This is a genomic window from Streptomyces sp. NPDC033178, from assembly GCF_055577685.1.
This window is the reverse complement of sequence record NZ_JBVIPT010000005.1, coordinates 326,639-381,819: the sequence shown is the minus strand read 5'-3', so window position 1 is coordinate 381,819 and position 55,181 is coordinate 326,639. Positions and strand designations below refer to the sequence as shown.

Sequence of the window (55,181 nt, the reverse complement as noted above, 5' to 3'; positions counted from 1 at the left end):
GGGAGATCGTGAAGAGCGCCCGCCGCACCGGCGCCGTCGACGTGAACGAGCTCGCCGCCGAGCTGGGTGTCGCCAAGGAGACCGTACGACGGGATCTGCGCGCCCTGGAGGACCACGGACTCGTCCGCCGCACGCACGGCGGCGCCTATCCGGTGGAGAGCGCCGGCTTCGAGACGACGCTCGCCTTCCGCGCCACCAGCCATGTGCCCGAGAAGCGCCGGATCGCGGCAGCCGCGGCCGAGCTGCTCGGGGACGCCGAGACGGTCTTCGTCGACGAGGGGTTCACCCCGCAGCTCATCGCCGAATCACTGCCCAGGGACCGGCCACTGACCGTGGTCACCGCGTCCCTGGCCACCGCGGGAGCACTCGCCGAGGCCGACAACACGACGGTGCTGCTGCTCGGCGGCCGGGTCAGGCCCGGCACCCTCGCGACCGTCGACCACTGGACGACGAAGATGCTCGCCGGGTTCGTCATCGACCTGGCGTTCATCGGAGCCAACGGCATCTCGCGCGAACACGGCCTCACCACCCCCGACCCGGCCGTCAGCGAGGTCAAGTCACAGGCCATCCGGGCCGCCCGGCGCACGGTGTTCGCGGGGGTGCACACCAAGTTCGGCGCTGTCAGCTTCTGCCGGTTCGCGGAGATCAGCGCGCTGGAGGCGATCGTCACCAGCACCCTCCTCCCCACGTCCGAGGCCCACCGCTACTCGATGCAGGGCCCCCAGGTCATCCGGGTCTGAAACAGAGACCGCACCCCAGTCCCCCAAGAGTTCGAAAAACCAACTGACCCACTACAGAGGCATCACACTCCCCGCGTCATCCCATATGTACTGATACATCCAGGAGCGATCCATGCGAACCCAGAGCCGACGGAGGCCGCGCGCGACGCTCGTCGCGGCCGCCGCAGGGACGCTGCTCGCCCCGCTGCTCTCCGGTTGCTGGGCCGGAGCGGGCGGAGCGGGCTCCGGTGGCAACTCCATCAACGTCCTCATGGTCAACAACCCGCAGATGGTGGAGCTGCAGAAGCTCACCGCCGCCCACTTCACCAAGGAGACCGGCATCAAGGTGAACTTCACCGTGCTGCCGGAGAACGACGTCCGCGACAAGATCAGCCAGGACTTCGCCAACCAGGCCGGCCAGTACGACGTCGCCACCCTGTCCAACTACGAGATACCGATCTACGCCAAGAACGACTGGCTGCACGAGATGGACTCGTACGTCGCGAAGGACCCGGCCTACGACGAGCAGGACGTCCTCAAGCCCATGCGCCAGTCCCTCACCGCGGACGACGGCAAGCTCTACGGGCAGCCCTTCTACGGCGAGTCGTCCTTCCTGATGTACCGCAAGGACGTGTTCGAGGCGAAGGGCCTCACCATGCCCGAGCGCCCGACCTGGACCCAGGTGGCCGACCTCGCGGCCAAGGCCGACGGCGCCGAGTCGGGCATGAAGGGCATCTGTCTGCGCGGCCTGCCCGGCTGGGGCGAGGTCATGGCCCCGCTCACCACGGTCGTGAACACCTTCGGCGGCACCTGGTTCGACAAGAGCTGGAAGGCGCGGCTCGACTCCCCCGAGTGGGAACAGGCGGTGAAGTTCTACGTGGACCTCGTCCGCGACCACGGCGAGGCAGGCGCACCCCAGGCCGGCTTCGCCGAGTGCCTCAACAACATGACCCAGGGCAAGGTCGCCATGTGGTACGACGCCACGTCCGCGGCCGGTTCACTGGAGTCCGCCCAGTCCCCGGTCAAGGGCAAGATCGGCTACGTGCCGGCGCCCGTCGAGAAGACCGAGTCCTCCGGCTGGCTCTACACCTGGGCCTGGGGCATCCAGGAGGCGTCCCGGAACCCCGACAAGGCATGGAAGTTCGTCTCCTGGGCGTCCAGCAAGGAGTACGAGCAGCTGGTCGGCGACGAGATCGGCTGGTCCAACGTCCCGGCCGGCAAGCGCGCCTCCACGTACACCAACGCCGACTACCGCAAGGAGGCAGGCGCCTTCCAGGAGATGACCAAGGAGGCCATCGAGGGCGCCCGGCCCACCGACCCCGGGGTGCAGCCGCGGCCCGCGCCCGGCATCCAGTTCGTCGGCATCCCCGAGTTCACCGATCTCGGCACCAAGGTCTCGCAGGAGATCAGCGCGGCCATCGCCGGACGCCAGTCCGTCGAGTCGGCCCTGAACAAGTCCCAGAAGCTGGCCGAGGAGATCGCCGAGGAGTACGAGGGACGATGACCGCCACAACAACGGCTCCAGTAGCCGCACCATCCGTACGCACCGAGAAGCGTCCCTCGGGCCGCATGCGCGCCTGGGCGACCCGGGCCCCGCTCCTCCCCGCCCTGATCTTCATGATCGCCGTGACCCAGCTCCCCTTCGTGGCCACGCTGGTGATCTCGTTCTTCGACTGGAACTCCCTCTACCCGGACGCCCGGAGCTTCACCGGCTTCGGCAACTACACCGAGGTCCTCACCGACGCGGCCCTGCGCAAGTCGGTCTGGACGACCATCCTGCTGACGGTCACCGTCGTCCTGGCCAGCCTGATCCTGGGCCTGGGCCTCGCCCTCCTCCTGGACCGGAAGTTCCGGGGCCGCGGCCTGGTCCGTACGCTCCTGATCGCGCCCTTCCTGGTGGTCCCCGTGGCGGCGGCCCTGCTCTGGAAGCACGTGCTCTACAACCCCGAGTACGGCCTGCTCAACGGTCTGCTGCACTACGTCGGCGGACCAGAGCCGGACTGGATCTCCAACACCCCGCTGCTCGCCGTCGAGATGTCCCTCGTCTGGCAGTGGACGCCCTTCATGATGCTGATCCTGCTGGCCGGCCTGCAGAGCCGCGACCACCAGCAAATCGAGGCGGCCGAAGTCGACGGCGCGAGCGCCTGGCAGGTCTTCCGCTACCTCACCCTCCCCCACCTGCGCCGCTACCTCGAACTGGGCGCCCTGCTGGGCTCGATCTACATCGTCCAGAACTTCGACGCGGTCTTCACCATCACATCCGGCGGCCTGGGCACCGCGAACCTGCCCTACACCGTGTACCAGAGCTTCTACCAGGCCCACGAGAACGGCCTCGCCTCCGCGGCCGGCGTCCTGGTCGTCATCGGCTCGATCATCATCGCGACCTTCGCGCTGCGCGTGGTCTCGTCCCTGTTCCGCGAGGAGGTGGGCCGCGCATGAGCGCCACCGCGATCCGTGTACGTCCCCGTAGTACCGAGTCCGGCAACCCCGGCCCCCGCCGCCCCAGGGGAAGGGGTCTCGGTCTGGTCGCCTGGCTGGCCGGGATCGTCTTCTTCCTGCCCATCGCCTGGATGGCCCTGACGTCCTTCCACTCCGAGGAGGACGCGGCGACCAACCCGCCGTCCTTCGGGGCCGCGCTCACCCTCGACGGCTACCGCGAGTTCTTCGGCACGGGCGGCGGCGCGAGCCCCTGGCCGTCACTGATCAACTCGACGGTTGCATCGCTGGCATCAACGCTCCTGGTCCTCGTCCTGGCCCTCCCCGCGGCCTACGCACTCTCCATCCGCCCGGTGAAGAAGTGGACGGACGTCCTGTTCTTCTTCCTCTCGACGAAGATGCTCCCGGTGGTGGCGGGTCTCCTGCCGATCTACCTCTTCGCGAAGAACACGGGAATGCTGGACAACATCTGGCTCCTGGTCATCCTCTACACCTCGATGAACCTGCCGATCGCGGTGTGGATGATGCAGTCGTTCCTCTCCGAGGTCCCGGTGGCGATCATCGAGGCGGCACAGATAGACGGCGCGAAACTCCCGACGATCCTCACGCGGGTCGTAGCCCCCATCGCCCTCCCGGGCATCGCCGCCACCTCCCTCATCTGCTTCATCTTCAGCTGGAACGAGCTGCTGTTCGCCCGCGTGCTGACGGGCGTGGTGGCGGAGACCGCCCCGGTCTTCCTCACCGGCTTCATCACCAGCCAGGGCCTGTTCCTGGCGAAGGTGTGCGCCGCGTCGCTCGTCGTCTCCCTGCCGGTGCTCGCCGCGGGGTTCGCCGCCCAGGACAAACTGGTCCAGGGCCTGTCGTTGGGAGCCGTGAAATGAAGGCCGCAGTCATCGAGTCCGTGGGCCGTGCCGTCGTGGCCGAGGTCCCGGACCCGACGCCGGGCCCCCGCGAGGTCGTCGTCGAGGTCGCCGCCTGCGGCCTGTGCGGCACCGACCTGCACATCCTCCAGGGCGAGTTCGCGCCCAAGCTGCCCATCGTGCCGGGCCACGAGTTCGCGGGCGAGGTGGTCGGGGTGGGCACCCAGGTCACCGAGCTGTCGCTCGGCGACCGAGTGGCCGTGGACCCCTCCCTCTACTGCTACGAGTGCCGGTTCTGCCGTACAGGCCACAACAACCTCTGCGAGCGGTGGGCTGCGATCGGTGTGACGACGGCGGGCGGCGCGGCCCAGTACGCCGTGGCCCCCGTGGCGAACTGCGTCAAGCTCCCCGACCACATCCGCACCCAGGACGCGGCCCTGGTCGAGCCCCTCTCCTGCGCGGTCCGCGGCTACGACGTGCTGAACTCCCGGCTGGGCGCCCACGTCCTGATCTACGGCTCCGGAACCATGGGCCTGATGATGCTGGAGCTGGCGAAGCGGACGGGTGCGGCGAGCGTCGACGTGGTCGACATCAATCCGCAGCGGCTTGCGACGGCCGAGCGGCTCGGCGTCTCGGCGACCGCCACCGGGGCCGACGAGCTGGACCGGCCTCAGGGGTGGGACCTCGTCGTCGACGCCACGGGTAACGCTGCGGCGATCCAGGACGGGCTTGAGCGGGTCGCGAAGGCCGGCACGTTCCTTCAGTTCGGCGTGGCGGACTATTCGACCCGGGTCACGATCGACCCGTACCGCATCTACAACCAGGAGATCACCATCACCGGCTCGATGGCCGTGCTCCACAGCTTCGAGCGGGCGGCGGAGCTCTTCGCCACGGGTGTCCTCGACCCGGACATCTTCATCAGCGACCGCCTGCCGCTCGACCAGTACCCCCAGGCCCTGGACCAGTTCGCCTCGGGCGTCGGCCGAAAGATCGTGGTGGTCCCGTAGGAGGATTCCGCCCCCGCCGCCCCTACCCATTCCCGTCCCTTTTCGGGGGCTCCGCCCCCGAACCCCCGCTCCTCAAACGCCGGAGGGGCTGACTATTAGCCCGTCCGGCGTTTGAGGACGAGGCCGTTCAGGCCGATCAGCGGGGGTCTGGGGGCGCAGCCCCCAGGGACGGGACGGGTAGGGGCGGCGGGGGCGAGAAAACCCTTGGGCCCGCCCCACCCCGCCGACCTACCATCCCCCCATGCCCCGCCCACAAGGCTTCGCCTACACCCACCACCCCGACGGCACGGTGAAGATCACCCACGGAACCCACCCCGCCACCACCCTCCGCGGCCCCAGAGCCACCCAGTTCCTCGCGGAAGTGGAATCCGGCGACCCCCAACTGGTCATGGCCCGCTGGACGGGCAACTACAAACGCGGCAACGAACGAACGGCCCGCAACCACCCCCGAAACCGCCACTGACGGCCCGCGACCGCCCCTGACCAGCACGGACCCGCGTTGACCCAATTGGCGGTCAGGTAAGGGAACGGTAAAGCGGGCCCGGTCGTTCACGGGGCATGACAGCTATGACCCCCGGCTCGAACATCCCTCTCCCCGTCACCCGCGTGACGGTGGACGTCGCCGCCCCGGTGCGGCTCGACGTATCGGGCCTGCTGCTCACCGCCGACGGCAAGGTGCGCTCCGACGACGACTTCATCTTCTACAACCAGCCGACCGGCCAGGGCGTGACGTACCGCTCCGGCGGCGGCACCAGCCCCGACTCGATCACGGTCGACACGACGGCCGTGCCCCCGGGCATCGAGAAGATCGTCGTCACCGCGAGCCCGGACGCCGCGGGCCAGACCTTCCAGGGCGTCGAGCCGACGGCGACGATCCGCAACGCCGACGACAACTCCGTACTGGCCTCCTTCACCCCGCCCCAGCTCGGCTCGGAGACGGCCCTGGTGATCGTCGAGGTCTATCTGCGCAACGGCGCGTGGAAGGCCCGAGCGGTCGGCCAGGGGTACTCGAACGGCCTGGCGGGCATCGCCACGGACTTCGGCGTGACGGTAGAGGAGCCCGCGGCCCCAGCAGCGGCCCCGGTCGCCCCGCCGGCCCCCACGATCCAGACCCCGGTGGCGCCCCCGGCCCCGCCCGTCACCACCCCGGCGGCACCGCCCGCGCCCCCGGCCGCGCCCGCCCCGGGCGCCGGGAAGATCAACCTCGACAAGGGCCGCGTAAGCCTCCAGAAGAACCAGACCGTATCCCTGGTCAAGGGCGGCCGCCCGTTCCTCTCCCAGGTGAAGATGGGCCTCGGCTGGGAGCCTGCGTACCGAGGCAAGGACATCGACCTCGACGCCTCCGTGATCGCCTACGGCCCGCAGCGCAACCACATCGACAGCTGCTACTTCGGCAAGCTCTCGATCGTGAACGGCGCGATCAAGCACTCCGGCGACAACCTCACGGGCGAGGGCGGCGGTGACGACGAGGTGATCGTCGTGGACCTGGGCCGCCTCCCCCAGGAGGTCACGGGCCTGGTCTTCACGGTGAACTCCTTCTCCGGCCAGAAGTTCACCGAGGTCGCCAAGGCGTACTGCCGCCTCCTCGACGCCGCCACGGGCGAGGAGTTGGTCCGCTTCGACCTCACGACCGCGGAGCCGCAGACCGGCGTGATGATGGCCAAGCTCATCAAGCAGTTCTCCGGCGAGTGGGAGATGACGGCCCTCGGCAACTTCGTCAAGTCCCGCACGGTCCGCGGCATGGTGAAGCCGTCGGCCCAGGCGCTGTAGTCCACCGGCCCACCACGAACGTGCGGGGCGCCCCCCACCTGGGGGGGGGCGCCCCGCACGTTCGTGGCCGGGTCACATCTTCCATGACCGAGTCACATCTTCGTGGTCCCCGCGGCAAGGTCCCTGAGGAAGTGCCGCGCCCCGATCAGGAACACGATGATCAGCGGCACGACGCTCATCAACGCACCGGCCATCACCAGGGAGTAGTCGGTGTTGTAGAGGACGTTGAGGTTCGCCAGGGCGACCTGGAGGGTGACCCTGTCGGGGTCGATCATGACGACCAGCGGCCAGATGTAGTCGTTCCAGATGCTGATGAAGGTGAAGATGCCGAGGAACGCCAGCGCGGGCCGGAACAACGGCATCGCGACCTGCCAGTAGAGCCGGAAGAAACCGAGGGAACACCCCCAAACACCGCGGCCGCCGACGCAAGCGGGGCGGGGCCGTGCCGGTATGTCAACGTTCGCGACGTACGGCTCCCGCTGGAAACGCCCACGAACAACACTCAGGGCAGTACGCCCGGCAGTCGCGAACGTGACATACCGGCACGGCCCCGCCCCACCCACAGACAACCCCGGGCGCAACCGGCCAAGCCGCCCGAACCCTCAGAACAACGCGCTGTAGGCATTCAGAGCAGGCTGCCCCCCAAGATGGGCGTACAACACAGTGGAGCCCCGCTCGATCTCCCCCCGCCCCACCAGATCAACCATCCCGGCCATCGACTTCCCCTCGTACACGGGATCGGTGACCATCCCCTCCATCCGAGCAGCAAGCCGCATCGCGTCCAACGTGGCCTCATCGGGAATCCCATAGGTACCCGCGTGATACCGCTCGTCCAGCTCGACGTCCGACTCGGTCAACTCTCTCTCCACGCCGATGAGTTGGCCCGTCCCGTGGGCGATCCGGGCGATCTGCGCACGGGTCCGGGCAGGCGCAGCCGACGCGTCGATCCCGATGACGCGCCGCGACCGCCCACCCGTCTCCTCCAGTGCGGCGAACCCGGCAACCATCCCCGCCTGAGTGGACCCGGTCACCGAACAAACCACCACGGTGTCGAAGAAGACCCCCAACTCCCGCTCCTGCTCGGCGACTTCATAAGCCCAACCAGCAAACCCCAGCCCGCCCAGGGGATGATCGGAAGCCCCCGCGGGAATGGCGTAAGGCTTCCCACCCCCTTCCTCGACCTCCCGCAGCGCCTGCTCCCAGCTCTCCTTGAACCCGATCCCGAACCCGGCCCGCACCAGCCGCACATCGGCCCCCGCAAGCCGACTGATGAGAATGTTCCCGACCTTGTCGTAGACGGAGTCGGGCCACTCCACCCAACTCTCCTGCACCAGGACACACTTGAGCCCGGCCCGCGCGGCACATGCCGCAACCTGCCGAGTGTGGTTGGACTGCACGCCCCCGATCGAAACAAGCGTGTCGCACCCCTGCGCAAGCGCGTCAGCAACCAGATACTCCAGCTTGCGAGTCTTGTTCCCCCCATAGGCAACCCCGGAGTTGCAATCCTCCCGCTTGGCCCACAGCGAGGCCCCGCCAAGATGCTTGGTCAACCGCTCCAGCGGATGCACGGGCGAGGGCCCGAAGAGCAGCGGGTAACGGGCGTACGAGGCAAGAGACATGGGTCCTCCACGGATCAGGTGTCGAGATCGGCCAGGTCTTCGAGGCCACGCCAGATCTCCGCCGTGACGCGGACGGCCTCGTCCACATCGCCGACGGCACAGGCGTCGATCAGCTCGTCGTGCAGCCCGGCCGAACGACAGTTGCCGCCCTCGCCGAACCGGCGCCGCTCCAGTCGCCGGATGAGCGGCGTGTAGCGGGCGACAGTGGCGGCGGCGGCACGATTCCCGCTCACCCGGACCAGTACGTCGTGCAGCTCGTCGTCGGCACGCAACGCGGCGGACACATCACCGTCGCGCACAGCCGCGGCAAAACACGTGTTGGCCTCCCGCATGGCACCGATATGGTCGGCGCGAAGCCGCGGCAGCGCCGCCCGAGTGACCAGCTCATGCATGGCGCCGACGACGGCCGCGGCGTCCCGCACATCGGCGGCCACCACAGGGGTCACCCGCGTGTAGCTCTGCGGCTTGGACTCCAGCAGGCCTTCGTCGACGAGCCGTGAGAAGGCATCCCGTACGGGCGCCCGCGAGAGCCCGAGCAGCTCGGCCAGCTCGGCGTCCCGCACGACGGCGCCCGGCGCGATGTCGCCGGCCACGATGGCGTCCCGTATCGCCTCGTACGCGCGGTCCCTGAGCAGGGTCCGGGCCACAGGCCGTATCGCTCCCACAAACTGAAATGTTAGATGTCAGATCGAGCCCCACACAAGAGTGCGACCCGCACCGAAGTACGGGCCGCACTCACGCAGAGCACCAGAGCACCAGAGCACCAGAGCACCAGAGCACCAGAGCACCAGAGCACCAGAGCCAAGCTCGCTCAACAGGCCCAAGGCCAGTCCGCGTCCCGGGCCCCCTCAAGCAGCGGAACCATCCGGAACGCCGCATCCGAGAGACCACCGAAGACATGCCGGTTCCCCGCCCCCGACGGCCCGTGCCCCGCCCGGTACCCGGCAAGGTTCCAGGTGTAGACCGGCACATGCGCCGGAACCTGCTCGGTCGGGTCGCCGTAGTGGCTGTACGTGGCCTGCTCGTCCGTGACGATCAGCACGCGGTCGTGCTTCTTGTAGTGCTTGCGGACGGCCTCGGTCGTATCCGTCCCGCCGAGGTCGCCGAAACGCTCCAGCACCTTCAGCACCGACTCGCCCCGACGGAACCTCACCCGCTTGCTGCTCGTCCCGAACTCGACGAGATCCGCGTCCGCCGCCCGCAGCGCGAGCGCCGTGCCGAAGATCGCCGCCGCGTCGGCCCGGTTGAGCTCCGAGCGGTCGGACAGCCGCGAGTAGAACATCGACCCGGACCGGTCGACGAGGACGAGCGTGCGACCGCCCAGGGCCGGCACGTTGGCCAGCGAGTGGCCGAGCGCCTGCTCCAGCGGGTACGCCCAGCGCAGCGAAGGCGCGTGCTGGTAGGCGGCGAGGTACCGGAACGGGAACTGCCGCGAACGCGCGACCTCGGCCGGGTCACTGATCTTCGCGGCAACCTGAGCCGCCACCTCGTCACTGACACCCGCCTCGTCGAAGTTGCGCAGGTTCCGCACAAGTGCCATCGCACCCATGGACGGAATCACGGCCTCCCAGGCAGCCTTGTCCATCGGGCCCTGCAGCCACCCGGCCAGCGCCTCCCAGGTGATGCCGGCGTCCGCGAGGCGCTGCGCGCAGTGCGCACCGGTCACCACCTTGCGCCGCTTGGCGGGCCGCAGTGCCATCAGGTCACGGTGGGCGGCCAGAACGGGCAGCGACCTGGGCACGACCGCGGTGTCCGGGTTGTGCCGCCGGTCAAGCGCGTACTGGAACAGGTCGCCCTGCCACGGCTTGTCCGGGTCCGGCGCCGCGTGCACGAGGTTGAGGATGTCGCCGAAGCGGTAGCCCTTGGACGCCGTGTCGTACTTCAGCAGCGACTTGCCGCTGTAGAGCCGGCGCACGGCGTCGGCGATGCCGCGCTTCACGGGCTTGGGGATGTTGCGGCCGTACAGCGCGGTCCAGTACGCGAGCAGCTCGCCGGGCTCGTCCGGGCGCCGCAGCACGGAGGCGACGACCTGCCGGTTCGCCGGGCCGTCCGTGGCGCCCGCGTCGAGGCGCGCCTTGACGTACTCGGCGGCGCCGACGATGGAGGCGGTCCGCATGTTGCCCTCGCCGCGCAGCCAGGCCAGCATGCTCGCCGTCCACGAGGGATCGCTGACGGCCAGCTCGCGCACGAGCGCGGCGAACCTGTCGTCCCGGGCGTCGCCGGTCTCGTAGAAGGTGTTCTGCGAGACGAGGTTGGCGATCGCGAGCAGGAAGAGCTCGGATCGCGCGTCGCGCTCACGGCCGCGGCCGCCCTCGTACGTGCGCAGTACGCGCCCGGTCGAGGTGACCCGCGAAGTGCCCTGGGCCTTGGCCGCCTTGGTGTTGAATCGCGCCATGATGAATTCCCCCGAATTCAGTGGTGTTCGGAGGGAGACACAACAAATGGAGCGTGCCCGAGATCGGATCGGCGGCGGTCTTATCACTTGGCGCGTCTTCCATTCCGCCACATCGCCCGAGGCGATGACGGGATTCGAACCCGCACGGTTTCCCACCAAGTCCCCGAAGTATCCGCTGCCTACGCACCGGGCACACAACATTTGCTGCGCCTCCCGAGATCAAGCCGGCGGCGGCCTGGATTCTTTGGAAGAGAAGTAGCCGCCGCCATCGCACCGGGAGGTGCGTGAAGTTGTGGTGTCCAGAGTTCAAGGCCGGCGGAACCGACGTAGGTGCTCTAACCCCTGAGCTACACCGGCGCGTTGTACCGGTGACGGGACTCGAACCCGCGGCCGCCCCATTATGAGTGGAAGTAGGTCCTGCCTTCGCACCTGGACGTTCATCACTCTAGGACCCGTACTGCAGGCCGGGCGAACGATTATTTGCGGACGGGCGCGCCGGACAGATCACTCCATGCAAGGCCCCCGAGCCGGAGGGGACCGAGGCAGCCGGGGTGGCCGGGCTGCCATAGGAACTCCCTATGGCACCTGCTGACTTTTCGTCTTTGCCCCTCGTTCTTTTCCGAACGTACGGTGAAACAGCTCGACGAGATGCTCACCGAGCGGACGAATACGCAATCGAGAGGGCCGGTGGCATGACCACGATCGAAAACGGATCGGGAACGCGAGAACTCAAGGGAAAGCGGGCCCTGGTCACAGGTGGTTCTCGCGGAATAGGAGAGGCCATCGTGCGCCAACTCCTGGACGCGGGCGCCGAGGTGCTCACGACCGCCAGGTCGGCGACGAGCACGGTGCCGGAGGGGGCCGCCTTCGTGGCGGCCGACGTACGGACACGGGCCGGCGCGGAGACGCTCGCCACAGCCGCGCGGGAGGTGCTCGGCGGGGTGGACGTCCTGGTCCACAACGCGGGTGGGGCGCAACCGTACGAGAGCACCTCGGCCATCCCCGACGAGGAGTGGCAGGACCAGCTGGACCTGAACTACCTGGCCTCGGTGCGGCTAGACTCGCTGCTGGTACCGGGGATGCGGGAACGGCGTTCGGGGGTGATCGTGCACATCTCCTCGGCCGCGGTCCCCGCCACGCCGCTCCCGTTCCTGCACTACACGGCGGCGAAGGCGGCGCTGGAGAACTACAGCCGGGGCCTGGCCCTGGAGCTGGCCCCGTCCGGGATCCGGGTCAACACCGTGACTCCCGGCAGGACCGCCACCCCCGGCGGCGAACTGACGCGGGAGCAGTGGGCGCGCCTGGACCCGGCGCAGGGCCAGAACACCACCACCGTGCCGCTGGGGCGGGAGGGTCAGCCCGACGACATCGCCGACGCGGTGGTGTTCCTCGCGTCCGACCGGGCGAGCTGGGTGACCGGAAGCAATCTCGTCGTGGACGGCGGCGAATTCCCCAGGGGCTGACTCCGTCGGCAGAACGCCGCGCCCGCTCCCTTCTCGGCCGTCAGGACGCCGGTGAAAAGGAAGGCGAGAAGGGAGGCGAGAAGGAAGGTGAGAAGGAAGCGGACTCGGACCAGCTCTCCTCGCGCAGGAGTTCGAGCAGGGCCGTCTCCGCCGGACCCGCGCCGTGCCGGAGCACGGCGATGACGGGCTGGGAGACGACCGGGAACACCGGACGCACGAGGTGCTCATAACCGTGGGGCACCGCGGAGGCCGGGACGAGCGTCACCCCCAGCCCGTGGGCGGCCCAGCGCACGGCCGTCGCCGTCTGGGACACGCGGGCGGCCGTGGTCGGGGTCAGATCGTTGTCCCGCAGCACGTTCAGCAGCACGCCGTCGAGCGCGCTGTCGCGGTCGAACCTCACCCACGGCTCCCCCGCCAGTTCGCGCAGCTCGACCGCGTCCGCGGCGAGCAGCCGGTGCCCGGCGCCCAGCACCACGACGAACTTCTCGTCGCCGAGGTGGTGGGCGTCGGAGGGACTCCGCTCGCAGGCGGCCATCAGGGCAAGGTTCAACACGCCCCGGCGGCACAGCCGCTCCAGCTCGGCGGAGCTCGGCTCCTCGAAGACGGTGACCTCCAGCCGCGGGAAGCGGCGACGCAGCGTGCCCAGGGCGCCCGGCAGCTGTCGCGTGCCGAATCCCATCTGCGCAGCGACCACCAGCTCGCCCACCAGCTCGTCGGCACCGGCCCGTGCCGTCGCCCTCGCCCGCCGCGACGCGCTGACCGCGACCTCCGCCTCCCGCAGGAACGCGCGGCCGACCACGGTGGGCACCAGGCCGGTCGGCGTGCGGGCGAACAGCTGCACGCCGAGTTCCCGCTCCAGGCCGCGGATCTGCTGGGACACCGAGGGCTGAGCGACGTGCAGCAGCTCCGCCGCCGCCGTCACCGAGCCCTCCTCGGCAACGGCCAGGGCGTACTCGTACTGACGAAGGCTCATCGACTCCCGTCCCCTCCCACGTGGCAACAGGTGTCACAACGCGGGAGGCGACGGGTTTACTCCACGTCCAGGGGCCCTGCGTACGAAACGGAAGGTCAGCCGCGCTTCTGACGCCGCCAGGGACCGGTGATCGCCAGCATGATGCCCGGCTCCTGGATATTGGCGTACAGCGTCTTTCCGTCGGGCGAGAAGGTGACGCCGGTGAACTCGCTGAACTCGGGCTCCTCCTCGGTGCCGATGTTGTGGTCGTTGCGGGCGACGGGGTACGTACGGCCGCTGTCGGTCGCGCCGAAGAGATGCGAAACGCCCTCGCCGTCCTCGGCGATGACGAGACCGCCGTACGGGGAGACGGTGATGTTGTCGGGACCGTCGAAGGCGCCGTCCCTGGAGGGGTCGGGGTTCACGCCGAGGAGGACCTTGAGGGTCAGCGTGCGGCGCTTGGGGTCGTAGAACCAGACCTGGCCGTCGTGCTGGACGGGGCTCTCCTCACGGGCGTACGAGGAGACGATGTACGCGCCGCCGTCGCCCCACCACATGCCTTCGAGCTTGCGGGCGCGGGTGACCTCGCCGGAGCCGAACTGCTTGCGCACGTCGACGGTCTTCGCGTCGCGGTCGGGGACGTCCTCCCAGTCGACGCCGTACACCGTGCCGATCTTCGTGGCGCGGGAGAGGTCGTCGACCGGGCGGCCGCCGGAGTCGTAGCACTTGGGCGCCTGGAGCACGCCCGCGTCGTCGGCGAGGGTACGGAACCTGCCGGGGCCGTAGTGGAAGCCCTTCGGCGGGGTCCAGCGGTAGAAGAGGCCGTTGGGGCCTGACGCGTCCTCGGTGAGGTAGGCGTGGCCGCGCTTGGGGTCGATGACGACGGCCTCGTGGTCGTACCGGCCGAAGAACTTCAGGGGCTTGGGGTTGCGGTTGGCACGGCGGTCGGAGGGGTCGACCTCGAAGACGTAGCCGTGGTCCTTGGTCATGCCGTTGACGCCGGCGCGGTCGGAGTTCTCCTCGCAGGTGAGCCAGGTGCCCCAGGGGGTGCTGCCGCCCGCGCAGTTGGTGGAGGTGCCCGCGATGCCGACCCACTCGGCGACCGCGCCGCCCGGGCGCACCTCGACGACCGTGCAGCCGCCGGACGCGGCCGGGTCGTAGACGAGGCCCTCGGTGAGCGGGACCGGGTACTTCCAGTTGGCGCGCGGGCCCTTCAGCTCGTGGTTGTTGACGAGGAGGGTCGTGCCGCGCGGGCCGTCGAAGGTGGCCGTGCCGTCGTGGTTGGAGGGGGTGAACTCGCCCGACTCCAGCTTGGTCTTCCCGCTGTACGTGATGGTCCGGTACTTGAACCCGGCGGGCAGCGCGAGGACGCCCTTGGGGTCGGGCAGCAGAGGGCCGTAGCCGACGGCTCCGCCGTGCCGGTCGGCGTGGTCGGCATCGTCGTCGGCATCGCCCGTGGTCTCGGTGTCCGTGGACGCGAGGGCGCCGGGCGCGGTGGCCAGTGTGCCGACGCTGCCGATCAGGGCGACACCGGCGCCGGTGATCGCGGATCGTCTGGCGAAGTCCCTGCGGGTGAGCGACATGCTGTCTCCTGTGACGGTGGAGTGTGACCGTGGCGGGGCGGTGACGCGCGGAGGGTGGCGGACCCGACTGTCGGCCACACGGTCCCGCCCGTGACTGAACGCCGGTTGAACGCGGGCCGACTTCCCAGGGCCCGCTTACGTGAATCCGGCTGGATCCAGCCGGACCAGCCGGATCCAGCCGCTTCCGCCCGTCCGGAGCAATGCCGCCCCGTACGGCCCATCAGTCCTCGCATGCGAACTGTTGGTCGGAATAATCTCCATACCAAGGACCCGTACGACCCATGGGAGGCGAGCCGAAGTGGACGCGCGTCAGGCAAGCCACCGCCATGAGGAACGGCTGATGGCGCTGGCCAATGTGAGCGGTGTCGGCAGTGGGCGCGACGAGGAGTCCGGCGAGGACGTCATCGTCGTCTTCGTCACCCGCAAGGTCCCCCGCGACCGGCTCCGCCCCGAGGACGTCGTCCCGGACGAGCTGGAGGGCATCCCGGTCCGAGTCCTGGCAATGGGCGAGGACGAGCCCTGACGACCAGGATTTCCCTCGCCCCCGCCGCCCTTACCCGTCCCGTCCCTGGGGGCTCCGCCCCCAGACCCCCGTATCGCGCTGCCGCGCTCGTCCTCAAACGCCGGACAGGCTAATAGTCAGCCCCTCCGGCGTTTGAGGAGCGGGGGTTCGGGGGCCGGCCCCCGAAAAGGGACGGGAATGGGTAGGGGCGGCGGGGGCGAAGAACCCCCTACCCCCCTTGCTGCGACCGAGCCTTGAACGCGGCCTTCCGCGCCTCCTTGGCGACCTTCTTGTCGGGGTGCAGCCGGCCCATCGCCTCCAGGACATCGGGCGTGGCAGGGTGATCCACCCGCCACGCCGCCGCGAAGAACCCCCCGTGCTGCGCCGCAAGCCCCTCGACAAGCGCCTGCAACTCCGCGGAGTTCCCCTCCGCGGCAAGCTGCGCGGCAATCGTGTCGACGGTCAGCCAGAAAACCATCTCCTCGGAGGGCGCGGGCACGTCCGAGGCCCCCCGCTCGGTGAGCCAGACCCGCGCGAGCCCACCCAGCTCAGCATCGTCGAGCACCTCACGGAGCGCGGGCGAGGCCTCCGTACCGACCAGCGAAAGGGCCTGCTGGCAGCGCAGCCGCCGCAGCGGCGCCCCGGCGTCGGCCCCCTTCGCCGCCGCGAGCAACTCCCGTGCCGCGGAAAGGGGTTCACGCCGGTCGAGCCACTGCTCGGTCTCCGCCTGCGCGGCCGCAGGCGGAAACGCGGAGGTGCCGTCGAGCAGCACGTCCGCCCCCTTGTCCGCGAGGTCGCCCACCGCGGGCGCCGCGAACCCGGCTTCGAGGAGCCGCGCCCGGATCCCGTACACCCCGAGGGGGGTGAGCCGCACCATCCCGTACCGCGAGACGTCCGTGTCGTCGACGGGCGCCGCGGGCTCCTCGTCGGCGTCGGCCATGAGGGCCTCGTCGACGGGCTGGAAGTCGACGAGCCCGATCGGCTCAAGCAGCCGGAACTGGTCGTCGAGCCGCATCATGGCGTCCGACACCTGCTCCAGCACGTCGTTGGTGGGCTCCCCCATGTCGTCCGGCACGATCATCGAGGCGGCGAGCGCGGGCAGCGGCACCGGGCCGTCGCCGGGGCCGTCCTCGCTGGAGGTCAGCAGGTAGAGGTTGCCGAGGACCCCGTCGAGGAACTCCGCCTCCGCCTCCGGATCCCAGTCCAGCTCGGAGAAGTCGATCTCGCCGCCCTCGCCCATGGCCTCCACCAGGTCGTCGAGGTCGGGCACACTGGCGTCGGCGAGCACCGTCTCAAGCGCGCCGAGCCACAGTCCCAGTACGTCCTGGGGTGCTCCGGAGAGGACGAGTGCCAGGTCGGCGCCCGCGGTGACGGTGCCCTCCTCCTCGTCCACGACCTCGACGAGCCCGGTGTCGACGGCGACCCGCCAGGCCTCGCTCGCGTAGGCCGCGGCGTCCCCGCCGTCGAGGCCGAGCTCCGCGGCGGCGGCCGGCAGCTGCTCCTCGACGAGTTCGCCGCCGGCCCCGACCCGGGTCTCCGGGCCGGCCCAGCGGGCGAGGCGCACGGCACGGATGAGAAGCGGCGTGGCGAGGGCGTCCCGCGCAAGCTCCGCTTCGGAGTGCAGACGCACCGGCGGCAGGGGGGAACTGTCTGACATCGGCTGGTTCTCCTAGGACGAACGTTCGGGCGTACATCTCGGACGCACACGAGGCCCGCGGGCCGCCCGGGAAAACGCCTGCCGGCCGCCCCGGACACGCGACCTCAGCCTAGACGGATTTGGACCCATGCCGCCCGGTTCATGAACCTGTCAGAACTGTTAACTCGGGAAACCTTGACAAGTGCCGTGGCCAGACACGAGATTGACGCGCGTAGAAACTCACGAGTAGCAGTGCATCGCGGCTTCTACGCGCGTCACGGACCGCCCCACCGGTTACGGCTCCACCCTTGCTTTCGTTCGACTTCGCTCCACCGCTCCACCCACATACGTGCTCCACAGCCCCACCCACGTACGCGCTCCACAGCCTCACCCTCGTCCGTTCACCGCGCCACCCTCGTCCCGGCGCCCACGCACGTCCCCGGAGGGATCCCGTTGCCGAGCAAGTCTTCCGCACGCATAGCCGCGCTCACCGTCGCCGCCGTCTGTTCCACGGTCTCCGCGGTGGTCGTCACCTCGCCCGCCCACGCGGATGCCGTGGCCGTCCATGACATCCAGGGCTCCACCCGTACGTCCCCGCTCGCGGGCCAGCAGGTCACGGACGTGGCCGGCATCGTCACGGGCACGAGAACCTACGGTTCGTCCCGCGGTTTCTGGATCCAGGGTCCGTCCGCGGACGACAACCCGGCCACCAGTGAGGGCATCTTCGTCTTCACCAGCTCCACGCCGAAGGTCGCCGTCGGCGACTCTGTCACCGTCTCGGGCACGGTCACGGAGTTCGTGCCGGGCGGCGCCTCGTCCGGCAACCAGTCGGTCACGGAGATCACCCGGCCGACTGTGACGGTGGTGTCGAGCGGCAACGCGCTGCCCAAGGCCACCGTCATCGACAGCCGTTCCGTACCGGACGCGTACACGCCCGAGGGCGACGCGGCGGCGAGCGGCTCGGTCAACGGCGTGACGCTGCGGCCGAAGAAGTACGCCCTCGACCACTACGAGTCGCTGGAGGGCATGAACGTCGCGATCGGCTCGTCGCGTGTGGTCACCGCGACCGACCCGTTCTCCGAGCTCTGGGTGACGGTCAAGCCGCACGAGAACCCGAACCGTCGCGGCGGCACGGTCTACGGCGCGTACTCCTCGCAGAACACCGGCCGGCTGCAGATCCAGTCGCTGATCCCGACCGCCACCGAGCCGTTCCCGACGGCGAACGTCGGTGACACCCTCCAGGGCACCACCGAGGGCCCGCTCGACTACACCCAGTTCGGCGGCTACACGCTGACCGCCCGCACCCTGGGCACGGTGAAGGACGGCGGCCTGGAGCGCGAGACGACGCGCAAGCAGTCGCGTGCGGAGCTGGCGGTGGCGACGTACAACGTCGAGAACCTCGACCCGACGGACGCCACGTTCGCCGCCCACGGGGCCGCGATCGTGGACCACCTGCAGTCGCCCGACATCCTTTCCCTGGAGGAGATCCAGGACAACAACGGCGCGAAGAACGACGGCACGGTCGCCGCCGACCAGACGATGCAGAAGCTGATCGACGCGATCGTCGCGGCGGGCGGCCCGGCGTACGAGTGGCGCTCCATCGACCCGGTGAACCTCGCGGACGGCGGCGAGCCGGGCGGCAACATCCGTCAGGCGTTCCTCTACAACCCGGAGCGCGTGTCGTTCGTGGACCGCGCGGGCGGCGACGCCACGACGGCCGTCGGCGTCACGAAGGTGCACGGCAAGGCGCAGCTCACGGTCTCGCCGGGCCGTATCGACCCGGCGAACGCCGCGTGGACGAACAGCCGCAAGCCGCTCGCGGGCGAGTTCACCTTCCGCGGCAAGCCGGTCTTCGTGATCGCGAACCACTTCGCGTCGAAGGGCGGCGACCAGTCGCTGCACTCGCAGTTCCAGCCGCCGGCGCGCAGCTCGGAGACGCAGCGCCACCTCCAGGCGACCGCCGTGAACGCCTTCGTCAAGGACATCCTGGCGAAGCAGAAGAACGCGGACGTCGTCACGCTCGGCGACATCAACGACTTCGAGTTCTCGCAGACGACGAAGCTCCTGGAGGACGACGGCGCGCTGTGGTCGGCCGTCAAGTCCCTTCCGAAGAGCGAGCGTTACAGCTATGACTACCAGGGCAACAGCCAGGTCCTGGACCAGATCCTGATCAGCCCGTCGATCCGCAAGGACTGCGACTTCACGTACGACAGCGTGCACATCAACTCGGAGTTCTCCGACCAGATCAGCGACCACGACCCGCAGGTGCTGCGGTTCCGCCCGTAGTCGCCGCAGGAAGCCCGTAGTCGCCGCACGAACACGCCGGTGAGCCCGGCCCCACGTCAGGGGGCCGGGCTCACCGGTGCCTCCGTAGCGCGTCAGGCTCCGAAGGCCTGGTTCAGCCAGCCCTGCCAGGCCGCCTCGTTCCCCTTGGCGTCGGCGCCCGGGGCGAAGTCGTGGACGCTCATGCCGACGGGCGCGCCCCAGTGGTTGCGGCCGAAGAAGCGGATGAGGGCGTCGTCGGTGCGCAGCCCGATGAAGTACGGGTTGCGGAAGTCGACGACGGCGTCCAGCACCTGGCCGTCGGGGCCCTGAGCCTGTACGCGCGTGCCCTCGGCGGTGTCGTCCGCGAGGCCGAGTGCGCGGCCCACGGCGGCGAAGGCGTCGGCCGCCCTGGACGCGTCGGGCCCGTCGAACGTGGCGAAGGCGGCCGGCCTGGCCGCGAACCTCGTCAGGTACTCGCGCAGGGTGTGGAGGTAGAAGTCGGTGTGCCTGCTCGCCCCGTCGTACTGGTTGTCCCAGTCGTCGACGAAGATCCCGCTGTGCACGTACCGCACCCAGGCGCGCCGGCCGCCGTCGCGCGGCTCGACGGTGTAGTCGAGCTGGTTGAGGGTCTGCTGGGAGTTCTCGTCGACGCCCTCAAGCCGGTTGGTGTACTTGTGCGGCGGGTCCCAGGCGGTGACCGTGGATCCCCAGGGGCCCCGGCCGCCCTCACGCGGCTCCGGGGGCTCCATCGGCCACAGCCAGCCGCCGGTGCCGCTGGTGACGGCGTCCCACACCTGGTCGGGTGTGGCGTCGACCTCGAACTCGCGGGCGATCTCGAATTCCTTGGACATGGTGTGCTCCTGCGCGTCAACTAGGCGTGTCAGTCGGTGAGTTCGGGCGCCGCTGCGGACGCCTCGGAAGCCTTGGGACCCTCGGACGTACCGGACGCATCAGATGTACCGGATGCGTCGGCCGTGCCGGCCGTCTCGGGCTTGACCGTGGGATGGACCGCCACGACGATCCGGTGGTCACGGCCCCCCTCGGCGTCGGCGGAGTCGTACTTGCGGATCAGGGCGCCGACGCCGGCCGTCAGCTCCTGGATGAACGCGGCCCGGTCGGCGGCGGAGGCGAAACGCACCTCGCCGTCCAGCGCGTACGTGGCGAGCCGCTTGCGGGCCTTCGTGGCGCCCGCGACGAGCGTGCCGACGTCCCGCACCAGCCGGGCGCCGAGCGCGAGCAGCCACCGCGCCGAGAGCTGGTCCCGGAAACGGTCCGGGTCTGGCTGCACGGCGGCGAGGGCGAGCGGCGAGATGACGTACGACGCGGCGGTCGCCCTCATCAGCCGCTCGGTGACGTTGCCCTTGCGGCGCTCGCCCGCGAGCTCGACCAGACCGTGCCGCTCCAGCGCCTTCAGGTGGTAGTTCACCTTCTGCCTCGGCAGTCCGACCTTGCCGGCCAGCATGGCGGCCGACGCGGGCCCGGCCGCCAGCTCGGCCAGGAGCCGGCCCCTTATGGGGTCCAGCGAGGCGGCGGCTGCCGCCGGGTCCTCGATCACGGTCACGTCCAACATGACTCCACCGTCTCACCGAACACTTTTTTTGTCCAGACGGTTCTTGTTGTCGGTGTCGGTGGTCTTCCGATCACTCGGGGACGAGGCCGAGGGCGTGGGTGTAGCGGCGGACCGTGGACTGCTTCAGACCGGGGTACGTCTGTACGCGCTCCCACTGCGGTGTACGGGATCCGACGCCACCGCCCGGGGCCGCCAGCGCGTCGATGTGGGCCTGCGCGGTCTCCCACTCGGCGTAGTTGAGGACCTTCGTACCGTCGGTGCTCAGGTGGAAGTGGGCGGAGATCCCGCCGGGACTGAGGTTCGGCTCGCTCTCCAGGGCCTCGAACACGGCGTCCACCCAGGCGCGCTGCCGGTCGGGGTCAGGCCCCTCGAACTCGATCTCGACGATCACGACGCACCCCGGCACCCGGGTCTCCGCCTCCTGGACGCCGCTGCGGTAGTGCCGGTAGCGGCCGAGCCCCACCCGTTCGATCCCGGGCACGGCCACATCCACCTCGTCCACCCGCTCCTGCCGGTGGACCTTCACGAACGCCTCGTAGTCCTGCTCGCTCCGCCACTGCGAGTGGTGCAGCAGGGTCGTGCCGTCCTCCCCGGAGTAGACGTGGTACCCGAGCAGCCCCTCGGCCGGCCACGCCCTGCGCTCCCAGGTGGCGGCGATCGCCTCGACCGTCTCCTTCTGGCGCTCGGGCGTCCCCACCCGCCAGGTGCTGAAGAAGGGCGCCCCTACCTCGGGGCGGGTCATCGCGGGGTGCGCATCGGTACGACGGGTCATCACGAACTCCAGTGATCGCTGATCGGTGTCCAGGGCTCCACCCTCGGACCTCAACCGAACTTCAGGTCAAGCACCGGCATCACGGACGGGGTCCACCCCGCTGGGCCGCAGCAGATGCACGACGAGCGGCGGGGCCGAATGGATCGGCCCCGCCGCTCGCCGTACGGCACCGGTCAGTGACCGGAGCCGGAGGTGTGTATCAGTGCGTGTCTCAGTGGTGTCCGTTGTGGCGCCGCCGCAGCAGGCCCACCGCGACCACCGCTCCGGCCCCTGCGATCAGTACGGGCCCGGGGTGCCGCTTTCCGGCCTGGACGGCATTGGTCACGGCCGTGCGCACCGGCCGGGGCACGTTGTCCTGGACGGCGTGTCCGGCCTGCGTGGCCCTGCTCTGCACCACGTGCCCGGCCTGGACGGCCTTGTCCTGCACGACGTGACCGGCCTGCGCCGCCTTGTCCTGCACGACGTGACCGGCCTCGGTGGCCTTGTCCTGCACGACATGGCCTGCCTGCGCCGCCTTGTCCTGCACGGCGTGTCCGGCCTCGGACGCCTTGCCCTTCAGCTCGGCGCCCCGGGCCCGCGCTCGGGCCTTCACGTCGGCCTTCGCCGCCAACTCCTCGACGGTGTCGCCGAGTTGTCCCCGGGTCTCCTCGATCTGCTGTCGCAGTTCGTCCGGGCCCTTCGCTCCGCCGGCGGCCTTGTCCGCCGCCTTGCCGGGCTCCGCGGGATCGTTCGTGTCCTTCATCGGTGCGCCCTTTCCTTGATCTCGTCGACGTCGGCCCGGACGCTGTCGAGCGCCTCCTCGGGCATCGGCGGGGTGGCGCGCCCGAGCTGGGTCCGTCCGGTCCTCGCCAACACGCCCGCGACCACGAAGAGCACGGCCGTGACGATGAGCGCGGCCGCCCACACGGGCAGCACGAGGGAGAGCGCGGCCGCACCGGTCGCGGCCAGGGCCATCAGCCCCACGTAGGCGACGGCACCGGCCGCGCCCAGCAGCCCGCCGCCGCGTCCCACGCGCCGGCCCTTCTGCGCCAGCTCCTCCTTCGCGAGCCGCACTTCCTGTCGTACGAGCTCGGAGAGCTGTTCGGTGGCCTGTCCGACGAGTTCGCCGACCGAGTGCTGCTCACCCGGCCGCCGGTCCGTAGATCCGGTCACGGCGTCCCCTCCTTTCGTCCGGGACGCCCGAGTACCCTGCCGGGCCGCCGTCACCCCTGTCCGGCCCCGCGATCGCCGAGTCGCGCCAGCTGGCTCTGGAACCAGTCGAGGCGGGCCTGCAGCAGAGCCGCCTCGGCGACGAGCTCGGAGACCCCGAGCCCCTCGGGCAGGCCGTCACCGGCGCCCGGTGCGGCACCGCCCCCGGCCCGTACCCGCAGCCCTTCTCCGCCCAGCCGGGCGAAGGTCGCGAGCGACACCGCCGTACGGCCGCGGACGCATCCGGCGCAGGAGGCCGCGAAGCCCCGCCAGCCGGGCCTGCCCCATCCCGCGTCGGCCAGCGCCACGGCGACGGCGCCGCACGCGCAGGGTCCGACCGTGGCGGTACGCACCCGCTGCCGCGCATACCGGAAACCGAGCTCGAAGCGGATGTAGGCGCCGAGGACCGTCACTTCGAGGAGTACGGCGCTCCGGTGCTCGGCGGTGCACAGCATGGCCTCGGCCGCCGTGCGCTCGTGCACGCAGTGGAAGCCGCAGTCGCAGCGGCGGTGCGGTGCCCGGTGCCTCAGGCCGTAGACGCAGTGCGCCTCGTCCAGCACTCCGTACGGCAGCGCGCCGCCCAGCGACACACCGGTGAACCCGGCCCGGGTGCCGTCCTGGGACAGCATCGGGTGGGCGATCTTGAACCCGGTCGGCGGCTCCGCCGGACGTTCCTCGGGGAGCCGCACCCTCATCGCGCGACCGGAACCTCTTCGACCGCGGACTCCAACTCCTGGATCTCCTCGGGGAGTCGGAGCTCCTCCTCTTCCCGGTGCGGCTGCTCCTCCGCGACTCCGGTGGCGAGTGCCTTGCCCAGCTTCATGACGCCTCCCGTGACAGACGACCTTCTACCGTCCCCGCCATGGTGACCGAAACGGGGGCGAGTTCCTAGAGCGCCCCTGCCACCTCGAACGCAGCAACCGATAAGAACTGCTTACCCATACCCCGTAGAAGAATTAAGTGGAGCTTCAGGATGGGGGTGCCGAGACTACCTCCATGACCTCACGACGCACCCCGCCCTTCGGCCGTGCCCTCTGCGCGATGATCACCCCCTTCACCGACGAGGGACTGCTGGACCTGGACGGAGCTCAGCGACTGGCCGACCGGCTGGTCTCCGAGGGCTGCGACGGGCTGGTGCTGTCCGGGACGACCGGGGAGTCGCCGACCACGACGGACGCCGAGAAGTCGGCGCTCGTGCGGGCGGTGGCGGACGCCGTCGGGGACCGTGCCGCGATCGTCGCGGGCATCGGGACGGCCGACACCCGCCACACCACCGAGCTCGCCCTGGAGGCCGAAAAGGCGGGCGCGGACGGCCTGTTGGTGGTCACGCCGTACTACAGCAGGCCCCCGCAGGACGCCGTCGAGGCACACTTCCGCGCGATCGCGGACGCCTCAGGCCTGCCGCTCGCGCTGTACGACATCCCGGGCCGCACGGGGACACGCATCGAGCCGGAGACAATGCTGCGGCTGGCCGAGCATCCGCGGATCGTGGCGGTGAAGGACTGCGCCTACGACCTGCTCGGCACCCAGAAGGTGCTGGCCGCCACGGAGTTGGCGTACTACACGGGCTGCGACGAGTACGTGCTCGCGATGTACGCGATCGGCGGCGCCGGATACATCAGCACGGTGGCGAATGTGACCCCACGTCACTTCCGTTCGATCCTGGACGCGTTCGACGGCGGCGACCCGGACGAGGCGGTCCGGCTGCAGCAACTCACCATCCCTCTGACCGAGTTGATGATGGCCTCCGGTCTGCCCGGCGCGGTGACGGCGAAGGCCCTGCTGGGCGCCCTCGGCCTGCCCTCCGGCCCGGTCCGGGCACCGCTGCGGCCCGCCGGCCGGGATGCGGTCGACGGGCTGCGGACGGCGTACGAGCGGCTGGTGGCCGCCTCGACCGGGGTGTGATCGGAGCTTGCTCAGCGTTCGGCGAAGATCGGCGTCCAGCGCCCTGCCGCGCCGTCGTTCCCCTTGCGGAAACCGCTCAGCGGGACGGTCTTGTCACTGCCGATCGTGACGAGCACGAGCCGGTTGTGGAACTCGTTCGTACCGGGTGCGATGTCGAAGGCGATGAGCCGCCTGTTGTCGACCCAGGCGAGCAGTTGCTGTCCGGGGATCTTGTGGAGCCGCTTGCCCGTGTAGGGGTCGTTGATCTCGGAGGCGGTGGTCTTGATGCCCCCCGCGAAGTCGCCGGCGGCGAGCTTGCCGTCCGGGGACAGGCCGGCGTCGACGTACCAGTGCAGGTACTTCTCGTTCGCGGGCGTGGCGACCTCCTTGCCCTCGAAGTCGTAGTACTGCACGTTGGGTTCCATGGTGAGCCCCGAGTACACGAGCTTGGCGTCATCGCTGAAGGCAAAGTCCTGACGGGCGTTGAGGGACCCGGGCATGTCATCGTCGACGCGCACCGTGACCTTGCTCCAGGACCCCTTGCCGGATTCGACGTCGAGGACGTAGAAGCCGGTCCGGTACGACTCGCCCCACGGCGGCATCCAGTCGTTCTTCTTGCCGTCCCCGTCACTGTCGTTGGGCGCCAGCTTCTGCTGGTCGGGATTCTCGCTGTACGTCGTCGCGACGAGCTTGCTGCCGTCGGGCGAGAACTCGACGCCCGCGACACCGCGGTCGACCGGGATCCAGCGCTCGACCTCGCCGGTGAGCAGGTTCAGCAGGCCGATCCGCTTGGTCGGCAGCTTCTGCTCCAGGACGGCGGCGGTGCGCATGCCGGGAGCAACGTCGAGGATGGACCACTTGGTGGTCTTCACGTACTTGCCGGTCTCCTGGTCGAGGAGGTGGTAGGTGCGCCGGGTGACGCCCCGGTCCGCGGTCTCCTTGACGGTGCTGTACGTGTAGTAGGCGGCCAGCGCGGTGTTGCCCGCCGCGATGAGGTCGCGCGGCGGTGTCTGGTCCGGGTGGGCGATGATGTCGCTCTCGTTCATCTGGCTGGCGAGCCGGGGTTCGTCCCTGCCGCCGTCCAGCATCGGTACCGCCACCCCGACGGCGACGGCGAGCGCGGTGGCCACCGCGGCGCCGGCGATCGTACGGGTCCGGCGGCGGCGCCGGACGGCGAGGACGCGGCCCGCGAAGTCGGGCGGCGTGGTCATGGTGTCCGCGGCCTGCTCGTGCAGGGCGTCGCGCACCAGCTGATCCATGTTCACGGACGTACCTCCACCGGTGAGAAGTCGCGGGACGGGCTCTGTTCCGCGTCGGCGGGTCCCAGAGCGGCCAGTTCCGGCGCGAGAGCCCGCAGGCGAGCGAGCGAGCGGTGGGTGGTGGACCGTACGGTCCCCACCGAGCAGCCGAGGATCCGGGCCACGTCGGCCTCCGGCAGGTCCTCGAAGTAGCGCAGTACGAGCACGGTCCGCTGCCGGGCGGTCAGCCGCGCCAGCGCTCCACGCATCACGATCCGCAGGTCGACCGCGGAGGCGGCGTCCGCCGCGGCCGTCCCGCCCGTCCCCTCGGGCGGTTCGGCGACCGTCAGCTCCCGTCTGCGCCACTTCAGCCGCCATCGGCTCACCTGCTGGCGGTACAGGATCTGCCGTACGTACGCCTCCGGCTCGTCGATGCGCTGCCATCGTCCGGCCGCCTTGACCAGCGCGTTCTGCAGCAGGTCCTCGGCCGCGTGGCGGTCGCCGCCGCTGAGCAGCACGGCGGTCTTCAGCAGCGCCGATGACCGGTTCTCCACGAACTCCCGGAACCGCTCGTGCCCTTGGGCATCCATCGTCACCTTCTCTTCCCCAGCGGGTTCTCCCCCGCTCCCACCAGTACTGACGTTCCGGGCGGACCCCCGCTATGCCTGGCGGTACGAGGAATTCTCACGGTCCGGTGGTGATGCGCGGGAGGGGTGGGGGCCGGTCGCGCGGTCCCCACCGTGCCGCACCCGGCCTCCGAACAGCCGAGCGCCCTCCCGCAACAGCGGAAGGGCGCTCGGTCCCAAACGGCGGTACGTCTCAGTTGTGGCTGTGGAGGACCTCGTTGAGGCCACCCCACACCGCGTTGTTCGGCCGCGCCTCCACCGTCCCGGTGACCGAGTTCCGCCGGAACAGGATGTTGGACGCACCGGACAGCTCACGGGCCTTCACGATCTGCCCGTCGGGCATGGTGACCCGCGTCCCGGCGGTGACGTACAGCCCGGCCTCGACGACGCACTCGTCACCGAGGGCGATCCCGACACCCGCCTCCGCCCCGATCAGGCAGCGCTCGCCGATCGTGATGCGGACGTTGCCGCCACCGGACAGCGTGCCCATGGTGGAGGCGCCGCCACCGATGTCCGAGCCGTCGCCGACCACGACGCCGGCGGAGATGCGGCCCTCGACCATCGACGTGCCGAGCGTGCCGGCGTTGAAGTTCACGAAGCCCTCGTGCATGACCGTGGTGCCCTCGGCGAGGTGCGCGCCGAGGCGGACCCGGTCGGCGTCGGCGATGCGGACGCCCTTGGGAGCCACGTAGTCCGTCATGCGAGGGAACTTGTCGACGGACGTCACGGCAAGGTGGAGGCCCTCGGCGCGGGCGTTCAGCCGAACCTTCTCCACGTCGTCCACGGCGACCGGGCCGAGCGAGGTCCAGGCGACGTTGGCGAGGTGGGCGAACAGGCCGTCGAGGCTCTGCCCGTGCGGCTTCACGAGGCGGTGCGAGAGCAGGTGCAGACGCAGGTACGCGTCGTGCGCGTCGACCGGCTTCTCGTCGAGCGAGGCGATGACCGTGCGGACCGCGACCACTTCGACGCCACGGCGGGCGTCCGGGCCGATCGCCTTCACGGCACCCTCACCGAGCAGCTCCGCCGCGCGCTCGGCGGACAGCCGCTCGGAGCCGGAGGGGCCGGGCTCGGCGGCCAGTTCGGGGGCCGGGAACCAGGTGTCGAGGACAGTTCCGTCGGCGGCGAGCGTGGCAAGCCCGGCGGCGACGGCGCCGGTGGTGCGAGTAGCAGTCGTGTCGGTCATGAGGGAAACCTAACCGGCCGGGGCCCACGGGTGCCAACCAGTGCGCCCGGCGTCTCAGGTGCCGGGCGCACCGGGGCCTGTCCGGCCGGTCGGATCAGGGCCGCTCATCCTTCTTGTCGACCACCGCCACGGCCAGTCGCACCCCGCTGATGACGGCGTCCCCCTTCTGCCACTGGCCGCCGTCGCTCCGGGCCACCCACCGATGACCGCTGTAGAGGTAGGTGCCCGGGTCCAGGAGGAGTTCGTCCCGGTTCGCCGTCGGGTCCTCGCTCCTGAGGTACACCGCGACGGCGTCGCGTCCCGCCGCGTCCTGGACCTGCGCGGCCCGTACGCCGGGAATCGTGGCCAGGGCCCGGTAGACCTTGGCGAGATCCCCGGCGTCGTACGCGTACGCCCGGCTGAGGACCGCGGTGAGGGCCCGGTACTCGTGTTCGGTGCGGGTCTCGGTCTCGTCGGTGGCGTAGAAGAACGCGCGTGCCTTCGCCCGTACCTTCTTCGGGTCGTCGGGCAGACCCTTGAGGAACTCGTACTCCTCCCTCGGCGAATGGTCGTCGCCCGCCTTCCCGTCCTCCATGGACGGATCGGCGTACTTCATCCAGGTCTCACTCGTTCCCGGCCGCGAGTCGTCCGTGAGGTTGACCTCGCCGCTCTTGACGTAGATCCACTGACCGTCGCGGGCGGTGACCGAGGGGCCGGCCGCGATCACGTCCGCGGCGTCGGTCAACAGGTCCTTCGCGCTGCCCAGTTCCAGGAAGTACGTCGACCGGGCCCCCGGCAGTGTCTCGTGCCCCCCGTCGCCCACGACCTGGGTGCCGAGCACCGCCGCCAGTGTGATCGCGGCCGCGGCGCCCACGGCGGCGAGCCGCCAGTCGGCGCGCAGTCCCCGGCTCCGGCGACCGCGCGCGGCCTCCGCCAGCAGTGCGTCACGCCCCGGGACGAGCCGTGTGCGTGGGGGCAGGGGTGTCTCGGCCCGCAGTTCGCGAACCGCGGTCATCTCGTCCACGTCAGACCACCTCCGGGGTGTCGGGCAGGAACGCGGGGTCCGCGCCCAGCGCCGTACGTACCTTGCGCCGGGCCCTGTTGAGCCGCGAGCGGACCGTCCCGACCGGGATGTCCAGTGCCTCGGCGACCTCCTGGTAGCTGAGGTCGGCCCAGGCGATGAGCAGCAGTACGTGCCGGTCCCCCGCCGACAGTGCGGCAAGGGCTCCGGCGAGGGGTGCCTGTGCGGCGACCCGGCTCTCGGTCTCCTCCACCCATGAGGCGGCGACGGGGTCGTGCCCGGTGCGGGCCAGCGCCTTGAGCGCCCGTACCTCGGCGCGGCGCTGTCTGCCGATGAGGTTGCCCGCGATGCCGTACAGCCAGGGGCGTGCGTTGGTGCGCGTCAGGTCGTAGCGGCCGCGGATGCGGAACGCCGTGAGGAAGGTGTCCGCCGTGATGTCGTCGGCGGCGCCGTCCCCGAGGCGCCGGGCCGCATACCGGTGGATGTCGGGCGCGTGCCGGTCGTAGAGCCGGGCGAACAGCTCCGGATCCTCCAGCGACTGGGCGACGACCTCCGCGTCGTCGTGCACCCCGGCCTCAGGTGCCGGTGGTCCGGTCACAAGTCCTCCCCCTGCTTCGTCGTGCCGAGCCTTTCACCCCTGTTCCCCGCAGGGCCGCGAAAGGTTCACGCTCGACGGACAGCAGGATTCAGGGGATCACCCGGGCCAGCACCTCGCGCGTGTACGCCTCGTCGTACTCCGCCCCTGTCACCAGCACCTGCAGACAGATCCCGTCCATCACCGCGACGAGGGCCCGGGCGGTGACGGGGTCCGTGCGGTGGCCGATCCGCTCGGCGAGGTCCTGGCACCACTCGGCGGCGACGGGCCGCAGCGCGGGGCGGCGCAGGGCGGCGAGATAGAGCTCGTACTCCAACTCCACGCTCGCGCGGTCGCCGCCCAGCCACTCGCCCAGGAGACCGGCGAGCTCACCGGCCAGATCGGCCCCGGTGTCCTCCAGCGCGCCCCGCGAGGCGACGACCTTCGCGAAACCCTCGTTCGTCTGGCGCAGCGCGGCGACCATGAGCTCGTCGAGGGTCTTGAAGTGGTACGTCGTCGAGCCGAGCGGCACATCGGCCTCGGCCGCGGCCGAGCGGTGGCTGAGCCCGCCGATGCCCTTGTCGGCGACGACGCGGATCGCCGCGTCGATGATCCGCTGCCGCCGCTCGGGGTCGTAGCGGCGGACCATCAGCGGACTCCCGCCGGGCGGCGCGAGCAGGCTCCCACGGGACGGCACCGCATCAGTGCGCCCCGCCCAGGTTCAGCACCACGACCCCGCCGATGATCAGCACGATCCCGGCGAACTTGGCGGTGTTCATGCCCTCGCCCAGGAACATCATCCCGATGCCCGCGACGGCCGCCGTACCGATCCCCGCCCAGATCGCGTAGGCCGTGCCGACCGCGACGGTCTTCAGCGTCTGCGCGAGCAGCGCGAACGCGACGACGTAGCCGATCGCGGTCACCAGCGAGGGCCACAGCCTGCTGAAGCCGTCGCTGTACTTCATGGCGGTGGTGGCGGCCACCTCTGCGGCGATGGCTCCGGCGAGCAGCGCGTATCCCATGTGTACGAGTGTACGCATCGATACGTACGCCTGTACACAACTCCGCCGCCCCCAGTCGGGCCGACCTCAGTCGAGAAGCGTCTTCTTCGGCCGCAGCACACAGAACTCGTTGCCCTCGGGATCAGTGAGGACGACCCGGGTGACGCCCTCGCCCCGACCGGCGTCCAGCAGGTTCTTGACCGTCCTGCGCTCGCCGACCGGTACGAAGCGGATGCCGGGCAGGGCGCCCGGATCGACCGCCACGGTCTCCCTCCGCGCACCGGACGCCGCCACCGAGCCACTGTGCGAATGTGCGCGACCGGCCGTGCCCGTTTGCTCATTTTCCTTATGGCATACGGGAGTTACCGATGGTTACCGTTCGGTACCCCGTACCCGCCGTCGTCCCGATGGAGAGCCCATGAGCACAGGAGTCCCCCGCCGCCGCGGCCGGTGGCTGCGCGCCCTGACCGCCGGAGCACTCGGCACGGCCGCGCTCACCGCGATGCCCTCGGCCGACGGAGCACCGGCCGGCACCGAGGCCGCCCGCACCGAGACCCCGGTGGCCTCGGCCTCCCCGGTCCCAGGCATCACCGAGACCGTGGTCTCCGTGCGGATCCCGCTGCCCGCCTCGGCCGGCAGCCACCCGGCGCGCTGCGACCGGCTGTCGTATCTGCGCTACCGCTCCTCGGAGGGACCGTCGAAGTCCGCCGACGCGGACCGGGTCCTGGTCGCCCAGCCCGGCATCCTGGAGGGCGCGGGCGCCTTCGACAGCGTGGCCCGCAACACGGTGAGGGCGGCCGCCGAGAAGGGCGAGCACATCGAGTTCTGGGCCCTGGACCGGCGCTCCAACTGCCTTGAGGACAACGCCGGGATCTCAACGGGCAGCATTGCCAGGGCTGTTGGCTACTACTACGAGGGCGAGAAGGTCGACGGACGCTCCTTCGACGGGTTCCTGACGAGTGATCAGGCGGGCTGGCTCGCCGAGGTCGGCCTGGAACGCACGGTCCGCGACCAGTACGACCTGCTGTCCGCCGAACTGCCCGACCAGAAGCTGCGCAAGGAGAAGGTGATGTGCGGCGGGCACTCCCTCGGCGGCGTCCTCACCGGTGTCTTCGCCACCTGGGACTTCGACGGGAACCCCGCGACGACGGCGGACGCGGGCTTCAACCAGTGCGCGGGCTACTTCGCCCTGGACACGACCATCGCCACCAACCTCGATGACCTGAACGGCAGTTCGGGCACCCTCAACGGCGGCCTGCTGCCCGAGGGAACGGTCCCGGAGACGGGCCTCGGCTACACCGTCGTACAGGCCGGTCTGCGCAGCGGTGTCCTGCCCCGCTTCCTCGCGCTTCCCGCGGTCATCAACCCCGAGATCATGAACGTCCTCGCGATCAGCGGCCTGGCCGCGCGCACCGCGCCCGACGCCCGGTCCACGCTCCAGGACGACCTCCCGTCGAACGCCAACATCGAGACGACGACCCGCACGATGTTCTCCAAGGACGCGGCCGTCTTCCTGTCGGGCAAGCCCACGATCCGCGACTTCCGGCTCACCAACGCGGCGGTCCTCGGCGCCTTCATGGACGACAACTCGGCCCCGCTGTCCTTCATCCAGACCAGCGTGGGCCTCTTCGACGGCGGCCGGCTCGTGGACAAGAACTTCCCGGTCTCGAACGACGTACAGGGCTCACCGGCCCTGTTCGGTACGGAACTGAAGGCGATCCCGGACCAGCCGGCCGGCCCGCTCTACACCTGGCGCAACTTCGACCGGGTCGGCGCGCCGGACGACCCGGTGCACCGCTCGGCGGACGGCACGCCGTTCACGACGGCCGCCAAGGAGGTCTCGGACATCGGGGAGCTGGCCCGCAGCCTCTCCGAGCAGCCGCTGGACTTCACCGAGGACTACTTCCCGACGAAGCTGGTCACCGACCTCTCCCTGGTCGACGACCCGCGGATCGCCCGGAACATGGCGCACCCCGGCGGTCTGACCGCGAACCCCACGATCACCTTCGTCGCGGGCGACGGGATCCTCGCGGACCACATCCCCGCGGAGAAGAACCCCGTGGTCCTGCCCGGCTACCAGCACCTGGACGTGCTCACGGCGGCCCCGGTCCAGAACGGCGGATCCCGCGAACGGATCGCCACGCTCCTGTCGGCGTTCGCGACGCGCTAGCACCGCTCCTCGCGGCAGGCGCCGGGCACCGGTCGTCACGACACACGTCGGGCACCGGTCCCCGCGACACGATTGGGCATCGGTCCGCGCGACGCCTCAGGCGCCCTCTTTCATAACGTGTTGGCCCCTGAGAGGAACCTCCGCCTCCACCCGGAGAGCCGACGGCTCGGCGCCCGAACTCCCCGTCCCGGGCGCCGGGATCGCCCCTCTCCGGGCCTCTGATCTCGAATCCTTAAGTCTTGAACTGTCTTTCCCCCGCGCCCCGGACCCGACGATCACCGCCAAGTCCCCGCCGACCCCCCGGCGTTCCTGGCAGAAACCGCTCTCAGAAACGCTACGCGGGGACCACAAGTTCTACTAATGTTCCCCTCGTCGCGCACGCGGATCCTCCGGCCACAGCCGTCACGCGTGTCCGCGGCCTCCGCCTCCTCTTGTGCCACGACCCACATGACCGATCCGCGTCCGCCTTCGGCGACGCTGGGGGAACCTCGCATGCCTGAAAGAAATCCCGGGTCCGCTCCCGACCCGTCCGCCCGCCCCGCGAAGGTGTGGGAGACCGGCGAAACCCTGGACGAGTCACGCGTACCCGGAACCCGCAGGCTCTGGCTTGCGGGAGCACTTCTCGTGGCGGTTCTCGCCTCCACCGTCACAGCCGTCGTCGTGCTCGACGACGACCCGGACATCTCGGCGAAGGGGAAGACCAAGAACACCACCTCCTCGGCGGACGAGCCGCTCATACCCAGCCCGCCCCCCGCCACGGCGCCCAGCGGGAAGAGCGGCCTCGCCGCCCCCGAGTCCTCCAATGCCGCGGCGGACGGCTCCGCCTCGCCCGAGGCCCAGCAGCAGGGCGGCACGAAGCCGGACTCGGACCCGCGGCCGTCCAAGTCGGCCTCCGCCTCCGCCAAGCCGCCCGCGTCCAGGCCCGGCTCCTCGAAGAAGTCCGTCCAGGCGGTCAACTACCCCGACCGTTACTGGCGCATCGAGCGCGACTCGGTGCGGCTCGACCAGGTGGGCTCCCGCAGCCCGTCGCGGACCAGGGACCAGGCCACCTTCAAGGTCGTCCCCGGTATCGCCGACTCCAGCTGTGTGTCCTTCTCCCTGGGCGACAACCGCTATCTGCGCCACTACCAGTTCCGGCTCCGCGCCGACCGCCACAACGGCTCCGAGCTCTTCAAGCAGGACGCCACGTTCTGCCCGCGCCCGTCGTCCTTCAACGACGCGGTCATGCTGGAGTCGTACAACTACCGCGGCCGCTTCCTGCGCCACCGCAACTTCGAGATCCGCCTCGAATCGTTCGACAACAGCCACCTCTACCGGGCGGACTCGGCGTTCAGGCTCGTGAAGGGCCTGGGCTGAGCGACTCCCCGACAGCCGGGGCCGGCCGACCCCGGCACCGACCCTGACGGCAAACGAACGCGGCCCCCGGCATGATGCCGGGGGCCGCACACGTACACACGCGATCAGACGTTGAAGCCCAGCGCCCGAAGCTGGTCGCGGCCGTCGTCCGTGATCTTGTCGGGGCCCCACGGCGGCATCCACACCCAGTTGATGCGGAGCTCGTTCACGAGGCCGTCCGTGGCGGACTTGGCCTGGTCCTCGATGACGTCGGTGAGCGGACAGGCCGCCGACGTCAGGGTCATGTCGATCGTCGCGATGTTCGCGTCGTCGATGTGAATGCCGTAGATCAGCCCGAGGTTGACGACGTCGATGCCCAGTTCGGGGTCGACGACGTCGTACAGGGCCTCGCGGACTTCTTCCTCGGAGGCCGGTTTCATCTCGATGGTCTCGCTCATGCCGTCTTCCTTTCGGCGTCGGCCTCGCCCAGGGCCTGGGCCGTCGCGTCCTTCCAGGCCATCCAGCTCAGCAACGCGCACTTCACGCGGGCCGGGTACTTGGAGACCCCCGCGAACGCGACCGCGTCCTCAAGGATCTCCTCCATCGTGTCGTCCGGCTCGATACGGCCCTTGGACTGCATCAGCTCCAGGAAGGTCTCCTGGATCTTCTGCGCCGCTGCCAGGTCCTTGCCGACGAGCAGCTCGTTCAGCACGGAGGCCGAGGCCTGGCTGATGGAGCAGCCCTGGCCCTCGTACGAGACGTCGCTGATCTTCGTGCCGTCGTACTTCACGCGCAGCGTGATCTCGTCGCCGCACGTCGGGTTGACGTGGTGCACCTCGGCGTCGCCATCTCGAAGACCGCGCCCGTGCGGGTGCTTGTAGTGGTCCAGGATGACTTCCTGGTACATCGAATCAAGCCTCACGACTCAGCCAGCTCCTCAGCCGAAGAAGTTCCGTACGTGCTCCAGGCCGTCGACCAACGCGTCGATCTCGGTCGGCGTGGAGTACAGATAGAACGACGCTCGTGTGGTCGCAGGAATTCCGTACCGCAGGCAGACGGGCCGCGCGCAGTGGTGACCCACGCGCACCGCGATGCCCTGCTCGTCGAGAACCTGGCCCACGTCGTGCGGGTGGATGTCACCCAGCGTGAACGAGATCGCCGCGCCGCGGTCCTCGGCCGTCGTCGGGCCGATGATCCGCAGGTCCGGAACCTCGCCGAGCCTCTTCACCGCGTACTCGGTGAGCGCGTGCTCATGGGCGAGGATCTTGTCCATGCCGATCGCGGAGAGATAGTCGATCGCCGCGCCAAGACCGACCGCCTGCGCGATCGGCGGGGTGCCCGCCTCGAACTTGTGCGGGGCGGGAGCGTACGTCGACGAGTGCATCGACACGGTCTCGATCATCTCGCCGCCGCCGAGGAACGGAGGCAGGTCCTCCAGGAGCTCCTGACGGCCCCAGAGGACGCCGATGCCGGTCGGGCCGCACATCTTGTGGCCGGTGAAGGCCACGAAGTCGGCCTGCAGGGCCTGTACGTCCATCGGCATGTGCGGGGCGGCCTGCGAGGCGTCGATGCAGACCAGCGCGCCGACCTCCTGCGCACGGCGCACTATCGCCTCGACCGGGTTGACCGTGCCCAGGATGTTCGACACAAGCACGAAGGAGACGATCTTCGTCTTCTCGGTGATGATCTCGTCGATGTTGGACAGGTCGAGCCGGCCGTCGTCGGTCAGGCCGAACCACTTCAGCTTCGCGCCCGTGCGCTGCGCCAGCAGCTGCCACGGCACGATGTTGGAGTGGTGCTCCATCTCCGTGATGACGATCTCGGTCTCGTGGTCCACGCGGTAGGGCTCGTCGGCCCAGCCGAGCATGTTGGCCACGAGGTTGAGCGACTCGGAGGCGTTCTTCGTGAAGATCACCTCGTTGCGGCTCGGCGCGTTGATGAACGCGGCGACCTTGTCGCGCGCACCCTCGTACAGCGCCGTGGCCTCCTCCGCGAGCACATGCACACCGCGGTGGACGTTGGCGTTGTAGCGCTCGTAGTACTCGTTCAGGGCGTCCAGTACCTGGCGCGGCTTCTGCGAGGTCGCCGCGTTGTCCAGGTACACGAGCTTCTTACCGTCGTGGACCGTGCGGTCCAGGATGGGGAAGTCCTTGCGGATCGCCTCGTCAAGTAGAGATGTACTCGTGAGGAGGCCCGGCAGCTGTGTCACGCGGATGCGCCACCCTTCACGTACTTGTCGTAGCCCTCGGCCTCGAGCTGGTCGGCGAGCTCCGCGCCGCCGGACTCGGCGATGCGGCCGTTCGCGAACACGTGCACGTGGTCGGGCTTGATGTAGCGCAGGATGCGCGTGTAGTGGGTGATGAGCAGGGTGCCCACCTCGCCGGACTCGCGGACGCGGTTGACGCCCTCGGAGACGACGCGCAGGGCGTCGACGTCCAGGCCGGAGTCGGTCTCGTCGAGGATCGCGATCTTCGGCTTGAGCAACTCCAGCTGAAGGATCTCGTGGCGCTTCTTCTCGCCGCCGGAGAAGCCCTCGTTCACGTTGCGCTCGGCGAAGGCCGGGTCCATGTTGAGGCGCTCCATGGCCTCCTTGACCTCCTTCACCCAGGTGCGCAGCTTGGGGGCCTCGCCGCGGATCGCCGTGGCGGACGTACGGAGGAAGTTGGAGACCGAGACGCCGGGGACCTCGACCGGGTACTGCATCGCCAGGAACAGGCCCGCGCGGGCGCGCTCGTCGACGGACATCTCCAGGACGTCCTCGCCGTCGAGGGTGACGGTGCCACTGGTGATCGTGTACTTGGGGTGGCCCGCGAGCGAGTAGGCGAGCGTCGACTTGCCGGAGCCGTTCGGGCCCATGATGGCGTGCGTCTCGCCCTGCTTCACGGTGAGGTCGACGCCCTTGAGGATCTCCTTCGTGGCGTTGTCGGCCTCGACGGTGACGTGCAGGTCGTGGATTTCAAGCGTTGCCATGGGTTCCTCAGGACTCCTGGGTGAGGGAGACGAGCACGTCGTCCCCTTCGATCTTTACGGGGTATACGGGGACGGGGCGCGTCGCGGGCAGGCCGGACGGTTTGCCGGTGCGGAGGTCGAAGCTGGAGCCGTGCAGCCAGCACTCGATCTGACAGTCCTCCACCTCGCCCTCGGAGAGCGAGACGTTCGCGTGCGAGCAGATGTCGTTGATCGCGAACACCTCCCCCTCGGTCTTCACGACCGAGACCGGCGTGCCGTCGAGCTCCACCCTCTTCGGGGTGTCGTCCTCCAGCTCGCCCAGCCCACAGGCGCGTACGAACGTCGACGAGGCAGTCATCAGACGGACGCCTCCAGCTCCTCGTCGATCCTGGCGAGAAGGCGCTCCTGGATGTCGGCGACGCGGATCTGCTGGACCAGTTCGGCGAAGAAGCCGCGGACCACCAGACGGCGGGCCTCGTCGGCCGGGATGCCGCGGGCCATCAGGTAGAAGAGCTGCTCGTCGTCGAAGCGGCCGGTCGCCGAGGCGTGTCCGGCGCCGACGATCTCGCCGGTCTCGATCTCCAGGTTCGGCACGGAGTCGACACGGGCGCCGTCGGTCAGAACCAGGTTCCGGTTCATCTCGTAGGTGTCCGTGCCCTCGGCCGTGGCCTCGATGAGGACGTCGCCGATCCACACCGCGTGGGCGCCGTCGCCCTGGAGCGCGCCCTTGTAGGCCACGTTCGACTTGCAGTGCGGGGCGTTGTGGTCGACCAGGAGGCGGTGCTCCTGGTGCTGGCCGGCGTCCGTGAAGTACAGGCCGAAGAGCTCGGCCTCGCCCCCGGTGCCGGCGTAGGCGACCCGCGGGTGGAGGCGTACGAGGTCGCCGCCGAAGGTGACCACGAAGGACTTGAAGGTGGCGTCGCGGCCGATCAGCGCGTTGTGCTGGCCGACGTGGACCGCCTTGTCGTCCCAGTCCTGGACGGAGACGACGGTCAGCCTGGCGCCGTCACCGAGGACGTAGTCGACGTTGGCGGCGAGCACGGCGTCACCGGTGTGGTCGATGACGACGACGGCCTCGGCGAAGGCTTCGAGCTCCACGACCTGGTGGCCGTAGGCGACGCCGCCCTCGCCGTGCACGGCGATGCGGATCGGCTCGGTGAGGACCGTCTCCTTGGGAACGGTGATCACGCCGGCCTGCTCGAAGGCCGAGTACGCCTGGGCGGCGACGCGGTCCACCGGGGTGCCCGCCCTGCCGAGCCGGGCGTCGTCGCGGCCGACCGTCTCGACCGTGACGCCCTCGGGCGCGTCGATGGCGACCTTCACGCCGACGCCGGTCGCGACCGCGGTGCCGTCGTGCAGCCCGCGCAGGCGCTCCAGCGGGGTGAACCGCCACTCCTCCTCGCGGCCGTGGGGGACCGGGAAGTCCGCCACGTCGAAGGACGGGGGCGCGCTCATGCGCGTGGCGACGGTCGACTCGGCGGCCACCGCGATCGATCCGGCGGTGGTGGAGGACCCCACCGTGGAGTTCTGAGCCTCAGCCATGGCTGTCGTAGTGCTCGCTTTCTATTACGATCCTCGGCTCGCCCGGAAGACGCGCCGCCTGCTGCCTGAACGCGGGTGCGTCAGCCGACCGCGCCTTCCATCTGCAGCTCGATCAGCCGGTTGAGCTCAAGGGCGTACTCCATGGGGAGCTCCTTCGCGATGGGCTCGACGAAGCCTCGCACGATCATCGCCATCGCCTCGAACTCGGTCATGCCGCGGCTCATCAGGTAGAAAAGCTGGTCGTCACTGACCTTGGAGACGGTGGCCTCGTGGCCCATGGACACGTCGTCCTCGCGGACGTCCACGTACGGGTACGTGTCGGAGCGGGAGATGGTGTCGACGAGCAGCGCGTCGCACAGCACGTTCGACTTGGAGCCGTGGGCGCCCTCGCCGATCTCGACGAGACCGCGGTAGGAGGTACGACCGCCACCGCGCGCCACGGACTTCGAGACGATGTTGGAGGAGGTGTTCGGCGCCATGTGGACCATCTTGGAGCCAGCGTCCTGGTGCTGGCCCTCGCCCGCGAAGGCGATGGACAGGGTCTCGCCCTTGGCGTGCTCGCCCATCAGGTAGACGGCCGGGTACTTCATGGTGACCTTGGAGCCGATGTTGCCGTCGACCCACTCCATGGTCGCGCCCTCGTAGGCCACGGCGCGCTTGGTGACCAGGTTGTAGACGTTGTTCGACCAGTTCTGGATGGTCGTGTAGCGGCAGCGGCCGCCCTTCTTCACGATGATCTCGACCACCGCGGAGTGCAGGGAGTCCGACTTGTAGATCGGGGCCGTGCAGCCCTCGACGTAGTGCACGTAGGCACCCTCGTCGACGATGATCAGGGTGCGCTCGAACTGGCCCATGTTCTCCGTGTTGATACGGAAGTAGGCCTGGAGCGGGATCTCGACGTGCACGCCCTTCGGCACGTAGATGAACGAGCCGCCGGACCACACCGCGGAGTTCAGCGACGCGAACTTGTTGTCGCCGACCGGGATGACGGTGCCGAAGTACTCCTTGAAGAGCTCCGGGTGCTCCTTCAGCGCGGTGTCGGTGTCCATGAAGATGACACCCTGCGCCTCCAGCTCCTCGTTGATCTGGTGGTAGACGACCTCGGACTCGTACTGGGCCGCGACACCTGCGACGAGGCGCTGCTTCTCCGCCTCGGGGATGCCGAGCTTGTCGTACGTGCTCTTGATGTCCTCGGGCAGGTCCTCCCAGGACTGTGCCTGCTTCTCCGTGGAGCGCACGAAGTACTTGATGTTGTCGAAGTCGATGCCCGAGAGGTCGGAGCCCCAGTTCGGCATGGGCTTCTTGTCGAACAGGCGCAGGCCCTTGAGGCGGAGCTTGGTCATCCACTCCGGCTCGCTCTTCTTCGCGGAGATGTCCCGGACGACGTCCTCGTTGATGCCGCGCTTGGCAGAGGCACCGGCCACGTCGGAGTCGGCCCAGCCGTATTCGTACGTACCCAGACCCTCGAGCTCGGGGTGGGCGGTCTCCTCAATGGGGAGCGTCATGCGGGGTTCCTCCCGGCGGTACTTGCAGATGCGTCATGGCCGTGAAAATCGTGCTTGGAAATCTTTGGGATGAACGTGGTGCAGACACCGTCGCCGTGGGCGATGGTGGCCAGCCGCTGGACATGCGTGCCGAGCAGTTGGGAGAAGATCTCGGTCTCCGCCTCGCAGAGCTGCGGGAACTGTTCGGCGACATGGGCGACCGGGCAGTGGTGCTGGCAGAGCTGCTCGCCGACCGGTGCGCTGCGCGCCGTAGCAGCGTACCCGTCCGCACTCAGGGCCTTGGCCAGGGCTTCGGCGCGCTTTTCGGGGGCGGCGGCCTCGACGGCCTTGCGGTATGTGTCGGCCTGGGCCGCCATACGGGCGCGGGCGAAGGCCACGAGGGCCTCGCCCCCGCCCTCGCGCTCCGCGATCCAGCGCAGGGCGTCGGCGGCGAGCTTGTCGTAGGACTGGTCGAAGGCGTCCCGGCCGCAGTCGGTCAGGGCGAACACCTTGGCGGGCCGCCCGCGCGTACGAGCGCCGTAGACCCGCTGTTCGCGGGCCTCCACGACGTCGTCCGAGACGAGCGCGTCCAGGTGCCGTCGCACGGCGGCCTGGGTGAGGCCCAGCCGCCCCGCGAGGTCGGTCACGGTCGACGGGCCGTGGTCCAGGATGGACCGCGCGACGCGGTTGCGCGTGGAGCGCTCACCGGTCGCGAGTTCCTCCTGCGGGGCCTCGCCAACGTTTTTCACAACGCCATTGTTGCGTAATTCCTCAGAGACTGACAAGCGGCGTCCACGCCACGAGGGGTGCGGTGCATCACTTAGGTAAACCTAATCTGACCTGCGGGAATGATCTTTGATCGATCAATTCGGTGGCAGGGCGCAGGGTTGTCGGGGAGACTGCCCAACCATGCCGACACCCCCTCCGACCGGCCCTCTAGTCACCCGAGCCACCCTCGCGTCGGACCTGCGCGCGCTCGGCGTGCGCCCCGGCGAGATCCTGCTCGCGCACTCGTCGCTCCGCTCCCTCGGATGGGTCAACGGCGGCGCGGTCGCAGTCGTCGAAGCACTGCTCGACGCGCTCGGTCCAGACGGCACACTCGTGGTCCCCACCCAGTCCGGCGGCCTCTCCGACCCGGCCCTGTGGACCGCCCCGCCCGTGCCCGAGGCCTGGTGGGAGACGATCCGCGACACGATGCCCGGATACGACCCGCTGGTTACGCCCACACGAGGGGTGGGCGTGATCCCGGAGACCGTACGCACCTGGCCCGGCGCCCTGCGCAGCGCGCACCCGCAGACCTCGTTCGCGGCGATCGGGCCGCGCGCGGCGAAGATCGTCGAGGACCACGCCCCGGACTGCCGCCTCGGCGAGCGCAGCCCGCTGGCCCGCCTGGAGGCCATGGGCGCCCGGGTCCTGCTGCTCGGCGCGGGCTACGACTCCTGCACCGGCTTCCACCTCGCCGAATACCGGATCCCGTCCCCGCGTGTCGAGGTGGGCCGGCCGGTCCGTACGCCCGAAGGATCTCGCTGGGAGGTCGTGACGGAGGTGTCGATCAGCTCGGAGCGGTTCGACGAACTGGGCGCCGACTTCGAACGGGACCGCCCCGTCGTACGAGGCCTCGTGGGCGCGGCCGACACCCGGCTGTTCCCCGTGGCCGACGCGGTGGCGTACGCGGAGCGGTGGCTACAGACGCACCGCTCGCGCGAGGAGTGGGTCACCGACGACGCGCCCGCCTCACGCCGCTCGTGACTCGACCCGCCCTCCGGGTCCCGCCCGGCCGTCCCTAGACTTGGCGCTCATGCGAAGCGAGGCCGCCCATGCGAAGTGAGACCGTCGTCCAGGTCCAGGGCCTGGTGAAGCGGTACGGCAGGAAGACCGCGGTGGACGGCCTGGATCTGGTGGCCCGGGCGGGCATCACCGCCGTCCTCGGACCCAACGGCGCCGGCAAGACGACCACCGTCGAGACCTGCGAGGGATACCGCAGGCCGGACTCCGGAACGGTCCGGGTGCTTGGCCTCGACCCGGTGCGCGAGGCCTCCGCACTGCGCCCCCGCATCGGCGTGATGCTCCAGTCCGGCGGTGTCTACTCGGGCGCCCGCGCCGACGAGATGCTCCGCCACGTGGCCAAGCTGCACGCACACCCGCTGGACGTGGACGCGCTCATGGAGCGGCTGGGCCTCGGCAGCTGCGGCCGCACGACGTACCGGCGGCTCTCCGGCGGCCAGCAGCAGCGCCTCGCGCTCGCCATGGCCGTGGTCGGCCGCCCCGAACTGGTCTTCCTCGACGAACCGACCGCCGGTCTCGACCCACAGGCCCGCCGCGCCACCTGGGACCTCGTACGCGATCTGCGGGCCGACGGTGTCTCGGTCATCCTCACCACGCACTACATGGACGAGGCCGAGCAGCTCGCCGACGACGTGGCGATCATCGACGTGGGCCGGGTCATAGCGAAGGGCACCCCCGAGGAGCTGTGCCGCGGCGGCGCCGAGAACACCCTGCGCTTCTCCGGCCGCCCCGGCCTCGACGTGGCCTCCCTCCTCAAGGCCCTCCCGGCGGACTGCACGGCGGCCGAGCTGACGCCGGGCTCGTACCGCGTGGGCGGCAAGGTCGACCCGCAGCTGCTCGCGACCGTCACCACCTGGTGCGCCCAGCACGGGGTGATGCCGGAGAAGATCTCGGTGGAGCGGCACACCCTGGAGGACGTCTTCTTGGAGCTCACCGGTAAGGAGCTGCGCGGATGACCGCGGGAACGGACGCCCGGACCACCGGCGAGGGCACAGGCGAAGGCACGGGCATGTACGAGCCGAGGCCGGGGGCCGCCCCGCTCCCCCGCATGATCGCGGCGCAGGCGGCGCTGGAGACGAGGATGCTGCTGCGCAACGGCGAGCAGCTGCTCCTCACGGTGATCATCCCGACGCTGCTGCTGGTGCTGTTCAGCGCGGTGGACATCGTCGACACGGGCGAGGGCAAGGCGGTCGACTTCCTCGCGCCCGGCATTCTCGCGCTCGCCGTGATGTCGACGGCGTTCACGGGCCAGGCGATCGCCACGGGCTTCGAGCGGCGGTACGGCGTGCTGAAGCGGCTCGCCGCGTCGCCGCTGCCCCGCTGGGGGCTGATGACGGCCAAGACCCTCTCCGTCCTGGTCACCGAGGTCCTCCAGGTGCTCCTCGTGACGGTGATCGCCCTGGCGCTCGGCTGGTCGCCCGAGGGCAACCCGCTCGCCGTGCTGCTGCTCCTGGTCCTGGGCACGGCGGCCTTCTCGGGCCTCGGTCTGCTGATGGCGGGCACGCTGAAGGCGGAGGCCACGCTGGCCGCCGCGAACCTCGTCTTCCTGCTGCTGCTCGTCGGCGGCGGGGTCATCGTCCCGCTGGACAAGTTCCCGGACGCGGCCCAGGACCTGCTGGGCCTGCTGCCGATCTCGGCCCTGTCGGAGGGGTTGCGGGACGTGCTCCAGCACGGGGCCGGGATGCCGTGGGGGAACCTCGGGATCCTCGCCGTATGGGCGGTCGTGGGCCTCGCCGCCGCCGGGAAGTTCTTCCGCTGGGAGTGACCAGGTAGGAGTGATCGGACGATGGCCGGCGACCGACGCGGGGAGGGGGCTCGTGAAAGCGTGCACAAGCGGCCCCCTACGATGGAGCCCGTGCCGAACGTGACCCGAGCCGATGCCGCCCAAGCCGTGCGCAACCCGCTCGCCTTCATCGCCGAACGCTGGACCCCGTCGCCCCGGACGGTCCAGCGCGCCGCCCTCGCCGCGCTCGTCATGGCGGTACTGATCGTGGCGACCGGAGGCGCCGTCCGGCTGACGGGCTCGGGCCTCGGCTGCCCGACCTGGCCCAAGTGCACCGACGACTCGCTCACCACGACGAGCGCCATGGGCGTGCACGGTGTGATCGAGTTCGGCAACCGCATGCTGACGTACGTCCTGTGCGCCGCGGTGGGCTGGGCGATCATCGCCGCGCGCTCACAGAAGCCCTACCGGCGCAGCCTCACCCGGCTCGGCTGGGCGCAGTTCTGGGTCGTCATGGGCAACGCGGTCCTCGGCGGGGTCGTCGTCCTCGTGGGCCTCAACCCGTACACGGTCGCCGCCCACTTCCTCCTCTCCACCGCCCTGATCGCCGTCGCCACGGTGATGTGGCAGCGCACCCGCGAGGGCGACGACGCTCCGCGCCCGCTGGTCGGCAGGCCGGTGCAGCAGATGGCGTGGATCCTCGTCGCCGTCACCGTCCTGCTGATCGCGGTGGGTACGGTCGTCACCGGCGCGGGCCCGCACGCGGGCGACTCCAGCGAGGTCGAGCGCATCCCGCTGAACTGGGAGAACGTCACCAAGCTGCATGCCGTGCTGGCCTGGATCGTGGTGACGCTGACCTTCGCCCTGTGGTTCGTCCTGCGGGCCGTCGACGCGCCCAAGGGCCCCCTGCACCGCACCCGCGACCTCTTCCTGGTGCTCCTCGCGCAGGGCGGTATCGGGTACGTCCAGTACTTCACCGACCTTCCGGAGGTCCTGGTCGGCCTCCACATGTTCGGCTCCTGCCTGGTGTGGATCGCCACGCTCCGCGTGCTGCTGGCGCTGCGGGAACGGCCGGAGGTCGTGGCGGATCTGCCCGCCCAGTCGACGCAGTCGTCGCTCACGCGCGCGTGAGGCACGCGCAGGTCGCACAGCACGTGAGGCACGCGCAGGTCATTCGTACGCGGCCACCAGGCGGTCGATCGCCGGGCCGAGGTAGCCGCGGGTCAGCTCCGCCCTGCGGGCCGTCCACTCCTGGACCGGTGCTCCCGGTTCCTCGTACCGCCGCCTTCTGACGTCCGCGACCAACTCGGGGGGCGCGCCGAGACCGGGCAGCAGATCGAGTGCCTCCCGCTTGGTGATCAGCCGGCCGTCCTTCAGCGTGACCGTGGCACGGGCGTGGGTGACGAGCCCCAGATCCACCCAGACGTCCTGCGTCCAGTTGTCGGTCCGGTCCACCTGCCGTCGCCAGAAGTCCCGCTGGTCCCGGACGACGAACTCGGCCAGCTCGTCGTCCGTCACCGGCGGCAGCAGCCGCCCGGGCGGCTCCCCCTCCAGGACAAGGCCGAAGGTGTGCAGCTCACGCCGGGTCACCGGTGTGACCGTCCGTTTGAAGAGCTGCTCGTGCGCCCAGGTGAGGTGCCGCCGCTCCGCACCGGCGACCGTGTCGCGCGTCAGATAGCTGCAGTGCAGCTTGGCGACGAGCGGTTCGGCACGCAGGCGGGCGTGCAGCCGGGCCACCTTCCAGAGCGTCCTCGCCGTGATCGGGCCGTCCAGGACGACGATCAGATCCAGGTCGCTGATGCCCTCCCGGTAGTCGCCACCGCCGAGCGAGCCATGGGCCCACACGGCAGCGGGGGCGAGTTCGCGCAGTTCGGTACGGAAGCGGTCGAGGAGCCGGTCGGTCGCGTCGCTGCGTGTCATATACACAGTCTGTACAGCCCGCTCCACCCCGTACACCCGTCTCACTCCACCCCGTACACCCGTCGCGCGTTCCCCGCCGCGATCAGCCCCGCCACCCGCTGCGCGTCGGACAGCGACCAGGCGCCCTCAGCCACCCAGGTGCCGAGCACCTTGGCGAGCGCCTCGCGGAAGAGACGTGCTCCGACCACATGAAGTTCAGGCAGACCATGTGCGCCGCTGGAGAAGAGGAGCTTGCCGAAGGGGGCGAGCTCCAGGATCTCGGAGAGGACGGCGGACGCTCGGGCCCCGGTGCGGACGAGGGCGGCGCCCAGATCTGCGTACACATGCGGGAAGACCCCGGCGAGATGCGCCGCGTGGCGGTGGTACGGGTAGCCGTGCAGCAGGACCAGGTCCGTGCCGAGGCCGGCCGTCGCGCGGGCGAAGTCGGTGAGCAGGACCGGGTCGTTGCGGTCGATGCGTAGGCCGGGCTCGCCGAGCCCCGCGTGCAGCTGGAGCGGCAGGCCGGAGGCGACCGCGATCCACAGGAGATGCCTGAGCAGCACCGGATCGCTCAGTTCGCCGCCCACCCGGCGCCCGGCCAGCCACCGCGCCGCCGCGCCGCGCACCTCTCCCGGCCCGGGCGGTTCGGGCGCGAGCGCCAGTCCGTGCCGTAAGCCCGCCACCGAGGTGAAGGCCACGGCGTTCGCGGCCGCCCCGTGCACCGACTCGGCGAGGTTGGCGAGGAACGACTCGACGGTTCCGGAGGTGTCGGCGACCTGCTCGGCGAGCGGCTCCAGACGGACGATCTCGTGGGCGTGCGCGGCCCCCGTGGAGGCCATCTCGCCGGGCCCCGTCAGATCGCCCGGCAGACCGGTGTCGACCAGATAGGTCGTGATCCCGCTCCCCCGCAGCAGCCTGCGCCCCGCCTCCAGGACGCCGAGTTCCCGGCGTCGGGCGAGGTAACGGGCGGGCGGACAGTGGGGTTCGAGTCCCAGCAGGGGCGGACACCAGCGGCGTACGGCGAAACCGGTCTGTGTGTCGAAGAACGTGGTCCCTGCGGCGGGCGGGCCCTCGCCCCGGGCGAGGTGGGCCTCGAAGGTGCCGAGACCCAGCTCCGTCCGCAGCACGCCGTGGCAGTACTGATCCACCAGCGACGGCGTTTCGATCATCCGGACTCCCCGCGAATGGGCCCTGCCTTTATTAAAGGGCCTAACGGGTGAACCGGGTGTCAGGTGTTGGGCACCCACACCCCGTGCGAAGCGCTCCGCGGGTTTTGGGGTGGGGGTGCGGGTTGGAGGGTGGGGGTGGAGGTTGCCGCTTGTTTCGACGTGCGGGTCGGATGTGGCTGGGTGCGCGGTTCCTCGCGCCCCTGGAGGTGCCCAGGTCAGTGCCCCTGGAGGTGCCCAGGCCAGTGCCTCTGGAGGGGCCCAGGTCAGTCGTTGCTTGGGCCGCCCAGTTGGATTCCTGCCATGCGGGTCCACTCGTACGGGCCTGTCTTGACCTTGTTGGCGAACTCGCCGTCGAAGTCCTCGTGGGTGGTGATGCCGGACTTCTTCACGGCCTGTTCCGCGATGGCGAAGGTGGGGGCCACGAGGTCGCCCCAGCCGCCGTCCTCGCCGACGAGGACGATCCGGGCGCCCTTCTGGCCGAGGTACGCGATCTGTCCCTCGGCACCGCCGTGGGCCTGCGCGAAGGAGGAGATCTGCTTGGCGAGCTTCGTTGCCCTGCGCTCGGCCTTGGCGTCCTGCTTGGCGCCGGCGCCCTCGTCAACCTGCTGGGTGTCTGCCATACCTGGATGCTACCGACGGGTAGATCCACCGGCGACGGGGGTGGTGCGTGGGGTTGGCCACTCGCGTCAGCGAAGGAACGGGTCCACGGCCACCGCCACGAACAGCAGCGACACGTAGGTGATGGACCAGTGGAAGAGCCGCATCTCCTTCAGCTTGGCGCCCACGGCTCCGTCCTTGGCCCGGGTCTGCAGCCCGTGTGCTTCCCAGAGCCAGAAGCCGCCGGTCACCAGGGCGACGACCGTGTAGAACCAGCCCGTGTAGCCGAGCGGCGTCAGGAGCAGGGAGACGGCGACCATCGCCCAGCTGTAGAGGACGATCTGCCGAGCGACGACCTTGTTGGAGGCGATGACCGGCAGCATCGGCACGCCCACGCGGGCGTAGTCCGCCTTGACCTTCATGGAGAGCGGCCAGTAGTGCGGCGGCGTCCAGAAGAACATGACAAGGAAGAGGATGATCGGCGCCCACGACATGGAGTTCGTGACGGACGACCAGCCGATGAGCACCGGAAGACAGCCGGCGATACCGCCCCACACGATGTTCTGCGAAGTACGGCGTTTGAGGATCATCGTGTAGACGACGACGTAGAAGAGGAGCGCTCCGAGCGACAGCCAGGCGGACAGCCAGTTGACGGCGAATCCGAACAGCAGCGTCGAGACGATCGCGAGCGTGATGCCGAAGGCGAGGCACTCGCGTGGGCTGACCATGCCGGTGACCAGTGGACGCTGTGCGGTGCGCTCCATGAGCGCGTCGATGTCACGGTCGATGTACATGTTCAGGGCGTTGGCGCCGCCCGCGGAGAGGTAACCGCCGACACAGGTGAGGAGCACCAGCTTCAGATCGGGCACGCCCTGCTGCGCCAGGAACATCACCGGAACGGTGGTGATCAGCAGCAGCTCGATGATCCGCGGCTTGGTGAGAGCGACGAACGCCTTGACCCGAGCCCAGAACGGCCGGTGGTTCGTGCCCCGCTTCGCGCCCTGACTCGCCCCGAGCACACCCGCAGGACGGGATTCAACGGCCGTCACGCACACCCCTGACAGAGACATTTCAGCGAGCTCCGGGTGTGAACTCCCGGTAAAGGCTCGCGCGTACCACGCCACTGTAGACGTTGCCCAGACCCCGGCCTTCGCGGGGGTCGGGTCGTGTTGAAAGGCCTCCGCGCAGGACTGATCGGCATTGCGTTGAGCAGTCGGATGAGCGGCTCCGTATTCACTTGCCGAACACGGAACGCGCCGGTCGGGAGGCGGAAGAGGGAGAGTCCCGGCAGTCTGGAATGACTCGAAAAAATGCGCGTTCCTACGGGGGTAGGCTCGACAGCGAGCCGGTGGGCGCGACGTGCACCGGCATTCGACATGTGGAACATGTGGAGAGGAGCCCTGACCCAGGGTGAGCACCAAGCCGACCACAACAGACCTCGAGTGGACCGAATTGGACCAGCGGGCCGTCGACACCGCCCGCATCCTGGCCGCCGACGCCGTACAGAAGGTCGGCAACGGCCATCCGGGTACGGCGATGAGCCTGGCGCCCGCCGCCTACACCCTCTTCCAGAAGGTGATGCGGCACGACCCGGCGGACCCCGACTGGACCGGCCGCGACCGCTTCGTGCTGTCAGCCGGTCATTCGTCCCTGACCCTCTACACCCAGCTCTACCTGGCCGGCTTCGGTCTTGAGCTGGACGACCTGAAGTCCTTCAGGACGTGGGGCTCCCGCACGCCGGGCCACCCGGAGTACGGGCACACCCCCGGCGTGGAGACCACCACCGGGCCGCTCGGCCAGGGTGTCGCCAACGCGGTGGGCATGGCCATGGCCGCCCGCTACGAGCGTGGTCTGTTCGACCCGGAGGCGGCCCCCGGCGCCTCCCCGTTCGACCACTTCATCTACGCGATCGCCGGTGACGGCTGCCTCCAGGAGGGCATCTCCGCGGAGGCGTCCTCCATGGCCGGCCACCAGCAGCTGGGCAACCTGATCCTGCTGTGGGACGACAACCACATCTCGATCGAGGGCGACACGGAGACGGCGGTCTCCGAGGACACCGTCAAGCGGTACGAGGCGTACGGCTGGCACGTTCAGCGCGTGGCCCCGAAGCCGGACGGCGACCTCGACCCGCACGCGCTCTACGACGCGATCGAGGCCGCGAAGCTGGTGACCGACAAGCCGTCGTTCATCGCGATGCGCTCGATCATCGCCTGGCCCGCCCCGAACGCGCAGAACACCGAGGCCGCGCACGGCTCGGCGCTCGGAGACGACGAGGTCGCGGCCACCAAGCGTGTGCTGGGCTTCGACCCGGAGAAGGCCTTCGAGGTCTCGGACGAGGTCATCACCCACACGCGCGCGCTGGGCGAGCGCGGCCGTCAGGCCAAGGCGGAGTGGGAGAAGTCGTTCCAGGAGTGGCGTAACAGCAACGCCGAGCGTGCCGCCGAGTTCGACCGCATCGCCGCGACCGAGCTGCCCACCGGCTGGGAGGAGAAGCTCCCGGTCTTCGAGGCGGGCAAGGGCGTCGCCACGCGTGCGGCCTCCGGCAAGGTGCTCCAGGCCCTCGGCGCGGTCATCCCCGAGCTGTGGGGCGGCTCGGCCGACCTGGCGGGCTCGAACAACACGACGATCGACAAGACCTCGTCGTTCCTCCCGGCGGACAACCCGCTGCCGGAGGCGAACCCCTACGGGCGCACGATCCACTTCGGTATCCGCGAGCACTCGATGGCCGCGGAGATGAACGGCATCGCGCTGCACGGCAACACCCGTATCTACGGCGGCACCTTCCTGGTGTTCTCCGACTACATGCGCAACGCGGTGCGCCTGTCCGCGCTGATGCACCTGCCGGTGACGTACGTGTGGACCCACGACTCCATCGGTCTCGGCGAGGACGGCCCGACGCACCAGCCGGTCGAGCACCTCGCCTCCCTGCGCGCCATTCCGGGCCTCAACGTCGTCCGTCCGGCGGACGCCAACGAGACCGCGCTCGCCTGGCGCGAGATCCTCAGGCGCTACACCAAGGTCTTCGGCAAGGGTGCCCCGCACGGCCTCGCGCTGACCCGTCAGGGCGTACCGACGTACGAGGCCAACGAGGATGCGGCGAAGGGTGGTTACGTGCTCTTCGAGGCGTCCACCGGGACCCCGGAGGTCGTTCTCATCGCGACCGGCTCCGAGGTGCACGTGGCCGTCGACGCACGTGAGCAGCTGGAGGCCGCGGGCACTCCGACCAGGGTCGTGTCCATGCCCTGCGTGGAGTGGTTCGAGGAGCAGGACCAGGGGTACCGGGACAGCGTCCTGCCGCCGAACGTGAAGGCACGGGTCGCGGTCGAGGCCGGTATCGGTCTCACCTGGCACAAGTACGTGGGGGACGCCGGCCGCATCGTTTCCCTGGAGCACTTCGGTGCTTCGGCCGACGGCAAGGTGCTCTTCCAGGAGTTCGGCTTCACTGCCGAGAACGTGGCCGCCGTAGCGCGGGCTGTGCTCAATTCAACTACTGGGATCGCCGCAGCCCAGCGCTGACGCTGACATACGACACGTAGGAGATGCATTTTCCATGACAGACGCACTGAAGCGCCTCTCCGAGGAAGGCGTCGCGATCTGGCTGGACGACCTGTCGCGCAAGCGGATCACGTCCGGCAACCTCGCCGAACTGATCGACCAGCAGCACGTCGTGGGCGTCACCACCAACCCGTCGATCTTCCAGAAGGCGATCAGCGGCGGCGACGGCTACGACCAGCAGCTCGCCGACCTCGCCGCCCGCAAGGTCACCGTCGAAGAGGCCATTCGCATGATCACGACGGCGGACGTCCGTGACGCCGCCGACATCCTGCGCCCGGTCTACGACTCCACGCAGGGCCAGGACGGCCGGGTCTCCATCGAGGTCGACCCGCGCCTGGCGCACAACACCCGGGCGACCGTCGCCGAGGCCAAGCAGCTGGCCTGGCTCGTCGACCGTCCGAACACGCTCATCAAGATCCCGGCGACGAAGGCGGGCCTGCCCGCGATCACCGAGACGATCGCCCGGGGCATCAGCGTGAACGTCACGCTGATCTTCTCGCTGGAGCGCTACCGCGAGGTCATGGACGCGTACCTCGCGGGCCTGGAGAAGGCCAAGGCCGCCGGGATCGACCTGTCCGGCATCCACTCCGTGGCGTCGTTCTTCGTGTCCCGCGTGGACACCGAGATCGACAAGCGGCTCGACGCCCTCGGCACCCCCGAGGCGAAGGCCGCCCGCGGCAAGGCGGGTCTGGCCAACGCGCGACTGGCCTACGAGGCGTACGAGGAGGTCTTCTCCTCGGACCGCTGGGCCGCCCTGGACAAGGCGCAGGCCAACAAGCAGCGTCCGCTGTGGGCCTCGACCGGCGTCAAGGACAAGGCCTACAAGGACACCCTGTACGTCGACGACCTGGTCGCGCCGAACACGGTGAACACCATGCCGGAGGCGACCCTGGCCGCCGCCGAGGACCACGGCAGCATCACCGGCAACACCATCGCCGGTACGTACGAGCAGGCCCGCGCCGAGCTCGACGCCGTCGAGAAGCTCGGGATCTCGTACGACGACGTGGTCCAGCTCCTGGAGGACGAGGGCGTCGAGAAGTTCGAGGCGTCCTGGAACGACCTGCTCAAGTCGACCGAGGCAGAGCTCGAGCGCCTCGCCCCCTCGGAGGGCTGAAATCTTGTCAAGCAGCAATCCGCTGCGTGACCCGGCGGACCGACGGCTCCCGCGTATCGCGGGGCCGTCGGGCCTCGTCATCTTCGGGGTCACGGGCGATTTGTCCCGTAAAAAGCTCATGCCTGCCGTTTATGACCTTGCCAACCGCGGCCTGCTGCCGCCGGGCTTCTCGCTCGTCGGCTTCGCCCGCCGCGAGTGGGCGAACGAGGACTTCGCCCAGGAGGTCCACGACGCCGTCAAGGAACACGCCCGTACGCCGTTCCGTGAGGAGGTCTGGCAACAGCTCGTCCAGGGGATGCGCTTCGTCCAGGGCACCTTCGACGACGACGACTCGTTCGAGCGGCTGCGCGAGACGATCGGTGAGCTGGACAAGGCGCAGGGGACGGGCGGCAACTTCGCCTTCTACCTCTCCGTGCCGCCGGGCGCCTTCCCGGTGGTCATCCGGCAGCTGAAGAAGCACGGCCTTGCCGACCAGTCGAGCGGTTCCTGGCGGCGCGCGGTCATCGAGAAGCCCTTCGGCCACGACCTCAAGTCGGCCGAGGATCTCAACACGACCGTCGAGGAGGTCTTCGCCCCCGACCAGGTCTTCCGCATCGACCACTACCTGGGCAAGGAGACCGTCCAGAACATCCTGGCGCTGCGCTTCGCCAACCAGATGTTCGAGCCGATCTGGAACCGGTCCTTCGTGGACCACGTACAGATCACGATGGCCGAGGACATCGGTATCGGCGGCCGCGCCGGCTACTACGACGGCATCGGCGCCGCCCGTGACGTCATCCAGAACCACCTGCTCCAGCTGATGGCCCTCACCGCCATGGAGGAGCCCGCCTCCTTCGACGCGGACGCGCTCGCCGCCGAGAAGACCAAGGTCCTCGGTGCGGTGAAGCTGCCCCGGGATTTGGGCGAGAACACGGTCCGCGGGCAGTACGCCGAGGGCTGGCAGGGCGGTGAGAAGGCCGTCGGCTACCTCCAGGAAGACGGCATCGACCCCAAGTCGAAGACCGACACCTACGCGGCGATCAAGGTGGAGGTGGACAACCGCCGCTGGGCGGGCGTCCCGTTCTACCTCCGTACGGGCAAGCGACTGGGCCGTCGCGTCACCGAGATCGCGGTCGTGTTCCAGCGTGCGCCGCACTCCCCCTTCGACCACACGGCGACCGAGGAGCTGGGCCAGAACGCGATCGTCATCCGCGTCCAGCCCGACGAGGGCATCACGGTCCGCTTCGGCTCCAAGGTCCCCGGCACCTCCATGGAGATCCGGGACGTCTCGATGGACTTCGCGTACGGCGAGTCCTTCACGGAGTCGAGCCCGGAGGCGTACGAGCGCCTGATCCTGGACGTCCTCCTGGGCGACTCGAACCTCTTCCCGCGCACCGAGGAGGTCGAGCTGTCCTGGAAGATCCTCGACCCGATCGAGGAGTACTGGGACAAGCACGGCAAGCCCGCGCAGTACCCGTCCGGAACGTGGGGCCCCGTCGAGGCGGACGAAATGCTCAAGCGAGACGGACGGAGCTGGCGTCGCCCATGAAGATAGATCTCACGGACACCACGGCCAGCAAGATCAACAAGGCGATGGTCCGGGGCCGCCGGGCCATCGGCACCCCCGCCGTCGGCATGGTCCTCACCCTCGTCATCGTCACCGACGAGGAGAACGCGTACGACGCCCTGCGGGCCGCCAACGACGCCTCGCGCGAGCATCCCTCGCGCACGCTCGTGGTGATCAAGCGCGTCTCGCGTTCGCCCCGCGACCGCACGAAGTCGCGGCTGGACGCCGAGGTGCGGGTCGGCGCGGACGCGGGCACCGGCGAGACGGTCGTCCTGCGGCTGTACGGCGAGGTCTCCGACCACGCCCAGTCCGTCGTCCTGCCGCTGCTGCTGCCGGACGCGCCGGTGGTGGTCTGGTGGTCGGTGGACGCCCCGCGCGATCCGGCGGGCGACCCGCTGGGCGCCCTGGGCCAGCGCCGGGTCACCGACAGCTACGCGGCCGAGAAGCCCGTCCACGAGCTGCGGTCCCGGGCCGAGAGCTACGAGCCGGGCGACACCGATCTGGCCTGGGCCCGGATCACCCCGTGGCGCTCGATGCTGGCCGCCGCCCTCGACCAGATCGACTGCGAGGTCGTCTCCGTCGAGGTGGCGGGCGAGGAGTCCAACCCGAGCGTCGAACTGCTCGCCATGTGGCTCGCCGACCGGCTCCACGTGCACGTCCGGCGGGCCGTCTCCGCCGGTCCCGGCCTGACCCAGGTGCGGCTGGAGACGACCGGCGGCCCCATCACGCTGCACCGGTCGGACGGGGCGATGGCCACGCTGGCGCTGCCCGGCCAGCCGGACCGCGCGGTGGCGCTCAAGCGGCGTGAGACGTCCGAACTGCTCGCGGAGGAGCTGCGCAGGCTCGATCCGGACGACACGTACGCGTCCGCGCTGCGGTTCGGGGTGGACCGGCTGGGCGGGATCCCGTCGGCCACGCAGCGGGCCGAGGCGTCCGCTCGCGGCCCGGAGTCGCTGCCGGTCCGGCAGAAGGTGCCGGACTCGGACCCGGCGCCGTCGGCCAGGACGTCCGAGCCGGCTCTGCCCGCCTCCCCGGCGGGTGACAGCGATGCCGGCCGTCCGACTCCGGCCCAGATGCCCCCGGTCAAGAAGGCGGACTCGTAGTGAGCACTCCCCAGTTGGTCGTCCACCGTGACAAGGAACTGATGGCCCAGGCCGCCGCGGCCCGGCTCATCACGAAGGTCGTGGACGCGCAGGCCTCGCGCGGTTACGCCTCGGTCGTGCTGACCGGTGGCCGCAACGGCAACGGGCTCCTCGCGGCGCTCGCGGCCGCGCCCGCCCGGGACGCCATCGACTGGGGGCGGCTCGAACTGTGGTGGGGCGACGAGCGGTTCCTGCCCGAGGGAGACCCCGAGCGCAATGTCACGCAGGCCCGTGAGGCGCTGCTCGACTCGGTGCCGCTGGATCCCAAGCGCGTGCATGCCATGCCGGCGTCGGACGGGCCCTACGGCAAGGACGCGGACGCGGCGGCCGAGGCCTACGCGGCCGAACTCGCCGTGGCCGCCGGGCCGGAGAACCACGGTCCCGTTCCGTCCTTCGACGTGCTGATGCTCGGCGTCGGTCCGGACACGCATGTGGCGTCCCTCTTCCCCGAGCTGCCGGCAGTCCGCGAGACGGAGCGGACGGTGGTGGGTGTGCACGGGGCCCCCAAGCCGCCGCCGACCCGTGTCACCCTCACGCTGCCCGCGATTCGGGCTGCGCGGGAGGTGTGGCTGCTCGCGGCGGGTGAGGACAAGGCGCAGGCCGCGGCGATCGCTCTCTCGGGCGCCGGCGAGATCCAGGCGCCGGCGGCGGGTGCCCGCGGTCGCACCCGCACCCTGTGGCTCCTGGACGCGGCGGCGGCATCCCAGCTGCCGCGCTCGCTGTATCCGCCGGCTTCACCCTGACGGGTGGGTGGTAGGGGGGGGGGGGGGGGTTTTTTTTTCCCCCCCCCCCCCCCCCCCCCCCCCCCCCCCCCCCCAGGCCCCCCCCCCCCCCCCCCCCCCCCCCCCCCAAACCACACCCCACCACCCACCCGAGTGCAGGAGCCACTTGGTTGCGCGGTGGTTCGCCCACCCACGAAACGGGAGTC

Annotated in this window: 55 protein-coding genes and 1 pseudogene (1 of these 56 cut by a window edge); 22 read left to right on the top strand and 34 right to left on the bottom strand. The window is 70.0% G+C overall.

Annotated features, from left to right (window positions below; all coding sequences use genetic code 11):
- From ACZ5VQ_RS15295 to ACZ5VQ_RS15265, 7 genes are all read left to right on the top strand, one after another.
- Positions 1–740 carry the 3' portion of a DeoR/GlpR family DNA-binding transcription regulator gene (locus ACZ5VQ_RS15295; RefSeq protein ID WP_143637268.1) on the top strand. It extends 31 nt beyond the left edge of the window, so the window shows 740 of its 771 coding nt (coding positions 32–771); its start codon lies off the left edge, out of view; it ends in the stop codon at positions 738–740.
- Between the two features lie 112 nt (positions 741–852).
- On the top strand, positions 853–2,223 hold the full coding sequence (locus ACZ5VQ_RS15290; protein ID WP_469105274.1) for an ABC transporter substrate-binding protein: 1,371 nt from the start codon (positions 853–855) through the stop codon (positions 2,221–2,223).
- On the top strand, positions 2,220–3,158 hold the full coding sequence (locus ACZ5VQ_RS15285; RefSeq protein ID WP_469105273.1) for a carbohydrate ABC transporter permease: 939 nt from the start codon (positions 2,220–2,222) through the stop codon (positions 3,156–3,158). The genes ACZ5VQ_RS15290 and ACZ5VQ_RS15285 overlap by 4 nt, the downstream gene beginning before the upstream one ends.
- The gene (locus tag ACZ5VQ_RS15280; RefSeq protein WP_362087168.1) at positions 3,155–4,036 is read left to right on the top strand and encodes a carbohydrate ABC transporter permease; all 882 of its coding nucleotides are present in this window, start codon (positions 3,155–3,157) and stop codon (positions 4,034–4,036) included. The genes ACZ5VQ_RS15285 and ACZ5VQ_RS15280 overlap by 4 nt, the downstream gene beginning before the upstream one ends.
- Positions 4,033–5,022, top strand: coding sequence for a zinc-dependent alcohol dehydrogenase family protein (locus ACZ5VQ_RS15275; RefSeq protein ID WP_362087165.1), 990 nt, complete (start codon positions 4,033–4,035; stop codon positions 5,020–5,022). Before ACZ5VQ_RS15280 ends, ACZ5VQ_RS15275 begins: the two co-directional genes overlap by 4 nt.
- Positions 5,023–5,263: 241 nt before the next feature.
- Positions 5,264–5,485 (top strand): hypothetical protein, encoded by a 222-nt coding sequence (locus ACZ5VQ_RS15270; RefSeq protein ID WP_469105272.1) that lies wholly within the window; start codon positions 5,264–5,266, stop codon positions 5,483–5,485.
- Between the two features lie 104 nt (positions 5,486–5,589).
- Complete coding sequence (locus ACZ5VQ_RS15265) at positions 5,590–6,792, top strand: TerD family protein (protein ID WP_469105381.1); 1,203 nt, start codon at positions 5,590–5,592, stop codon at positions 6,790–6,792.
- 92 nt (positions 6,793–6,884) lie between these two features.
- On the opposite strand, the gene ACZ5VQ_RS15260 is transcribed toward ACZ5VQ_RS15265, so the two are convergent.
- The 4 genes from ACZ5VQ_RS15260 to ACZ5VQ_RS15245 form a co-directional block, all read right to left on the bottom strand.
- Positions 6,885–7,355 carry an ABC transporter permease subunit gene (locus tag ACZ5VQ_RS15260; protein WP_469105271.1) on the bottom strand — a complete coding sequence of 157 codons (471 nt, stop codon included), beginning with the start codon at positions 7,353–7,355 and terminating at the stop codon, positions 6,885–6,887.
- A 39-nt stretch (positions 7,356–7,394) separates the two neighbouring features.
- Positions 7,395–8,411 (bottom strand): 1-aminocyclopropane-1-carboxylate deaminase, encoded by a 1,017-nt coding sequence (locus ACZ5VQ_RS15255; protein ID WP_469105270.1) that lies wholly within the window; start codon positions 8,409–8,411, stop codon positions 7,395–7,397.
- Positions 8,412–8,425: 14 nt separating this feature from the next.
- Entirely contained in the window at positions 8,426–9,076 is a 651-nt protein-coding gene (locus ACZ5VQ_RS15250) for a GntR family transcriptional regulator (RefSeq protein WP_469105269.1), read from the bottom strand.
- Between the two features lie 146 nt (positions 9,077–9,222).
- Complete coding sequence (locus ACZ5VQ_RS15245) at positions 9,223–10,806, bottom strand: TROVE domain-containing protein (protein ID WP_469105268.1); 1,584 nt, start codon at positions 10,804–10,806, stop codon at positions 9,223–9,225.
- A gap of 692 nt (positions 10,807–11,498) precedes the next feature.
- Here ACZ5VQ_RS15245 and ACZ5VQ_RS15240 point away from each other — a divergent pair.
- Positions 11,499–12,269 (top strand): SDR family oxidoreductase, encoded by a 771-nt coding sequence (locus tag ACZ5VQ_RS15240; protein WP_469105267.1) that lies wholly within the window; start codon positions 11,499–11,501, stop codon positions 12,267–12,269.
- 40 nt (positions 12,270–12,309) lie between these two features.
- Here ACZ5VQ_RS15240 and ACZ5VQ_RS15235 read toward each other — a convergent pair whose 3' ends face one another.
- Entirely contained in the window at positions 12,310–13,242 is a 933-nt protein-coding gene (locus tag ACZ5VQ_RS15235) for a LysR family transcriptional regulator (RefSeq protein WP_469105266.1), read from the bottom strand.
- A 95-nt stretch (positions 13,243–13,337) separates the two neighbouring features.
- A complete protein-coding gene (locus ACZ5VQ_RS15230) occupies positions 13,338–14,804 on the bottom strand; it encodes an alkaline phosphatase PhoX (RefSeq protein ID WP_469105265.1) in 1,467 nt (488 codons plus the stop codon).
- A gap of 340 nt (positions 14,805–15,144) precedes the next feature.
- Here ACZ5VQ_RS15230 and ACZ5VQ_RS15225 point away from each other — a divergent pair, with 340 nt between their 5' ends.
- The gene (locus ACZ5VQ_RS15225) at positions 15,145–15,327 is read left to right on the top strand and encodes a hypothetical protein (protein ID WP_200399042.1); all 183 of its coding nucleotides are present in this window, start codon (positions 15,145–15,147) and stop codon (positions 15,325–15,327) included.
- 208 nt (positions 15,328–15,535) lie between these two features.
- Here ACZ5VQ_RS15225 and ACZ5VQ_RS15220 read toward each other — a convergent pair whose 3' ends face one another.
- Positions 15,536–16,963 (bottom strand): hypothetical protein, encoded by a 1,428-nt coding sequence (locus tag ACZ5VQ_RS15220; protein ID WP_469105264.1) that lies wholly within the window; start codon positions 16,961–16,963, stop codon positions 15,536–15,538.
- A gap of 432 nt (positions 16,964–17,395) precedes the next feature.
- Here ACZ5VQ_RS15220 and ACZ5VQ_RS15215 point away from each other — a divergent pair, with 432 nt between their 5' ends.
- Entirely contained in the window at positions 17,396–19,228 is a 1,833-nt protein-coding gene (locus tag ACZ5VQ_RS15215) for an endonuclease/exonuclease/phosphatase family protein (RefSeq protein WP_469105263.1), read from the top strand.
- Positions 19,229–19,320: 92 nt separating this feature from the next.
- Here ACZ5VQ_RS15215 and ACZ5VQ_RS15210 read toward each other — a convergent pair whose 3' ends face one another.
- From ACZ5VQ_RS15210 to ACZ5VQ_RS15180, 7 genes are all read right to left on the bottom strand, one after another.
- Entirely contained in the window at positions 19,321–20,058 is a 738-nt protein-coding gene (locus ACZ5VQ_RS15210; protein ID WP_469105262.1) for an SRPBCC family protein, read from the bottom strand.
- Positions 20,059–20,087: 29 nt separating this feature from the next.
- Positions 20,088–20,777: an ArsR/SmtB family transcription factor gene (locus ACZ5VQ_RS15205; protein WP_469105261.1), complete on the bottom strand. Its 690-nt coding sequence runs from the start codon at positions 20,775–20,777 to the stop codon at positions 20,088–20,090.
- 70 nt (positions 20,778–20,847) lie between these two features.
- Entirely contained in the window at positions 20,848–21,549 is a 702-nt protein-coding gene (locus ACZ5VQ_RS15200) for an antibiotic biosynthesis monooxygenase (RefSeq protein ID WP_469105260.1), read from the bottom strand.
- 211 nt (positions 21,550–21,760) lie between these two features.
- Positions 21,761–22,291, bottom strand: coding sequence for a DUF3618 domain-containing protein (locus tag ACZ5VQ_RS15195; protein WP_469105259.1), 531 nt, complete (start codon positions 22,289–22,291; stop codon positions 21,761–21,763).
- Positions 22,288–22,701, bottom strand: a complete 414-nt coding sequence (locus ACZ5VQ_RS15190) for a phage holin family protein (RefSeq protein WP_362087916.1) — start codon at positions 22,699–22,701, stop codon at positions 22,288–22,290. Before ACZ5VQ_RS15190 ends, ACZ5VQ_RS15195 begins: the two co-directional genes overlap by 4 nt.
- 50 nt (positions 22,702–22,751) lie before the next feature.
- Positions 22,752–23,432: a hypothetical protein gene (locus tag ACZ5VQ_RS15185; protein ID WP_469105258.1), complete on the bottom strand. Its 681-nt coding sequence runs from the start codon at positions 23,430–23,432 to the stop codon at positions 22,752–22,754.
- The gene (locus ACZ5VQ_RS15180) at positions 23,429–23,560 is read right to left on the bottom strand and encodes a hypothetical protein (protein ID WP_469105257.1); all 132 of its coding nucleotides are present in this window, start codon (positions 23,558–23,560) and stop codon (positions 23,429–23,431) included. Before ACZ5VQ_RS15180 ends, ACZ5VQ_RS15185 begins: the two co-directional genes overlap by 4 nt.
- Positions 23,561–23,733: 173 nt before the next feature.
- Here ACZ5VQ_RS15180 and dapA point away from each other — a divergent pair, with 173 nt between their 5' ends.
- Positions 23,734–24,642: a 4-hydroxy-tetrahydrodipicolinate synthase gene (dapA, locus tag ACZ5VQ_RS15175; RefSeq protein ID WP_469105256.1), complete on the top strand. Its 909-nt coding sequence runs from the start codon at positions 23,734–23,736 to the stop codon at positions 24,640–24,642.
- An 11-nt stretch (positions 24,643–24,653) separates the two neighbouring features.
- On the opposite strand, the gene ACZ5VQ_RS15170 is transcribed toward dapA, so the two are convergent.
- The 8 genes and pseudogenes from ACZ5VQ_RS15170 to ACZ5VQ_RS15135 form a co-directional block, all read right to left on the bottom strand.
- Entirely contained in the window at positions 24,654–25,886 is a 1,233-nt protein-coding gene (locus tag ACZ5VQ_RS15170) for a WD40 repeat domain-containing protein (protein WP_469105255.1), read from the bottom strand.
- Positions 25,883–26,449, bottom strand: coding sequence for a SigE family RNA polymerase sigma factor (locus tag ACZ5VQ_RS15165; RefSeq protein WP_362087901.1), 567 nt, complete (start codon positions 26,447–26,449; stop codon positions 25,883–25,885). The genes ACZ5VQ_RS15170 and ACZ5VQ_RS15165 overlap by 4 nt, the downstream gene beginning before the upstream one ends.
- A 229-nt stretch (positions 26,450–26,678) precedes the next feature.
- Positions 26,679–27,668, bottom strand: coding sequence for a 2,3,4,5-tetrahydropyridine-2,6-dicarboxylate N-succinyltransferase (gene dapD / locus ACZ5VQ_RS15160; RefSeq protein WP_469105254.1), 990 nt, complete (start codon positions 27,666–27,668; stop codon positions 26,679–26,681).
- A gap of 94 nt (positions 27,669–27,762) precedes the next feature.
- Complete coding sequence (locus tag ACZ5VQ_RS15155; protein WP_469105380.1) at positions 27,763–28,662, bottom strand: CU044_5270 family protein; 900 nt, start codon at positions 28,660–28,662, stop codon at positions 27,763–27,765.
- 10 nt (positions 28,663–28,672) lie between these two features.
- On the bottom strand, positions 28,673–29,266 hold the full coding sequence (locus ACZ5VQ_RS15150) for an RNA polymerase sigma factor (protein WP_469105253.1): 594 nt from the start codon (positions 29,264–29,266) through the stop codon (positions 28,673–28,675).
- Between the two features lie 88 nt (positions 29,267–29,354).
- A complete protein-coding gene (locus ACZ5VQ_RS15145) occupies positions 29,355–29,891 on the bottom strand; it encodes a TetR/AcrR family transcriptional regulator (protein WP_469105379.1) in 537 nt (178 codons plus the stop codon).
- A 52-nt stretch (positions 29,892–29,943) separates the two neighbouring features.
- Positions 29,944–30,264 carry a DMT family transporter gene (locus ACZ5VQ_RS15140; RefSeq protein WP_362074524.1) on the bottom strand — a complete coding sequence of 107 codons (321 nt, stop codon included), beginning with the start codon at positions 30,262–30,264 and terminating at the stop codon, positions 29,944–29,946.
- Between the two features lie 66 nt (positions 30,265–30,330).
- Positions 30,331–30,489: pseudogene (locus ACZ5VQ_RS15135) on the bottom strand (VOC family protein); the annotation flags it as partial.
- A 172-nt stretch (positions 30,490–30,661) separates the two neighbouring features.
- Between ACZ5VQ_RS15135 and ACZ5VQ_RS15130 the strand changes: the two are divergent.
- On the top strand, positions 30,662–32,413 hold the full coding sequence (locus ACZ5VQ_RS15130; RefSeq protein ID WP_469105252.1) for a hypothetical protein: 1,752 nt from the start codon (positions 30,662–30,664) through the stop codon (positions 32,411–32,413).
- 492 nt (positions 32,414–32,905) lie between these two features.
- Complete coding sequence (locus ACZ5VQ_RS15125; RefSeq protein WP_469105251.1) at positions 32,906–33,769, top strand: AbfB domain-containing protein; 864 nt, start codon at positions 32,906–32,908, stop codon at positions 33,767–33,769.
- 104 nt (positions 33,770–33,873) lie between these two features.
- On the opposite strand, the gene ACZ5VQ_RS15120 is transcribed toward ACZ5VQ_RS15125, so the two are convergent.
- The 8 genes from ACZ5VQ_RS15120 to ACZ5VQ_RS15085 form a co-directional block, all read right to left on the bottom strand.
- Entirely contained in the window at positions 33,874–34,206 is a 333-nt protein-coding gene (locus ACZ5VQ_RS15120) for a metal-sulfur cluster assembly factor (protein WP_055610947.1), read from the bottom strand.
- Positions 34,203–34,670, bottom strand: coding sequence for a Fe-S cluster assembly sulfur transfer protein SufU (gene sufU, locus ACZ5VQ_RS15115; RefSeq protein ID WP_383949912.1), 468 nt, complete (start codon positions 34,668–34,670; stop codon positions 34,203–34,205). The genes ACZ5VQ_RS15120 and sufU overlap by 4 nt, the downstream gene beginning before the upstream one ends.
- A gap of 15 nt (positions 34,671–34,685) precedes the next feature.
- Entirely contained in the window at positions 34,686–35,957 is a 1,272-nt protein-coding gene (locus ACZ5VQ_RS15110; protein WP_469105250.1) for a cysteine desulfurase, read from the bottom strand.
- The gene (gene sufC, locus ACZ5VQ_RS15105) at positions 35,954–36,718 is read right to left on the bottom strand and encodes a Fe-S cluster assembly ATPase SufC (protein ID WP_269648600.1); all 765 of its coding nucleotides are present in this window, start codon (positions 36,716–36,718) and stop codon (positions 35,954–35,956) included. Before sufC ends, ACZ5VQ_RS15110 begins: the two co-directional genes overlap by 4 nt.
- Before the next feature lie 7 nt (positions 36,719–36,725).
- Positions 36,726–37,055, bottom strand: coding sequence for a non-heme iron oxygenase ferredoxin subunit (locus ACZ5VQ_RS15100; protein ID WP_469105249.1), 330 nt, complete (start codon positions 37,053–37,055; stop codon positions 36,726–36,728).
- Complete coding sequence (gene sufD / locus ACZ5VQ_RS15095) at positions 37,055–38,239, bottom strand: Fe-S cluster assembly protein SufD (protein WP_469105248.1); 1,185 nt, start codon at positions 38,237–38,239, stop codon at positions 37,055–37,057. Before sufD ends, ACZ5VQ_RS15100 begins: the two co-directional genes overlap by 1 nt.
- Before the next feature lie 80 nt (positions 38,240–38,319).
- Positions 38,320–39,744, bottom strand: a complete 1,425-nt coding sequence (gene sufB, locus ACZ5VQ_RS15090) for a Fe-S cluster assembly protein SufB (protein ID WP_055610941.1) — start codon at positions 39,742–39,744, stop codon at positions 38,320–38,322.
- Positions 39,741–40,472, bottom strand: coding sequence for a helix-turn-helix transcriptional regulator (locus ACZ5VQ_RS15085; protein ID WP_469105247.1), 732 nt, complete (start codon positions 40,470–40,472; stop codon positions 39,741–39,743). The genes sufB and ACZ5VQ_RS15085 overlap by 4 nt, the downstream gene beginning before the upstream one ends.
- 160 nt (positions 40,473–40,632) lie before the next feature.
- Between ACZ5VQ_RS15085 and ACZ5VQ_RS15080 the strand changes: the two genes are divergently transcribed.
- The 4 genes from ACZ5VQ_RS15080 to ACZ5VQ_RS15065 all read left to right on the top strand — a co-directional run bounded on the left by ACZ5VQ_RS15080 (position 40,633) and on the right by ACZ5VQ_RS15065 (position 44,362).
- Positions 40,633–41,472: an AAC(3) family N-acetyltransferase gene (locus tag ACZ5VQ_RS15080; protein WP_469105246.1), complete on the top strand. Its 840-nt coding sequence runs from the start codon at positions 40,633–40,635 to the stop codon at positions 41,470–41,472.
- Between the two features lie 68 nt (positions 41,473–41,540).
- Positions 41,541–42,464, top strand: a complete 924-nt coding sequence (locus ACZ5VQ_RS15075; RefSeq protein ID WP_469105245.1) for an ABC transporter ATP-binding protein — start codon at positions 41,541–41,543, stop codon at positions 42,462–42,464.
- The gene (locus ACZ5VQ_RS15070) at positions 42,461–43,273 is read left to right on the top strand and encodes an ABC transporter permease (protein ID WP_469105244.1); all 813 of its coding nucleotides are present in this window, start codon (positions 42,461–42,463) and stop codon (positions 43,271–43,273) included. Before ACZ5VQ_RS15075 ends, ACZ5VQ_RS15070 begins: the two co-directional genes overlap by 4 nt.
- A gap of 81 nt (positions 43,274–43,354) precedes the next feature.
- The gene (locus tag ACZ5VQ_RS15065) at positions 43,355–44,362 is read left to right on the top strand and encodes a COX15/CtaA family protein (RefSeq protein ID WP_469105243.1); all 1,008 of its coding nucleotides are present in this window, start codon (positions 43,355–43,357) and stop codon (positions 44,360–44,362) included.
- A gap of 39 nt (positions 44,363–44,401) precedes the next feature.
- Here ACZ5VQ_RS15065 and ACZ5VQ_RS15060 read toward each other — a convergent pair whose 3' ends face one another.
- The 4 genes from ACZ5VQ_RS15060 to ACZ5VQ_RS15045 form a co-directional block, all read right to left on the bottom strand.
- A complete protein-coding gene (locus ACZ5VQ_RS15060) occupies positions 44,402–45,151 on the bottom strand; it encodes a nucleotidyltransferase domain-containing protein (RefSeq protein WP_469105242.1) in 750 nt (249 codons plus the stop codon).
- Between the two features lie 41 nt (positions 45,152–45,192).
- On the bottom strand, positions 45,193–46,299 hold the full coding sequence (locus tag ACZ5VQ_RS15055) for an amidohydrolase family protein (RefSeq protein ID WP_362074491.1): 1,107 nt from the start codon (positions 46,297–46,299) through the stop codon (positions 45,193–45,195).
- 263 nt (positions 46,300–46,562) lie between these two features.
- Positions 46,563–46,919 carry a hypothetical protein gene (locus ACZ5VQ_RS15050; RefSeq protein ID WP_469105241.1) on the bottom strand — a complete coding sequence of 119 codons (357 nt, stop codon included), beginning with the start codon at positions 46,917–46,919 and terminating at the stop codon, positions 46,563–46,565.
- Positions 46,920–46,985: 66 nt separating this feature from the next.
- Positions 46,986–47,951 carry a heme o synthase gene (locus ACZ5VQ_RS15045; protein ID WP_307531746.1) on the bottom strand — a complete coding sequence of 322 codons (966 nt, stop codon included), beginning with the start codon at positions 47,949–47,951 and terminating at the stop codon, positions 46,986–46,988.
- A 355-nt stretch (positions 47,952–48,306) separates the two neighbouring features.
- Between ACZ5VQ_RS15045 and tkt the strand changes: the two genes are divergently transcribed.
- From tkt to pgl, 5 genes are read left to right on the top strand one after another with little or no spacing between them, the layout of a single operon-like run.
- On the top strand, positions 48,307–50,412 hold the full coding sequence (gene tkt, locus ACZ5VQ_RS15040) for a transketolase (protein WP_469105240.1): 2,106 nt from the start codon (positions 48,307–48,309) through the stop codon (positions 50,410–50,412).
- A 34-nt stretch (positions 50,413–50,446) separates the two neighbouring features.
- Positions 50,447–51,565: a transaldolase gene (tal, locus tag ACZ5VQ_RS15035; protein ID WP_469105239.1), complete on the top strand. Its 1,119-nt coding sequence runs from the start codon at positions 50,447–50,449 to the stop codon at positions 51,563–51,565.
- A gap of 1 nt (position 51,566) precedes the next feature.
- Positions 51,567–53,093 (top strand): glucose-6-phosphate dehydrogenase, encoded by a 1,527-nt coding sequence (gene zwf / locus ACZ5VQ_RS15030; RefSeq protein ID WP_469105378.1) that lies wholly within the window; start codon positions 51,567–51,569, stop codon positions 53,091–53,093.
- Positions 53,090–54,214 (top strand): glucose-6-phosphate dehydrogenase assembly protein OpcA, encoded by a 1,125-nt coding sequence (gene opcA / locus ACZ5VQ_RS15025; RefSeq protein WP_469105238.1) that lies wholly within the window; start codon positions 53,090–53,092, stop codon positions 54,212–54,214. The genes zwf and opcA overlap by 4 nt, the downstream gene beginning before the upstream one ends.
- Positions 54,214–54,996: a 6-phosphogluconolactonase gene (pgl, locus tag ACZ5VQ_RS15020; RefSeq protein ID WP_362074474.1), complete on the top strand. Its 783-nt coding sequence runs from the start codon at positions 54,214–54,216 to the stop codon at positions 54,994–54,996. Before opcA ends, pgl begins: the two co-directional genes overlap by 1 nt.
- The last annotated feature ends 185 nt before the right edge of the window (positions 54,997–55,181 follow it).

Excerpts from the sequence above, each read along its gene's own strand:
- ACZ5VQ_RS15240 (WP_469105267.1), top strand. The coding sequence starts at position 11,499 with ATGACCACGATCGAAAACGGATCGGGAACGCGAGAACTCAAGGGAAAG.
- sufC (WP_269648600.1), bottom strand. The coding sequence starts at position 36,718 with ATGGCAACGCTTGAAATCCACGACCTGCACGTCACCGTCGAGGCCGAC.
- ACZ5VQ_RS15195 (WP_469105259.1), bottom strand. The coding sequence starts at position 22,291 with ATGAAGGACACGAACGATCCCGCGGAGCCCGGCAAGGCGGCGGACAAG.
- ACZ5VQ_RS15060 (WP_469105242.1), bottom strand. The coding sequence starts at position 45,151 with ATGACACGCAGCGACGCGACCGACCGGCTCCTCGACCGCTTCCGTACC.
- opcA (WP_469105238.1), top strand. The coding sequence starts at position 53,090 with ATGAAGATAGATCTCACGGACACCACGGCCAGCAAGATCAACAAGGCG.
- ACZ5VQ_RS15075 (WP_469105245.1), top strand. The coding sequence starts at position 41,541 with ATGCGAAGTGAGACCGTCGTCCAGGTCCAGGGCCTGGTGAAGCGGTAC.
- ACZ5VQ_RS15130 (WP_469105252.1), top strand. The coding sequence starts at position 30,662 with ATGAGCACAGGAGTCCCCCGCCGCCGCGGCCGGTGGCTGCGCGCCCTG.
- ACZ5VQ_RS15180 (WP_469105257.1), bottom strand. The coding sequence starts at position 23,560 with ATGAAGCTGGGCAAGGCACTCGCCACCGGAGTCGCGGAGGAGCAGCCG.
- ACZ5VQ_RS15080 (WP_469105246.1), top strand. The coding sequence starts at position 40,633 with ATGCCGACACCCCCTCCGACCGGCCCTCTAGTCACCCGAGCCACCCTC.
- ACZ5VQ_RS15285 (WP_469105273.1), top strand. The coding sequence starts at position 2,220 with ATGACCGCCACAACAACGGCTCCAGTAGCCGCACCATCCGTACGCACC.
- ACZ5VQ_RS15225 (WP_200399042.1), top strand. The coding sequence starts at position 15,145 with ATGGCGCTGGCCAATGTGAGCGGTGTCGGCAGTGGGCGCGACGAGGAG.
- ACZ5VQ_RS15200 (WP_469105260.1), bottom strand. The coding sequence starts at position 21,549 with ATGACCCGTCGTACCGATGCGCACCCCGCGATGACCCGCCCCGAGGTA.
- ACZ5VQ_RS15050 (WP_469105241.1), bottom strand. The coding sequence starts at position 46,919 with ATGGCAGACACCCAGCAGGTTGACGAGGGCGCCGGCGCCAAGCAGGAC.
- ACZ5VQ_RS15070 (WP_469105244.1), top strand. The coding sequence starts at position 42,461 with ATGACCGCGGGAACGGACGCCCGGACCACCGGCGAGGGCACAGGCGAA.
- ACZ5VQ_RS15280 (WP_362087168.1), top strand. The coding sequence starts at position 3,155 with ATGAGCGCCACCGCGATCCGTGTACGTCCCCGTAGTACCGAGTCCGGC.
- ACZ5VQ_RS15270 (WP_469105272.1), top strand. The coding sequence starts at position 5,264 with ATGCCCCGCCCACAAGGCTTCGCCTACACCCACCACCCCGACGGCACG.
- ACZ5VQ_RS15205 (WP_469105261.1), bottom strand. The coding sequence starts at position 20,777 with ATGTTGGACGTGACCGTGATCGAGGACCCGGCGGCAGCCGCCGCCTCG.
- dapD (WP_469105254.1), bottom strand. The coding sequence starts at position 27,668 with ATGACCGACACGACTGCTACTCGCACCACCGGCGCCGTCGCCGCCGGG.
- ACZ5VQ_RS15120 (WP_055610947.1), bottom strand. The coding sequence starts at position 34,206 with ATGAGCGAGACCATCGAGATGAAACCGGCCTCCGAGGAAGAAGTCCGC.
- ACZ5VQ_RS15245 (WP_469105268.1), bottom strand. The coding sequence starts at position 10,806 with ATGGCGCGATTCAACACCAAGGCGGCCAAGGCCCAGGGCACTTCGCGG.
- ACZ5VQ_RS15290 (WP_469105274.1), top strand. The coding sequence starts at position 853 with ATGCGAACCCAGAGCCGACGGAGGCCGCGCGCGACGCTCGTCGCGGCC.
- ACZ5VQ_RS15100 (WP_469105249.1), bottom strand. The coding sequence starts at position 37,055 with ATGACTGCCTCGTCGACGTTCGTACGCGCCTGTGGGCTGGGCGAGCTG.
- ACZ5VQ_RS15230 (WP_469105265.1), bottom strand. The coding sequence starts at position 14,804 with ATGTCGCTCACCCGCAGGGACTTCGCCAGACGATCCGCGATCACCGGC.
- ACZ5VQ_RS15220 (WP_469105264.1), bottom strand. The coding sequence starts at position 16,963 with ATGTCAGACAGTTCCCCCCTGCCGCCGGTGCGTCTGCACTCCGAAGCG.
- ACZ5VQ_RS15275 (WP_362087165.1), top strand. The coding sequence starts at position 4,033 with ATGAAGGCCGCAGTCATCGAGTCCGTGGGCCGTGCCGTCGTGGCCGAG.
- sufD (WP_469105248.1), bottom strand. The coding sequence starts at position 38,239 with ATGGCTGAGGCTCAGAACTCCACGGTGGGGTCCTCCACCACCGCCGGA.
- ACZ5VQ_RS15235 (WP_469105266.1), bottom strand. The coding sequence starts at position 13,242 with ATGAGCCTTCGTCAGTACGAGTACGCCCTGGCCGTTGCCGAGGAGGGC.
- tal (WP_469105239.1), top strand. The coding sequence starts at position 50,447 with ATGACAGACGCACTGAAGCGCCTCTCCGAGGAAGGCGTCGCGATCTGG.
- ACZ5VQ_RS15210 (WP_469105262.1), bottom strand. The coding sequence starts at position 20,058 with ATGTCCAAGGAATTCGAGATCGCCCGCGAGTTCGAGGTCGACGCCACA.
- ACZ5VQ_RS15255 (WP_469105270.1), bottom strand. The coding sequence starts at position 8,411 with ATGTCTCTTGCCTCGTACGCCCGTTACCCGCTGCTCTTCGGGCCCTCG.
- ACZ5VQ_RS15065 (WP_469105243.1), top strand. The coding sequence starts at position 43,355 with ATGGAGCCCGTGCCGAACGTGACCCGAGCCGATGCCGCCCAAGCCGTG.
- ACZ5VQ_RS15145 (WP_469105379.1), bottom strand. The coding sequence starts at position 29,891 with ATGGTCCGCCGCTACGACCCCGAGCGGCGGCAGCGGATCATCGACGCG.
- ACZ5VQ_RS15155 (WP_469105380.1), bottom strand. The coding sequence starts at position 28,662 with ATGACCGCGGTTCGCGAACTGCGGGCCGAGACACCCCTGCCCCCACGC.
- ACZ5VQ_RS15165 (WP_362087901.1), bottom strand. The coding sequence starts at position 26,449 with ATGGATGCCCAAGGGCACGAGCGGTTCCGGGAGTTCGTGGAGAACCGG.
- ACZ5VQ_RS15185 (WP_469105258.1), bottom strand. The coding sequence starts at position 23,432 with ATGAGGGTGCGGCTCCCCGAGGAACGTCCGGCGGAGCCGCCGACCGGG.
- ACZ5VQ_RS15140 (WP_362074524.1), bottom strand. The coding sequence starts at position 30,264 with ATGGGATACGCGCTGCTCGCCGGAGCCATCGCCGCAGAGGTGGCCGCC.
- ACZ5VQ_RS15265 (WP_469105381.1), top strand. The coding sequence starts at position 5,590 with ATGACCCCCGGCTCGAACATCCCTCTCCCCGTCACCCGCGTGACGGTG.
- dapA (WP_469105256.1), top strand. The coding sequence starts at position 23,734 with ATGACCTCACGACGCACCCCGCCCTTCGGCCGTGCCCTCTGCGCGATG.
- ACZ5VQ_RS15055 (WP_362074491.1), bottom strand. The coding sequence starts at position 46,299 with ATGATCGAAACGCCGTCGCTGGTGGATCAGTACTGCCACGGCGTGCTG.
- sufB (WP_055610941.1), bottom strand. The coding sequence starts at position 39,744 with ATGACGCTCCCCATTGAGGAGACCGCCCACCCCGAGCTCGAGGGTCTG.
- ACZ5VQ_RS15125 (WP_469105251.1), top strand. The coding sequence starts at position 32,906 with ATGCCTGAAAGAAATCCCGGGTCCGCTCCCGACCCGTCCGCCCGCCCC.